The organism is Sphingobium sp. EM0848, from assembly GCF_013375555.1.
Lineage (GTDB): Bacteria > Pseudomonadota > Alphaproteobacteria > Sphingomonadales > Sphingomonadaceae > Sphingobium.
This window is the reverse complement of the sequence record NZ_JABXWB010000005.1, coordinates 113,770-168,725: the sequence shown is the minus strand read 5'-3', so window position 1 is coordinate 168,725 and position 54,956 is coordinate 113,770. Positions and strand designations below refer to the sequence as shown.

At 60.2% G+C, this 54,956-nt stretch carries 55 protein-coding genes and 7 pseudogenes (2 of these 62 only partly in view); 32 read left to right on the top strand and 30 right to left on the bottom strand.

The features are described from left to right. Positions 1–71, top strand: partial view of an AbrB/MazE/SpoVT family DNA-binding domain-containing protein gene (locus tag HUK73_RS26900; RefSeq protein ID WP_369805568.1) — the 3' portion only. 247 nt of this gene lie to the left of the window's left edge; only the last 71 of its 318 coding nucleotides appear in the window; the start codon falls outside the window, past its left edge; its stop codon occupies positions 69–71. Then, entirely contained in the window at positions 68–466 is a 399-nt protein-coding gene (locus tag HUK73_RS19070; protein WP_176593454.1) for a type II toxin-antitoxin system VapC family toxin, read from the top strand. The genes HUK73_RS26900 and HUK73_RS19070 overlap by 4 nt, the downstream gene beginning before the upstream one ends. A gap of 53 nt (positions 467–519) precedes the next feature. On the opposite strand, the pseudogene HUK73_RS19065 reads toward HUK73_RS19070, so the two are convergent. Together HUK73_RS19065 and HUK73_RS19060 are read right to left on the bottom strand one after the other, a co-directional pair. Beyond that, positions 520–705, bottom strand: a pseudogene (locus tag HUK73_RS19065) (conjugal transfer protein TraF); the annotation flags it as partial. Positions 706–963: 258 nt separating this feature from the next. After that, entirely contained in the window at positions 964–1,245 is a 282-nt protein-coding gene (locus tag HUK73_RS19060; protein ID WP_176593453.1) for a hypothetical protein, read from the bottom strand. A gap of 71 nt (positions 1,246–1,316) precedes the next feature. Here HUK73_RS19060 and HUK73_RS19055 point away from each other — a divergent pair, with 71 nt between their 5' ends. Next, positions 1,317–1,868, top strand: coding sequence for a GMC oxidoreductase (locus tag HUK73_RS19055; protein ID WP_369805567.1), 552 nt, complete (start codon positions 1,317–1,319; stop codon positions 1,866–1,868). Between the two features lie 184 nt (positions 1,869–2,052). Here HUK73_RS19055 and HUK73_RS19050 read toward each other — a convergent pair whose 3' ends face one another. The 3 genes and pseudogenes from HUK73_RS19050 to HUK73_RS19040 form a co-directional block, all read right to left on the bottom strand. Next, on the bottom strand, positions 2,053–3,321 hold the full coding sequence (locus HUK73_RS19050) for a cytochrome P450 (protein ID WP_176593452.1): 1,269 nt from the start codon (positions 3,319–3,321) through the stop codon (positions 2,053–2,055). 20 nt (positions 3,322–3,341) lie between these two features. Then, positions 3,342–3,761: pseudogene (locus tag HUK73_RS19045) on the bottom strand (nuclear transport factor 2 family protein); the annotation flags it as partial. 59 nt (positions 3,762–3,820) lie between these two features. Continuing rightward, positions 3,821–5,374 (bottom strand): ISL3 family transposase, encoded by a 1,554-nt coding sequence (locus HUK73_RS19040; RefSeq protein ID WP_176591545.1) that lies wholly within the window; start codon positions 5,372–5,374, stop codon positions 3,821–3,823. A gap of 323 nt (positions 5,375–5,697) precedes the next feature. Between HUK73_RS19040 and HUK73_RS19035 the strand changes: the two genes are divergently transcribed. Further along, a complete protein-coding gene (locus tag HUK73_RS19035; RefSeq protein WP_176593451.1) occupies positions 5,698–6,336 on the top strand; it encodes a TetR/AcrR family transcriptional regulator in 639 nt (212 codons plus the stop codon). Between the two features lie 366 nt (positions 6,337–6,702). Here HUK73_RS19035 and HUK73_RS19030 read toward each other — a convergent pair whose 3' ends face one another. The 4 genes from HUK73_RS19030 to HUK73_RS19015 form a co-directional block, all read right to left on the bottom strand. Then, positions 6,703–8,022, bottom strand: a complete 1,320-nt coding sequence (locus tag HUK73_RS19030) for a glycoside hydrolase family 1 protein (protein WP_176593450.1) — start codon at positions 8,020–8,022, stop codon at positions 6,703–6,705. Next, positions 8,019–9,233 carry a Ca2+-dependent phosphoinositide-specific phospholipase C gene (locus HUK73_RS19025; RefSeq protein WP_176593449.1) on the bottom strand — a complete coding sequence of 405 codons (1,215 nt, stop codon included), beginning with the start codon at positions 9,231–9,233 and terminating at the stop codon, positions 8,019–8,021. The genes HUK73_RS19030 and HUK73_RS19025 overlap by 4 nt, the downstream gene beginning before the upstream one ends. Before the next feature lie 30 nt (positions 9,234–9,263). Then, on the bottom strand, positions 9,264–11,549 hold the full coding sequence (locus HUK73_RS19020; protein ID WP_176593448.1) for a TonB-dependent receptor: 2,286 nt from the start codon (positions 11,547–11,549) through the stop codon (positions 9,264–9,266). 102 nt (positions 11,550–11,651) lie between these two features. After that, complete coding sequence (locus HUK73_RS19015; RefSeq protein WP_176593447.1) at positions 11,652–12,848, bottom strand: TetR family transcriptional regulator; 1,197 nt, start codon at positions 12,846–12,848, stop codon at positions 11,652–11,654. A 37-nt stretch (positions 12,849–12,885) separates the two neighbouring features. On the opposite strand from HUK73_RS19015, the gene HUK73_RS19010 reads away from it, so the two are divergent. Further along, on the top strand, positions 12,886–14,223 hold the full coding sequence (locus HUK73_RS19010; protein WP_176593446.1) for an MFS transporter: 1,338 nt from the start codon (positions 12,886–12,888) through the stop codon (positions 14,221–14,223). 103 nt (positions 14,224–14,326) lie between these two features. Here HUK73_RS19010 and HUK73_RS19005 read toward each other — a convergent pair whose 3' ends face one another. Next, entirely contained in the window at positions 14,327–15,853 is a 1,527-nt protein-coding gene (locus HUK73_RS19005; protein WP_176593445.1) for an acyl-CoA synthetase, read from the bottom strand. A 267-nt stretch (positions 15,854–16,120) separates the two neighbouring features. On the opposite strand from HUK73_RS19005, the gene HUK73_RS19000 reads away from it, so the two are divergent. Further along, positions 16,121–16,561 carry a hypothetical protein gene (locus HUK73_RS19000; protein WP_176593444.1) on the top strand — a complete coding sequence of 147 codons (441 nt, stop codon included), beginning with the start codon at positions 16,121–16,123 and terminating at the stop codon, positions 16,559–16,561. Positions 16,562–16,640: 79 nt separating this feature from the next. Continuing rightward, positions 16,641–17,597, top strand: coding sequence for an IS630 family transposase (locus HUK73_RS18995; RefSeq protein WP_176591283.1), 957 nt, complete (start codon positions 16,641–16,643; stop codon positions 17,595–17,597). On the opposite strand, the gene HUK73_RS18990 is transcribed toward HUK73_RS18995, so the two are convergent. Then, entirely contained in the window at positions 17,594–18,217 is a 624-nt protein-coding gene (locus HUK73_RS18990; protein ID WP_176593443.1) for a hypothetical protein, read from the bottom strand. The genes HUK73_RS18995 and HUK73_RS18990 overlap by 4 nt on opposite strands. A gap of 334 nt (positions 18,218–18,551) precedes the next feature. Here HUK73_RS18990 and HUK73_RS18985 point away from each other — a divergent pair, with 334 nt between their 5' ends. Continuing rightward, positions 18,552–19,679 carry a hypothetical protein gene (locus HUK73_RS18985; RefSeq protein WP_176593442.1) on the top strand — a complete coding sequence of 376 codons (1,128 nt, stop codon included), beginning with the start codon at positions 18,552–18,554 and terminating at the stop codon, positions 19,677–19,679. Between the two features lie 235 nt (positions 19,680–19,914). Continuing rightward, on the top strand, positions 19,915–20,283 hold the full coding sequence (locus HUK73_RS26560; protein ID WP_218036656.1) for a hypothetical protein: 369 nt from the start codon (positions 19,915–19,917) through the stop codon (positions 20,281–20,283). A 314-nt stretch (positions 20,284–20,597) separates the two neighbouring features. On the opposite strand, the gene HUK73_RS18975 is transcribed toward HUK73_RS26560, so the two are convergent. Further along, positions 20,598–20,900 carry a type II toxin-antitoxin system RelE/ParE family toxin gene (locus tag HUK73_RS18975; protein ID WP_176593441.1) on the bottom strand — a complete coding sequence of 101 codons (303 nt, stop codon included), beginning with the start codon at positions 20,898–20,900 and terminating at the stop codon, positions 20,598–20,600. 2 nt (positions 20,901–20,902) lie between these two features. Continuing rightward, entirely contained in the window at positions 20,903–21,148 is a 246-nt protein-coding gene (locus HUK73_RS18970) for a type II toxin-antitoxin system ParD family antitoxin (protein WP_176593440.1), read from the bottom strand. Between the two features lie 273 nt (positions 21,149–21,421). Between HUK73_RS18970 and HUK73_RS18965 the strand changes: the two genes are divergently transcribed. Beyond that, positions 21,422–22,966 carry a Fic family protein gene (locus tag HUK73_RS18965; RefSeq protein ID WP_176593439.1) on the top strand — a complete coding sequence of 515 codons (1,545 nt, stop codon included), beginning with the start codon at positions 21,422–21,424 and terminating at the stop codon, positions 22,964–22,966. Continuing rightward, on the top strand, positions 22,963–23,895 hold the full coding sequence (locus HUK73_RS18960; protein ID WP_176593438.1) for a hypothetical protein: 933 nt from the start codon (positions 22,963–22,965) through the stop codon (positions 23,893–23,895). Before HUK73_RS18965 ends, HUK73_RS18960 begins: the two co-directional genes overlap by 4 nt. Positions 23,896–24,381: 486 nt before the next feature. Here HUK73_RS18960 and HUK73_RS18955 read toward each other — a convergent pair whose 3' ends face one another. Next, a complete protein-coding gene (locus HUK73_RS18955) occupies positions 24,382–24,786 on the bottom strand; it encodes a DUF2269 domain-containing protein (RefSeq protein WP_176593437.1) in 405 nt (134 codons plus the stop codon). After that, positions 24,779–25,549, bottom strand: a complete 771-nt coding sequence (locus HUK73_RS18950) for an SDR family oxidoreductase (RefSeq protein WP_176593436.1) — start codon at positions 25,547–25,549, stop codon at positions 24,779–24,781. Before HUK73_RS18950 ends, HUK73_RS18955 begins: the two co-directional genes overlap by 8 nt. Before the next feature lie 54 nt (positions 25,550–25,603). Here HUK73_RS18950 and HUK73_RS18945 point away from each other — a divergent pair, with 54 nt between their 5' ends. Next, positions 25,604–26,566 (top strand): IS5 family transposase, encoded by a 963-nt coding sequence (locus HUK73_RS18945; RefSeq protein WP_176593435.1) that lies wholly within the window; start codon positions 25,604–25,606, stop codon positions 26,564–26,566. Positions 26,567–26,732: 166 nt separating this feature from the next. Here the strand turns inward: HUK73_RS18945 and HUK73_RS18940 are convergent, their stop codons facing one another. Together HUK73_RS18940 and HUK73_RS18935 are read right to left on the bottom strand one after the other, a co-directional pair. Next, positions 26,733–27,770 carry a nucleotidyl transferase AbiEii/AbiGii toxin family protein gene (locus HUK73_RS18940; protein ID WP_176593434.1) on the bottom strand — a complete coding sequence of 346 codons (1,038 nt, stop codon included), beginning with the start codon at positions 27,768–27,770 and terminating at the stop codon, positions 26,733–26,735. Beyond that, positions 27,763–28,392 carry a DUF6088 family protein gene (locus HUK73_RS18935; protein WP_218036655.1) on the bottom strand — a complete coding sequence of 210 codons (630 nt, stop codon included), beginning with the start codon at positions 28,390–28,392 and terminating at the stop codon, positions 27,763–27,765. Before HUK73_RS18935 ends, HUK73_RS18940 begins: the two co-directional genes overlap by 8 nt. Before the next feature lie 356 nt (positions 28,393–28,748). Between HUK73_RS18935 and HUK73_RS18930 the strand changes: the two genes are divergently transcribed. Further along, on the top strand, positions 28,749–29,096 hold the full coding sequence (locus HUK73_RS18930; RefSeq protein WP_176593433.1) for a hypothetical protein: 348 nt from the start codon (positions 28,749–28,751) through the stop codon (positions 29,094–29,096). 599 nt (positions 29,097–29,695) lie between these two features. On the opposite strand, the gene HUK73_RS18925 is transcribed toward HUK73_RS18930, so the two are convergent. From HUK73_RS18925 to HUK73_RS18915, 3 genes are all read right to left on the bottom strand, one after another. After that, on the bottom strand, positions 29,696–29,995 hold the full coding sequence (locus tag HUK73_RS18925; RefSeq protein ID WP_176593432.1) for a type II toxin-antitoxin system RelE/ParE family toxin: 300 nt from the start codon (positions 29,993–29,995) through the stop codon (positions 29,696–29,698). Then, positions 29,992–30,261 (bottom strand): CopG family ribbon-helix-helix protein, encoded by a 270-nt coding sequence (locus HUK73_RS18920; RefSeq protein WP_176593431.1) that lies wholly within the window; start codon positions 30,259–30,261, stop codon positions 29,992–29,994. The genes HUK73_RS18925 and HUK73_RS18920 overlap by 4 nt, the downstream gene beginning before the upstream one ends. 391 nt (positions 30,262–30,652) lie before the next feature. Next, on the bottom strand, positions 30,653–31,039 hold the full coding sequence (locus HUK73_RS18915) for a hypothetical protein (protein ID WP_176593430.1): 387 nt from the start codon (positions 31,037–31,039) through the stop codon (positions 30,653–30,655). 79 nt (positions 31,040–31,118) lie between these two features. On the opposite strand from HUK73_RS18915, the gene bchE reads away from it, so the two are divergent. Together bchE and HUK73_RS18905 are read left to right on the top strand one after the other, a co-directional pair. Next, entirely contained in the window at positions 31,119–32,666 is a 1,548-nt protein-coding gene (bchE, locus tag HUK73_RS18910) for a magnesium-protoporphyrin IX monomethyl ester anaerobic oxidative cyclase (protein ID WP_176593429.1), read from the top strand. A gap of 135 nt (positions 32,667–32,801) precedes the next feature. Next, positions 32,802–33,299 (top strand): GNAT family N-acetyltransferase, encoded by a 498-nt coding sequence (locus HUK73_RS18905; RefSeq protein WP_176593428.1) that lies wholly within the window; start codon positions 32,802–32,804, stop codon positions 33,297–33,299. A 99-nt stretch (positions 33,300–33,398) separates the two neighbouring features. On the opposite strand, the gene HUK73_RS18900 is transcribed toward HUK73_RS18905, so the two are convergent. After that, entirely contained in the window at positions 33,399–33,944 is a 546-nt protein-coding gene (locus tag HUK73_RS18900; RefSeq protein ID WP_176593427.1) for a hypothetical protein, read from the bottom strand. Between the two features lie 112 nt (positions 33,945–34,056). Between HUK73_RS18900 and HUK73_RS18895 the strand changes: the two genes are divergently transcribed. The 4 genes and pseudogenes from HUK73_RS18895 to HUK73_RS18880 all read left to right on the top strand — a co-directional run bounded on the left by HUK73_RS18895 (position 34,057) and on the right by HUK73_RS18880 (position 36,293). Beyond that, positions 34,057–34,737 carry an IS256 family transposase gene (locus HUK73_RS18895; RefSeq protein ID WP_255326432.1) on the top strand — a complete coding sequence of 227 codons (681 nt, stop codon included), beginning with the start codon at positions 34,057–34,059 and terminating at the stop codon, positions 34,735–34,737. A gap of 41 nt (positions 34,738–34,778) precedes the next feature. Then, positions 34,779–35,474: pseudogene (locus HUK73_RS18890) on the top strand (IS66 family transposase); the annotation flags it as partial. A gap of 174 nt (positions 35,475–35,648) precedes the next feature. Beyond that, positions 35,649–35,882 carry an antitoxin gene (locus HUK73_RS18885; protein ID WP_176593426.1) on the top strand — a complete coding sequence of 78 codons (234 nt, stop codon included), beginning with the start codon at positions 35,649–35,651 and terminating at the stop codon, positions 35,880–35,882. Positions 35,883–35,885: 3 nt separating this feature from the next. Then, on the top strand, positions 35,886–36,293 hold the full coding sequence (locus HUK73_RS18880; protein ID WP_176593425.1) for a type II toxin-antitoxin system VapC family toxin: 408 nt from the start codon (positions 35,886–35,888) through the stop codon (positions 36,291–36,293). A 124-nt stretch (positions 36,294–36,417) separates the two neighbouring features. Here HUK73_RS18880 and HUK73_RS18875 read toward each other — a convergent pair. Continuing rightward, a pseudogene (locus tag HUK73_RS18875) lies at positions 36,418–36,600 on the bottom strand (Tn3 family transposase); the annotation flags it as partial. A 306-nt stretch (positions 36,601–36,906) separates the two neighbouring features. On the opposite strand from HUK73_RS18875, the gene HUK73_RS18870 reads away from it, so the two are divergent. Together HUK73_RS18870 and HUK73_RS18865 are read left to right on the top strand one after the other, a co-directional pair. Further along, complete coding sequence (locus tag HUK73_RS18870; RefSeq protein ID WP_176593424.1) at positions 36,907–38,058, top strand: LLM class flavin-dependent oxidoreductase; 1,152 nt, start codon at positions 36,907–36,909, stop codon at positions 38,056–38,058. A 47-nt stretch (positions 38,059–38,105) separates the two neighbouring features. Beyond that, positions 38,106–38,861, top strand: a complete 756-nt coding sequence (locus HUK73_RS18865; protein ID WP_176593423.1) for an aspartate/glutamate racemase family protein — start codon at positions 38,106–38,108, stop codon at positions 38,859–38,861. A 71-nt stretch (positions 38,862–38,932) separates the two neighbouring features. Here the strand turns inward: HUK73_RS18865 and HUK73_RS18860 are convergent, their stop codons facing one another. The 3 genes and pseudogenes from HUK73_RS18860 to HUK73_RS18850 all read right to left on the bottom strand — a co-directional run bounded on the left by HUK73_RS18860 (position 38,933) and on the right by HUK73_RS18850 (position 40,839). Beyond that, a complete protein-coding gene (locus HUK73_RS18860; RefSeq protein WP_255326431.1) occupies positions 38,933–39,133 on the bottom strand; it encodes an alpha/beta hydrolase in 201 nt (66 codons plus the stop codon). Positions 39,134–39,209: 76 nt separating this feature from the next. After that, positions 39,210–39,518 (bottom strand): annotated as a pseudogene (locus HUK73_RS18855) (glutamate synthase-related protein); the annotation flags it as partial. Between the two features lie 70 nt (positions 39,519–39,588). Beyond that, positions 39,589–40,839: an NAD(P)/FAD-dependent oxidoreductase gene (locus HUK73_RS18850; RefSeq protein ID WP_176593421.1), complete on the bottom strand. Its 1,251-nt coding sequence runs from the start codon at positions 40,837–40,839 to the stop codon at positions 39,589–39,591. Positions 40,840–41,195: 356 nt separating this feature from the next. Here HUK73_RS18850 and HUK73_RS18845 point away from each other — a divergent pair, with 356 nt between their 5' ends. After that, positions 41,196–42,224, top strand: a complete 1,029-nt coding sequence (locus HUK73_RS18845) for an AraC family transcriptional regulator (protein ID WP_176593420.1) — start codon at positions 41,196–41,198, stop codon at positions 42,222–42,224. 7 nt (positions 42,225–42,231) lie between these two features. Here HUK73_RS18845 and HUK73_RS18840 read toward each other — a convergent pair whose 3' ends face one another. Genes HUK73_RS18840 through HUK73_RS18825 form a run of 4 tightly spaced genes read right to left on the bottom strand, consistent with a single transcriptional unit; the run spans position 42,232 to position 44,605 of the window. Beyond that, positions 42,232–42,534, bottom strand: coding sequence for a non-heme iron oxygenase ferredoxin subunit (locus HUK73_RS18840; protein ID WP_176593419.1), 303 nt, complete (start codon positions 42,532–42,534; stop codon positions 42,232–42,234). Continuing rightward, positions 42,531–43,025 (bottom strand): nuclear transport factor 2 family protein, encoded by a 495-nt coding sequence (locus HUK73_RS18835; protein WP_176593418.1) that lies wholly within the window; start codon positions 43,023–43,025, stop codon positions 42,531–42,533. The genes HUK73_RS18840 and HUK73_RS18835 overlap by 4 nt, the downstream gene beginning before the upstream one ends. 1 nt (position 43,026) lies before the next feature. Beyond that, positions 43,027–43,398, bottom strand: coding sequence for a hypothetical protein (locus tag HUK73_RS18830; protein WP_176593417.1), 372 nt, complete (start codon positions 43,396–43,398; stop codon positions 43,027–43,029). Between the two features lie 13 nt (positions 43,399–43,411). Continuing rightward, the gene (locus HUK73_RS18825) at positions 43,412–44,605 is read right to left on the bottom strand and encodes an aromatic ring-hydroxylating dioxygenase subunit alpha (protein ID WP_176593416.1); all 1,194 of its coding nucleotides are present in this window, start codon (positions 44,603–44,605) and stop codon (positions 43,412–43,414) included. A gap of 374 nt (positions 44,606–44,979) precedes the next feature. Between HUK73_RS18825 and HUK73_RS18820 the strand changes: the two genes are divergently transcribed. From HUK73_RS18820 to HUK73_RS18775, 10 genes and pseudogenes are all read left to right on the top strand, one after another. After that, on the top strand, positions 44,980–47,391 hold the full coding sequence (locus HUK73_RS18820) for a TonB-dependent receptor (RefSeq protein WP_176593415.1): 2,412 nt from the start codon (positions 44,980–44,982) through the stop codon (positions 47,389–47,391). 59 nt (positions 47,392–47,450) lie between these two features. Continuing rightward, on the top strand, positions 47,451–47,930 hold the full coding sequence (locus HUK73_RS18815; RefSeq protein WP_176593414.1) for a nuclear transport factor 2 family protein: 480 nt from the start codon (positions 47,451–47,453) through the stop codon (positions 47,928–47,930). A gap of 54 nt (positions 47,931–47,984) precedes the next feature. Next, positions 47,985–49,223, top strand: a complete 1,239-nt coding sequence (locus tag HUK73_RS18810) for an aromatic ring-hydroxylating dioxygenase subunit alpha (RefSeq protein ID WP_255326430.1) — start codon at positions 47,985–47,987, stop codon at positions 49,221–49,223. An 11-nt stretch (positions 49,224–49,234) separates the two neighbouring features. Then, positions 49,235–49,579, top strand: a complete 345-nt coding sequence (locus HUK73_RS18805) for a hypothetical protein (RefSeq protein ID WP_176593413.1) — start codon at positions 49,235–49,237, stop codon at positions 49,577–49,579. Between the two features lie 41 nt (positions 49,580–49,620). Then, a complete protein-coding gene (locus tag HUK73_RS18800) occupies positions 49,621–50,739 on the top strand; it encodes an NADH:flavin oxidoreductase/NADH oxidase (RefSeq protein ID WP_255326429.1) in 1,119 nt (372 codons plus the stop codon). 117 nt (positions 50,740–50,856) lie between these two features. After that, positions 50,857–52,164 carry an acetamidase/formamidase family protein gene (locus tag HUK73_RS18795; RefSeq protein ID WP_176593411.1) on the top strand — a complete coding sequence of 436 codons (1,308 nt, stop codon included), beginning with the start codon at positions 50,857–50,859 and terminating at the stop codon, positions 52,162–52,164. 29 nt (positions 52,165–52,193) lie between these two features. Further along, positions 52,194–52,562, top strand: a pseudogene (locus HUK73_RS18790) (muconolactone Delta-isomerase). A gap of 25 nt (positions 52,563–52,587) precedes the next feature. Continuing rightward, on the top strand, positions 52,588–53,478 hold the full coding sequence (locus tag HUK73_RS18785) for a dioxygenase (protein WP_176593410.1): 891 nt from the start codon (positions 52,588–52,590) through the stop codon (positions 53,476–53,478). Between the two features lie 9 nt (positions 53,479–53,487). Further along, complete coding sequence (locus tag HUK73_RS18780) at positions 53,488–53,715, top strand: hypothetical protein (RefSeq protein ID WP_176593308.1); 228 nt, start codon at positions 53,488–53,490, stop codon at positions 53,713–53,715. Between the two features lie 271 nt (positions 53,716–53,986). Beyond that, a pseudogene (locus tag HUK73_RS18775) lies at positions 53,987–54,403 on the top strand (transposase); the annotation flags it as partial. Between the two features lie 336 nt (positions 54,404–54,739). Here the strand turns inward: HUK73_RS18775 and HUK73_RS18770 are convergent. Further along, positions 54,740–54,956 carry the 3' end of an outer membrane protein gene (locus HUK73_RS18770; RefSeq protein WP_218036654.1) on the bottom strand. Its footprint extends 413 nt past the window's final position, so 217 of the gene's 630 nt are visible here — the last part of the coding sequence; its start codon lies off the right edge, out of view; its stop codon occupies positions 54,740–54,742.

Here is a 54,956-nt window from a genome sequence, read left to right as displayed (position 1 = left end):
AAGGGCAGCCTTCCCTCTCGATCGAAGAGATGAACGAGATCATCAGCAAGGGCTGGGCCGGAGAGCTGTGAAGGTCACGGCAGACACCAATATTCTGGTTCGCGCGGCTACCCAGGACGATGCCAGGCAAGGGCCAATCGCGCGTAAGCTCATATCCAGCGCGGAACTGGTCGCTGTGCCGCTTTCTGCGCTTTGCGAATTTTGCTGGGTTCTCAAGGTCGGCTACAAACTGAGCTCTGTCGAGATTGCATCCTCGGTTCGGCTGCTGCTGAACGCCGGCAACGTCGTCATGGACCGCGGTGCGGCAGAGGCGGGCCTGGCTCTCCTCGATGCCGGGGGTGATTTTGCCGATGGCGTCATCGCTCATGATGGGCAGTGGCTGGGCGCTGATGTCTTCATGAGCTTCGACCAAAAGGCCGTGAAACTTCTGCAGGCCATCGGGCAGAATGCGGCCCATCCCGAGTGAGAGGGACAGGCGCTCAGCCAATTGTGCTGAGTGCAGGGAAGTCGGCATTCTCATCATCGGTCAGCCCGCAATTCGGCCGGGCTTGACGGATCATCAGCCGCGCTCGCCGAAACCGGACCATTGGCGAGCACATCGAAGAAGCCGCCTTCCTCGCCAGCCCCGGTCATGAACTGTTCGGGGCGGATGTCGCCATTCAAGAGGCGCACCGCCTGGTAGTCCATGGCCGAGAGATTGGGATATGGCCCTGCGCTTCGGATCGGTCAGGCCAAGCCGTTAGACCGTCGCGATCCCCGCTTCCAGGGACGATTGGATGCTTCGTCGGTTCGCCCAGCAGTACAAGGGACGGTGCGATGGGTCAGATCACGGTAATTTCAAGGCCGGAGCGGCGGCGGGTACGCAAAAAGAAAGGCGCGGTACGACGCCCGATCGAGGTGGGCACTGTCCATCTGGTGCGCGTTAGCCGCTGACCGACCGAGGCTTTGGGAATTTGAAAACGGTCACAGGTCGGTTCGATACTGGTCAACCACTTCGCGGATTTTGGCGGCATTCGCCTCCGAGATTTCGTCTGGCGCCCAGCGGATCGGGCTTACATCATTTCCGGAAAGATCGGCATAGAGGCAAAGGGCCAGGAAATAGCTGGCGGCAGCGGTGGGATGATTGCTGTCGCTTGTCAGCGTCAGGTCTGGAAGGCTCTGGTGAAGAAATTCCCAGACCTTGCCGACATTGACAAGCCGGGCATTTGTTCCCGCAGCGAGCTGTCTATGGGCATTTTGCATCATGCCGTAATGCTCGGCCCGACCTTCCTGCGAGGGATAAGCGGAAAGGTCATAGGCCCAGTTGACGATAAGGCGTGGCGGGCACCGAAAACCCCGATGTGAAGGTGCATTTCGCCATGGCACTCTATGAGGCGATGGGGCGCAAGTTCATCATGGAGCATGGCTATTTCGCACATATCGACCTACTGAACCCGGAGGGCGTCGGGGAGATCAAACTGACCGGCCCAGGCCCGTCCCATCCTCTGTCGATTGATCCCAACATCCTGTCCACAATGAAGGACATGGCGATGGGGCGTGCCGCCATACGGGCCGTGCGCAACATCTTCGCGCAAAGCCCTTTTGATCCTTTCCGCGGCGAGGAACTGGCGCCCGGCGCACAGATTCAGTCCGACGACGAACTCGACGCCTATCTGCGGGCTACGGCAACGTTTGACATTCATGCTGTCGGGACTTGCCGCATGGGCCATGATACTATGGCGGTGGTCGATCCGCAGCTGCGGGTACATGGACTTTCCGGCCTGCGCGTCGTTGACGCATCAGTGATGCCACGTGTGCCGGGCGGCAACACCAATGTGCCGACGATGATGGTGGCGGAGAAGGCCGTCGACCTGATCCTGAGAAAATAGGACGCAAACGTGACCTATCGAAAGGAAACAGGGCCGGTGGCTGATCCTGCGCCGCTTGAAAAACAAATCACAGAAGGTGGTGAACGACCGCTAAGCCGGCGAAAGCTGATCAAACATGCCATAAAATGTGCAAAACTATGCACGGTGCTCATCCGCGATTATCTTGCGACACCGCTCGCCATTTTCAGCGAGCGGGTTGGCCGTCAGTACGCAGTGTCACCGGTCGGGGATCAAATGCTAATTGCAGTTCCTTGAAGCCGTCCATGAAAATTGAGCGGGCGTGGCGCGGCTTACCCACGATCCTGGGATTATCGATCCGCCGGACGATTTCGCCGAGCATGATTTCCAAATTGAGGCGTGCCTGGTTAATGCCAAGGCAGAAATGGGGGCCGGTGCCAAAGGTACGGTAATTGCGCCGCGTTGCGTTCGGTGGGCGGGTGATATCGAACTCATCCGGGCGTTCGAACAAAGCGGGATCGCGATTAGGCGAACCGAGCAGGCAGATGAGCTTATCACCCTTGGCGATCTTCTCCCCCGCCAACTCCAGATCCTGTGTTGCGGTGCGACGCAAATACACCACTGGGCTGCGATAACGCAGCACTTCTTCCACCGCGCCGGGCAGCAGCGAGGGATCGGCTTGCAGGGCGGCATATTGATCGGGGTGATGGATGAACTCCCACATCGCCCAGCCCAGTGTATTCCGGGTGGTTTCGGTGCCCCCAATGATGAGGTTGTTGAAAAACCGACCAAATTCTCGATCAGTCAGCTGCTCACCATCAATCTCGGCCTCTAGTACTTCCATCGTCATACTGTCGCGTGGATTGATGCGATGATCTGCGGCTAACGCTGTACCGAACTCCATAAGGCCCATGGAAGCCAGAAAACCGGCATGGCGGTTCTCGGCATAATCAGGGTCATCCGCCAGGGTTGCCGTGTTGGTGAGCTTCATCACCGTGCCAGCGTCTTCCGGCCGCACGCCCAGGACATGGAAGATGACCCGCATCGGCAACTGGATGGCCACTTCGTTGACGAACTCGCATTCCCCCCGGTCGATTACGCTGTCGATGATCTCCCGCGCGAACTGGCGCATGACTGGTTCGCGCATACGCAATGCTTGCGGTCGGAAGGCGCCATCCACCAGCGAGCGATATTTGCGGTGCTGCGGTGGATCCATGAACGTCATGCTTTGCTGCTGATCCGCGAGGATTTCGGGAGGGAAGTCCTCCAGGAGCGGCCCGTGCGTGTTGGTGAAAAGGTCCGGTGTCTGCAGGACGTGATCGATGTCCTGTTGCTGGAACAGCAGCCAGTGGCCGCGGCGCGCAAATGCATCCGGCTGCCACAGGATGCGGTGACTGTCGCGCAAGGCATTGAGCTCGCCACGCGGTAAGCCATCAGCAAAGCGATCGAGGCTGAGGAAGGTGTCTGGGGATGCGGAAAAGGGGCATTGCGACATGATGGATGCTCCGTCGAAAATCAGGCGATATCGGGGGCAATGTAGAGGTCGAAGCTCTCGTCGGTTCGCCCGGCACAAGCTTTCTCGAGCCGGTGCGCGATGCGCCAGCCATGCGTGTCGCAGCGCTGGTAATCGACGTCATAGTAACCCGAGGCCGTCCGCTGGCCGGAATGGGCCGCCCCGGAACGGATCACCCCGAGCCATTGGAAATGGATGCGGGCACGGGCCCTGTCTCCAGCGAGAATGATCTTGGGAAGGTGCATGAAGTGCAGGCCGCGGTAAGTTGCGCTCACCTGCTCGCAAAAACCCCGAAGATCTGTGTGTCCGCGGTAGATCACGCCTGGCTGCCAGCCTGCAGCCGCCATGTCGAATACGCCATCGGGAGTGAACAGCGCAGCCCATGTCTCGCTGTCGGCTGCGTCCCAGCTACGCGCATATTCAGCTTCGAGCTGTCAACCGGCGCGCAAAGTTGGCTCTGACGCAATTTTGATGACGGAGATCATGTCGCAGCCGCGATCAGTCTGGCCTCCAGGAGGTCAAGCTTGGCTCGGCCGTACATCTGCCGCTTGACGAGCTTGAGCTTGGTGATCTGGCCTTCGGTCTGCCCGTTTGACCAGTTCGAGGCGATCGCGGCCCGAACGGCGTCGATGTCCTTGGTCATGCCGCGGGCGAAGGAGTTCACCAGGCTTTGACGCGCTCTTTCGAGCCAGGCATCGAGAGAGGAGGCCGCTTTCTTCCGCAGCATGACATGGAAGGCGTCGGTGATGTCGCGTGCCTCGACGAGTTCGGGGACGGATTCCTCGATCGCCGCGACGGTGATCGTTTCAGCTCTCGAAAGAGCTTCGCGCTCTACCATCATCAGCCGCGCGATGGTTCGAGCTGACGGAACCCGGTGCAATCCCTCCGCTTTTTCCGCCCGCCGCTTCCGCGTTGCCCATTCGGTCACTACCCGAAGCGAGCCCCCGAAGCCCTGCTGTCGCATCTGCCGCCAAAGCTGTGCAGCGTTGCGCTGGCCACCAGCCCATTCCGCATCGAGCCAAGGCAACCAGGCTTCAAGGGAGTTTTCCCGAGTACGGAAGATATCGGTCCGCTGACCACGCAACACAGCCCGCACATAACCTCGGCTGCGCCCGGTCCGGCGAACGATCTCCTTGATACCGAGCCCAGATTTTGCCTGCTTCAAAATGATTTCGTTGTTTTCCTGTCGGCGAAGATAGCCCTCATATTGCAAGCGTTCCGCCGCCGTGAGCAGGTCCGGATTAACGATGGTCGTGCCGATCGCCGTACGGATTTCGCGCATCGAGCAGCGAACCGCATCGAGAAAGGCGTGGCTGGCATTTTCCATCAGATGCCAACGATCAGCCACTTGCTGGGCGTGGGGAAGGGCCTGGGCGGCGGCTAACGCATATCCACCTCCGCGGTCCCGGGCGACGACCTCAATCTGCTGTTGTCCCACGAGCCAGCCGCGTGCGGTGGCAGGCTCGCGATCGGGGAGCAAACGGATCGGCCTACGCCGTTCGAGATCGCAGATAATTGTGCCGTAACGCTGATTGCGCCGCCATGCCCAATCATCAATGCCGACCACCGTGGGTGCAGCATGTTCAGGACGGCCACGGCGACGGATCGACCGCAGCAGCGTATCCTTGCTGACGGGCGCCATCAGCCGATTGGCAAAACGAGCGCCGGGCCGACCGCCAAGTGCCAAGCCGAGATGAAAGACCAGCAAACCGAGCCTACTGGTTCGGCGCGCCCAAGGTTCCACAACCTCGGTGTCGAAGCGCTCGGCGAAAATACGTCTGGCACAGTTTGCTGTCCGACAGCGGAATCTCCGCGCATTGAGAACCAGACGAACGGATCGGCCGGCCAGCGGAAGGTCACCCAACCGCCGGGAATAATGGCTATGCACCGCCGCCGCCTTAACGTCGCAGCTTGGGCACCGAGAATATGGCTTTGCTGAACGAACCGCGATTTCCATCACCGCTCCAGCATTGTCGACCTGTTCTACCACCAGGCCCGCTGGCACCAACGCTCCATTACGCAATCGACGAGGCATGCTGCTGATCCTCCTTGGAAAATCAACCAAACCCTACCTGCCAATTGCATCAAATATGAGTCAGAGCCAATTTTAGACGCCGATCACCCCGCTAAGGGGGTCAATTTTGCACGCCGCTCCACAGCTTCGAGCTGAATGAGAGCAAGTTGGGCTTCAACAGCTTCCAGTCGGGCAAGCAGGCCATCGTTGTTCATCGGTTTCCTTTCGCGACAGTCGGTCGCCAGTTTGACCGTCAGTGAAGATTCGGTCAATATATGAACGAGACGTTCTAGTTTTATTTTTAAGATGGCCGGATGGGGCGTTTTGAACGATGGGGAGGAGGCATGAGATCCACAGCAAACCCACCACGCCGTGGCAGGCCGACCAAGGCGGAAGCCGCAGAAAGACAGGCTCACTTGCTCGATATAGCGCGGTCGGTTTTTGCCGAGCTAGGATATGCCGCTGCATCTATTGAACTGATCGCAAGCAAGGCCCGCGTGGGCAAGCAGACGATCTATAGCCGTTATGGCGACAAAGCCGGATTGTTTCGCACGGTGGTTCTGAATATCCGGTACCTGCGGTTACAGATTCCCGACTCCGGCTTGTTTGACGACGCTCTCCAAAGTGGCCTGCAGCAGCGCCTGGGAAATATTCTGCAGGCGACGCTAGAACCTGATTATGCGGCGCTATTTCGGTTATTTTTGCGCGAAGCCACGGCCTTTCCAGAGGTGTTCGAAGCCTTCTCGCAAGTGAGCGAGAGTCACATTGAGCGGCCTCTTACCCACTTCCTGGAAGGTCATATCGCCCAAGGGATGGCACTAAAGCTTCCTCTCAAAACCTGCGTCGACTTACTCATGGCGATGCTCAACAGCTTCATCTCAATCACAGTCCTTCGAGGCACACCTGCCATCGAGGAGCAGATACAGGCAGAAGCTCATGCCATCACTCAACTCTTTCTATATGGTGGAGTGATTGCGGACTGAAAGGCCACGTTGAAATGCTTCCGGAAAGGAGGGTTCAGAAGCTGCCCGCAGACATTTTAGACAGCGGAAATGTCGGGACGTGCGGATAATCTGTCAGAAACATGCTCACCCCACGTTTGACCAGAACGTCACTTAGCATCGGGATCATGCATGGCCGGAGCACCGAAATAATCGCTCGCAGATGTGGCCAGCCCGGCCATGCTGCGCATCAGAGACCTGCCGCCATAGCTACCGTCGCCATAGACCAGTGAGCGGCCGGTCTGTTAGCGGCGGCGGACCTTGCATGACGGCTGCTCGATGTCCGCGAACAGCATTCGGGCGCTCCGAAGCCGACCATCGCGAAGGTCCCAAGAGTGCCTAATCCGTTTAAGGGAGATCACCGCTCCGGGCAATTGCGCTGAATATAAGTGCGCTCGGCTTAGGCTGACGGGCAAAGCTCTTGCGGTCGACCGACGCCAGGCCGAACTGCGGTCCATAGCCTGACACCCATTCGAAATTGTCGAGCAGCGACCAGTGGGTGTAGCCGAGCACCGGCACGCCATCATCCATCACCGTCTTCAGCCCCGTGAGCGATTGCGGGATATAGGCCTGGCGCAGCGTGTCGTCGCTGGCCGCGATACCGCTTTCGGTAATCAGCACCGGCTTGCCCGTGCCCTGATGGGCATAGCGCACGCTGTTGCCGAGCGAAGCCGGATAGATTTCGCGGCCGTCGCTCGCCATTGGTGAACCGGGGGGCGGCGGGACAAGGCCATGACCGTCATAACGGCGGCGGGTGTAATTCTGCACGCCGATGAAATCGCCATGGGTGCGGATCACGTCAAACCAGGGCGCATAGACCGCGCGGCGCTTGGACGCCCGATAGCTGTCATCTTCGCCGACAAGCTGGTCGTCCTCGACCGCCAGCCCGACCCCGACCGGCAGGCTGGGCCGTAGCGCCTTGATCACCTGATAGGCCTTGATATGCGCTGCGACCATAGCCGGCGTCACATCCTGTTCACTGAACAGGGCGCTGGCAAAGCTCGGCATGCCTGAAGCCTTGGCTGCCGCGTTCAGCATAGCCTTTACCCCGCCCATAAAGGCGGGGGGCAGTGCCGCGAAACGGAGCAGCGCCGAGACATTGGGTTCGTTGAGCGTAACGGCATAGGCGATGCGATCGCCCAGATGCCGCATCGCCCGGTCGCAGAAGCGAGCGAACAGATCGGCGCCATCCGCCGACTGGAAATGGCCATGCCCTGCAAACCAGCGCGGCACGCTGAAATGACTGAAGGTGATAATCGGCGCGAGACCCCGTTCCAGGCAGCCATCGATCATCCGGCCATAATGATCCAGCATGGCGATCGAGAACTGGCCCGATTCCGGCTCGATCCGTGCCCATTCGATGCCGAAGCGATAGGCGGTGAGGCCCAGCGCCTTTACAAGGTCGAGATCCTGGGCCCAGCGGTGGAGGCTGTCGCAGGCGTCGCCTGACGGCTCGGAAAAAAGGGTCGGCTTCACATGTTCAAGCAGCCATATGTCGGAAGCGACATTATTGCCCTCCACCTGATGCGCAGCGGTGGCCGATCCCCAGAGGAATCCTTCAGGAAAGTCCCGCCCGCTCTTGGGCTTGGGCGCGGCAAGCGCTGGTGCGGCTACACCCGCGGCGCAGATGCCCAGCATTGCGCGGCGGGAAAGATCGGCATTCGTCATTTGCCAATGTCGCATTTGGCGACGACGCTGTTGCAGCGCCAACCATGAGCGAAGGGCGCCAGATGATAGCCATTGGCATAGACATTGGGCGCGCTCAGATAATCGGTGGAGATGATCTGCGCGCCGCTTGCCAGCGCGGCGTCACGGCGGCGCGCGTCGTCATGGCGGGCATCGACGGTATCGATATCGGCACGGGCACGCACCAGATAGCCCTTCTTCACCGCGTCCCGGATTTCCGTGCCATGGCTCAGCGCATTGTCGAACAGCATGAAGGCGGTATGCGCCATGCCGGGCTTGCCCTGAACAAAGGCCATGCGCCCCTGCAGCGACGGGCGGCCGTCGAGATAGGGGGCGAAGGCGGGCAGGTTCATGCCCGGCACCAGAAACAGGAAAAGGAACTTGCCGCGCACTGCCTTGACCGTGGGCCAGCGCCCGGCGAGGGCCGCAGCCTCCAGCGTGAGCATGTCACCGCGCAGATCGTCGGGCGTGAAGACCTTGTCACGGCCCAGGATGCTGCGGATGTCCTCATCGACCTCGTCGAAGGCGGCCTTGTCGAAGGGCGGCACGACCGCTGCCCCCGGAATGACACGGTCCAGCCCCGACAGTTTGGGCTCCAGCAGGATGAAAACCGGGCTATGGTCCGGCTCGCTGTCGGACCATTGTTTCAGCAGGGTGAGGCAGGAGCGGAAGCTGGGGCACTGGCTGCGAAAATCGAGATCGGCGATGTGGAAGACCTTGAGGCCTGGCTTGCCGAGTTCTTCCCGATAGATGGGGGCAAGATCGCTCGCGCCCTGCTCGTGCAACTGGCGATAGGGCAGCGGATCGGCATAGGCGCCGCCTTTGGGATCAGGCTGCAGGTCCAGTTCGATGCTGCGCACGCCGCTGCGCAACTGCGCCTGCAGCGGCATCTGCACATAGTCCAGCGTCCTGGCCATGTCGGTCAGGCCGCCGGGATGTTCATCCTCCATTGCCGCGCGCTGGGCGGGCGTCATCGCCAGCCCCATCTTCTCCATCAGCACGGACAGACGCGGCGCCATCAGCGCCATGACGCGTGGGTCGGCGGGCATGGCATAGCTGTTGTGGGTGCCCACCACCTGGATCTGGTTGATGGGCAGCGCATCGTCGGCCGCTGCATTGTCCATCACCTTTTCTCCCCAGGCCGCGCTCGCGATGAGCGCGGTGGCGGCGATACCGCCAGCAATTTTCTTCATGATCTTGCTTTCCTGAAGGCTTGTGGGAGATCAGAAACTGACGTTGACGAAGCCGCCAACCGTGCGCCGCGCATTGGGCGAAGTGTAATGGAGCAGGCCTAACGCCCCATATTGCTGCCATCCGGTCGAGAAATATGTGTCGAACAGGTTGCGGGCATAGATGCCGAACTCGACCGTCTTGCCGGGCAGGCTGAACGTCAGGCGACCGTTAACCAGACCATAGCCGGGCACGTTGGAATAGGCGGGCTGGCCCACCACGGTCCAATATTCGCTGCGATAGGCATAGTCAGCATGGGCGCGCACGCCGAGGCCCGACCCGAATTCGGTTTCATAATCGACCGCTGCCGTCCCGGCCCATTCGGGCGAGTTGGTCAGGCGCGATCCGGTATAGTCGGTGGTCGCGTTGTAGACATAGTCGGTGAACTTGGCGTCGGTATAGGTGAGCGCTCCCGACAGGGTCAGGCCGCGCATTGGCTGGACCGCGACATTGCCTTCCATGCCCTGCGTGCGCAGGCCGCCGGCATTGCCGATCACGATTGCCTGAAGCAGGCCGCCGGCGCCATCCGGGATCTTGGTGAGGATGGTGGCCTGAAAATCCTTGAAGTCCGACCGGAAGATGTCGAGGTTCACGCGCAGGCGGCGGTTGAACCATTCCGACTTGATGCCTGCTTCCCAGGCCTTGACCGTCTCATCCTTATAGGGCGCATATTTGTTGCCGACAAAGGCGATGCCTGCCGGCTTGTAGCCGGTCGAATAGCTCGCATAGAGCATGACATTGTCGCTGAGCTGGAATTGCGGGGCGATGCGATAGGAGAAATTGTCGCCCTTCACCCGGCCATGATCGACTGCCGGCGGCGCGCTCGACCCCATGAATGTCGGAACATAGCCTGCGATCGGCAGCGGATCGACGGTGATGAAGCCCAGGCGCTGCGAATTATCGTCATGGGTGTAGCGGCCGCCCAGCGTCAGGCTGAGGCGCGGCGTGATATTGAATTTCAGCTGGCCGAATGCCGCCATCGTCTCGTTCCGGGCGTTGAACAGCGAGGCGTTGGCATCGACGCCGATCGCACCGGTCAGCGCATAGAGTGTCGGCCGCGGCACGCCATTGGCATCATAGAGCGGCGCGCCGAGCGTAGCCCATTGCAACTGCGTCTGACGCGCGCGCAGGTTGTTGTAGAAGCTGCCGACCAGCCATTCGACAAAGCCGCCGGTGGGCGAAGCGAGATGGACTTCCTGGCTGACCTTCTCGGTATCGAGATAGCCGTTGTTGAAGGGAATATAGGCATATTGATCGGTCGGCGTCAGGTTGGCCGGCGTCGCATTGTCGTAGCGGGTGCGGCGATAGGCGCTGATCGAGGTCAGGTCGAGAGCTCCGAGCTTCGCATTGACGCGCAACGATGTACCCCATTCCTCGGTCGTGATCTCGCCGAAGGAGGAGTCGGCCGTGTCGGCGCTTTCCGGCCCGGGATAGACGCCCAGAGAGTTGAGGATCGCTGTGACATTGGCCGGCTGGCCCGACACCGGCGTGCGCACACTGCTGTCCCAATGATAGGCATAGTCGCCCGACAGCGTCAGGTTGAAGCGGTCCGACGGCTCCAGATAGAGCTTCGCCCGACCGCCATATTCATGCTGCGATCCGACCAGCCGGTTCAGCGTCACATTGCGGCCGAAACCGTCGAACGCCTGGTCGAAGCCGGACACCCGCAGCGCCGCGATCGGCCCCAGCGGGATGTTGACGGTGCCGTTCAGGATGCGCTCGTCATGCTCGCCAAAACTGGCGCTGGCACGAACCGACATGTCGCCGATCTTCGGCTTGCCGGTGGTCACCGCAATCACACCCGAGGTCGCATTCTTGCCGAACAGCGTGCCCTGCGGCCCCATCAGCACATCGACGCGCTCGATATCGACCAGGCCGGTCAGGCCGTTGGCACGCTGGCCATCCATCACCACATCGTCGACGACGACGCTGACTGACTTGGCATTGGAAAAGTCAAAGGAGGTGCTGCCGACGCCGCGAATCTGGAAGGCGGCGCCCTGGGTCGGGTCATATTGCACGCCCGGCATCGTATATTGAAGATCGGTTACCGAAGTGTAGCCGGTCTTGGCTAGTGCCGCACCGTCGATCGACTGGATCGCCAGCGGCACCTTCTGGCTGCTCTCGCTGCGGCGTTCGGCCGTCACTACGATTTCTGGCAGCGCTGCACCGGAAGCCACTGGCTCCTGGGCATGGGCGGCGCCAACGCCCAGCGGCAGGGTACCGCCGACCAGCATCGTCGAAAGCAGAAAGAGGCTGCGCCTTGTCTTGTACCCAAACATGATTCTCGCTCCGTCCCATCGAACCGTTGGGCGGCGCACTAAAAGCCGATTTTTACGATTTTAAGACGATTGTTCGATTAAAATATCCAATAATAATTGCTTTTAAGACGATTGTTCGGATCGAGAAAAATACCGCGACATATCCGGGAATGGCTCGACAAGAGCGCCACGCGCAAGGATTTCAAGGCCGTGGCCAATCAACGCGACGACGATCGCCTGTACCCGCGCGCGATCGCCATCGACCGGAACGCCGATCCACTGCGCCACCTGCACATGGACATTTTCCGCACGCCGCCGCCGCATGTCGATCGCGAAGGGGAGGAAGGCGGGATTGCGATTGGCCAGCAGAGCGCTGTCATGGGTAAGCTGGATGATCGTTCCATTGCCCGGGGCTGTGCCGTTGGACCCCCAGATATCCGCCCGCATTCGGCGATAGATGGCCTCCACCCCGCCGAAGACGATGTCACGATGGGTCGGAAAATGATGCGCGACGCTGGACGCCGCCATGCCGGACACCTGGGCTACCGCACGATGCGACAACGCGCCGACGCCATCGGCGACGATCAGGTCGGCGATATGGTCGGCAAGCGTGGCCTTCGCCCCCTGTGGCACGATATCGGCTGCGTCCAGTGCGTCAGCCGATGGCACCGCCAGCCGATCGACCAGCATCATGTGCCATTGGCTGGCCGCTGGCGCCGGCGCCTCGCCCGGATCGCGCAACAGTGCCCGGATGGTCGACTGGCGCAGCAATCGATAGTCGGCAATGTCGCTAAGCGCGATCGTGAACGGGCGCTCATCGAGGCAATAGGCGCTGATCGCGTCGGCCAGTCGGGCGCCGTCGGGCGACGCCTGCAACATCGTGCGCCACATAGTCGCCGACCGGTCGAGCAGGCGCGGCACATCCGACACTGTCTCGGGCACGCGGCTGGCGAGCAGAGCCAACTCGCAGGTGACGATGGCGGAAATGCGCTGCTCGCCCGCCATCAGATCCAGCCAGGCGCCAACCAGATCAGGCAGCAGCCCGGCCGCAACCGGCTCGATACCATCCAGCCGGGCAAGGAAGTCGCACGCCAGCGCATCGGCAAGGTCAATCTCCCGCGCGGTGACTGCCGTAATCAGCGCGGCGCGATCACCGATGCGATAGCTGATCGACCCGACCGACATCTCCGCCTGCTCGGCAACGGTTCGCAGGCTCATGCCGGCAAGGCCGCGCTCGGCAATCACTGATCGTGCAGCGTCGACGATGATGATATTGGCCTCGGCATTGCGGATGGCCGTGCGGTTTGCAGGAGCGTTCATGCCGCCATCCATATCGCGCAACATCAAACAGTCCAGCATGCTTCCACCTGCAGAGAAGTCGTTGCAGACGATCCTTGTCGCAGCTTTGTCATGCAACGCCTCTATCGGCGCGCGGGTGAGCCATGGACGCCTTCCCCTCATCGCCTATGGCATGGCGCATAGCGGCAAGAACCTGCTGTGGTCGGGCGTCGACGGGCTCAGCCTCTACATCCTGATCAAGGTCGTTGCGGTGTCGCCGATCATGGCAGGTATGCTGTTCGTCCTATCATCCTTCTGGAATGCCGCCATGGATGGCATCTGGGGCTGGACGATCAGCCGGTCATTGATGATCCACCGGATGGTGCCCGCCATTTCAGCGGTCGCGACCATCATTGCCTGCCTGAGCTTCGCACTGTTGCCCAGCCTGCCGGCGGGCGCGATCGGGCCCGCAGCATTGGGGCTCATTACCTTCCGCACCAGCTTTGCCCTGCTGGATGTGCCACATAATGCCAGCACATCTCCACTCGCCGACATCCATGGCCACCTGACGCTCTCGCGCTGGCGTTCCGTACTGAGCGCAGGCATGAGCATATTGGTCGCCTTGGCGGCCATCTTGCTGGTCGGAACGCCGCAAATGGCCTCGCGCGCTGCGATCATATTCCCGATACTGGCGCTGATTGCACTGGTCCTGCTGTCCCCTCTGCCATGGCTCCTCCGAGCGATGAACATGAGCCAGTTGCCGCCTCGCGAAACACCATCACCACCCCTGGGCGGCATGCCCGGACGCCGGCTCCTTGCCTTCTGCCTCGTCCAGATGATGGGTTTTGCCGCGCTGGCGTCCATTGGCAAGTCAGTGCTGCACATGGACATCATGCCGCTCTGGATCCTTGAATATGCGCTGCTGCTGCTCAGCTTGATGCGGCTTCTCGGGACATGGCTCTGGTCGCCGGTGGCGATGCGCTTCGGTTCGGCCGCTGCGCTGTCCATCGCCTACATATTCTGCGCCGGGGCGATCTTGATGCTGCCCTTAGCGATCGAATTGGGCGCGGCATGGAGCGCATCCGTACTGTGCCTGCTCGGCGTCTCCTTCGGCGGGATCGCATTGCTGACCTGGTCGACATTTACCGAGCTTCTGGCGCGTACGGCCCACAGCAACGCCGATCTTTCGACAAGCTATGCCCTGTTTACCGCCGTTTCCAAGATTGGCCTTGGTTTTTCCGGTTTCCTGACGGCCAGTTGGATTGGCCGACAAGATCATGATCTGATGATGTCTTCTCTCTGGCCGATGATTCTGGTCGTTGCTGGCCTGTGTGTATTGACGGGGCTGATGGTTTGGCCTGGCTGGAGATCGGCTTTCCAGTTCTCAAGCATTCGGCCATTCGCTCATCTGAATTGAAAAAAAAACGCTTCCGAAACTTCACCCGATATCTGCTGTCAAACGTCCGCTTGGTCATCATTGCGAATAGGAAGCGGGCAGGCAGGTCCCACAATCGCCGCCATCAAGAAGTCGGCCTATCCAAGGAAGCTCGCGCTATAGCGGTGCTGAGTAGCGCTTTCAGGTCCGGCTTGGTCACCTTGCCCATGGCGTTGCGGGGCAGGCTGTCGACGAAACGGATGAGCCGCGGAATCTTGTACGCGGACAATTGCCCCGCGGACCAGGTGATGATCTCCTGGGCATCCGCTTTGTGATCCGATCGCGGTACGATGAAGGCTGCCACTACTTCGCCCCAGGTCGCATCCTCGGCCCCGATGACGGCCGCCTCTGCGACCGCGGGGTAAGCGAGCAACACCGCCTCAATTTCAAGCGCCGACAATTTGTAGCCGCCCGACTTGATGATATCGATCGAGGTCCGTCCCATGATCCGGTAATAGCCCTGTTCGATTACCGCCATGTCGCCGGTGCAGAACCAGCCGTCGCGGAAGCTGTCACGCGTGGACCGTTCATTGTCCCAATATTCGAGGAAGACATTGGGTCCCTTGACGCGGATCTCGCCCGGTTGCCCCTCTTCGATGATGGGGTGCTCATCCTCACCATAGAGGCGCACTTCGACCCCCGGCAAGGGCTGGCCAACATGGCCCGCCCGCCGCTCGCCATGATAGGGGTTGGACAGGGCCATGCCAATCTCGGTCATGCCGTATCGTTCGAGCAGCACCTGGCCGGTGCGCGCCCGCCACTGCTCAAACAATGGAACCGGGCAGGCTGCTGAGCCGGACACGTTGAGGCGCATGGCGGCAAAGCCGTCGCAGACCCTTTTCGCCTCACCTTCTTCCAGGCTGTCGAGATGGTCGAGCAGCTTCACATAGATGGTAGGCACCGCCATGAAGACCGAATAGTCGCCCACTGCTACATGATCGGCGATGGCCGGTGCATCGAACCGGGGGAAGAGATGCACCGTCGCGCCCGTCCAAAGGGCGCAACTCAGCACGTTGATGATGCCATGGACATGATGCAGCGGCAGGAACAGGGGGATATGATCGCTGTCCGACCAGCCCCATGCGTCCAGCAGCACGGTGATCTGCGCCCGGATATTGCCATGGGTCGTCACCACGCCCTTGGGCTTGCTGGTGGTGCCGCTGGTGAAGACCATCATCGCGCGCCGGCCGTCGGCAATATCTGGCAGGACGCATGTTTCACCGGTCATGAGCTCGTCCGGCTGCAACAGACAGATGCCCAGTGACACGCACAGTTCGCCTAGCATGGCGTGATGCTCGGCTTGGGCGATCAGCCGGGTTACCCGCGCGCAGCGAAGATAATGATCCAGTTCGGCAATGGTCGCGCCGATATTCAAGGGAACGGCGATCCCGCCCGCGCGCCAGACGCCGTGCATCACAGCCACATAGTCCGTACTGGCAGGCAGGAAGAAGGCGATGCGCTCTTCCTCCAGATCTTCCTTGCCACCGAGCAATCCGGCAGCAAGGCGGTCGGCATGGCCATTGAGCGAGGCATAGGTGACGCGGCGCTCACCATCGATCAAGGCGATCCGGTCATTATCCCCCTGTAAAAGCGGGAAGCGGTCTGTCGGCATGATCCCCTCGTCTCGAATGCAATATGCAAGTCGCCTCTCTCATAGAGGCGCACGACCCGCGCGGCAATGACAGGGGTCATCGGATCAAGCCAATCTTGCTGCTGCCTGGGCAATGGCGAGAAGCCCTCTCTTGGTAAGCTGGTTGCTCCCTGACCGGGTGTCGGAATGTTGCCGAAGGGAGGGGGAGTGGTTCGAGGCCAATTTGGGAACGATTGTGTGTGATCTGAATGACTTGACATGCTATCGTGGTGGCGAAGCGAGGAACTCATGGCAGAGCAGAATGCGCCCCATTCGAACGCGGAAAATGGTCATCCAGGAAACCTGCCACCCCAGGCGAGGGATTGGTTTTGGCGTCCCTGGTACGCCAAACTTTGGTGGGGATCAGCGGCGATATTCTGGCCCGTAATCCTTGCGGTGCCCGGCTATCTCCTTCCAAGCGCCATTGTCGTGCCGGCCGGCGCGCTGCTTCATCCATTTGTGATCGTGCCGGTTTTGGGTTTCGGCTTTTTCAGGACATGGTTCGGCTATCAATTCAAGGCGGGGAACGGAGAGAGCCTCCAATGGAGTCAGCATGATGATTTTGGCCGTGACACGGCTTCGTTTCGACGGATGGATCCAACGGACCCCGCAAATTCAAGCCACTATGGTCATCCCGCCAATCCAATGAGTGAAGCTTCCCGCAACCGAAGGTTATGGGGTATCGATTAGAGCAGTGAGCACAAAGTAGGAATCGCGGACGATTCCTTTTTGCGCGGATTTGTGATTCATGTGCCTGTGGAGGTGAACCATGGGCAGAGCATATTCGGCTGATTTGCGGGAACGGATATCGGCGCACGTAAGGGCGGGACACTCGCGCCGGGCGGCGGCCCGCCATTTCGGTGTGAGCGCGAGTTGCGCAGTGAAGTTGTTGCAGCGAGTGGAACGAACAGGTTCGGCTGCTTCTTCACGAATAGGGCGGCCACGCGGCGCTGGTAAGTTGGCGCCGTATATGGCCCGGTTGACGGGCTGGGTGGATAGGGAACCAGACATCGGCATGTCGGAGCTGTCCAACAAGCTTGCAGCGGAGACGGGCGTAGTTGCCCATCCGGCATCCCTCTCGCGGGTGCTGATCCAGGCTGGCTATCGGGTAAAAAAAACGCTGCTGGCCAGCGAGTGCGGACGCGATGATGTCGCTCATGCGCGACTGCGATGGCGCCTCGACCGGCAGCCGCAGATGCGCGCAAAGCCTCATCACCTCGTCTTTCTGGATGAGACGGCGACCACCACGAAGATGACCAAGCTTCGTGGCCGGGCGCCAAAAGGAGAGCGTCTCAAGGCCCGCGCTCCGTTCGGTCATTGGAAAACGCAAACCTTCATCGCGGGGCTGCGCTGCGATTGCTTGGTTGCCCCGTGGGTGATCGACCAACCGATGAACCGGCGCCTGTTCGAAACCTATATCGAAACCCAGTTGGCGCCAACGCTCAGCCCCGGCGATGTTGTGATCGCCGACAATCTGTCGAGCCACAAAAGCGAAAAGGTCAAAGCCTGCCTTAAAGAGCGAGGTGCGTGGATCCTTTTCCTCCCCGCTTATTCACCCGATTTGAACCCAATAGAAATGGCCTTCGCTAAATTGAAATCGCACCTGCGACGGATCGGGGCGCGGACCATCGATGAGCTATGGAAGGCTCTCGGACATATCTGCGACCTCTATTCTGCCGAAGAATGTTGGGAATATTTCAAGGCCGCCGGATATGCGTCCAACTAATCGCTCACCGCTCTAAGTGCCAGAGCGGGCATCCATCCAAACCGGGGGCGCATGATAAGAAGCGCGATGAGATCGAATACGACTGCCAACGATACCCAAGGCCAGAACCACGCATTAGTCCGAAGCGGCCACGCCATCCGGATTGAGATGAATAATCCGGCAAAAAGCAGCGCCGCGATGACGGCTGGACCGTCAGCTATAAGTTTCAGGTAGACGGCGGCTTCCGCCATCGCAATGCCCATCATCGCCGCCAAAAACACGTCAGCGTTGGAAACGTCGCGAAATCGAAGCGGTTGCGGGACATCTGGTGTGTTCATGCACGCAAACTTGCAGATGATCTCTATGTCCGCAACTGAGGAAGACCGAGTGAGCAAAGAAGGGCAGACTATGGTCGCCTGGCGCCGGGCAGCTTCATCTCGCTTGGGTTGCGCCACTGCTTTTGAGTCGCAGGTTCGTGATATCATTTCTATCACGTAACATTTTTCCCAAAATGTCGGGTCTGTGCAATTCGTGCCGTAAAAATAGACATATGCGGCGCCTGCGACCCGAAGGCTTCCTTTAAGTAAGCCTTTTCCTAAGCCCGTCGACATTTGCGTCGACGGGCTCTTTTCATTCAGCATGGCTCACAACGGTGAGCGGAATGTCGGCAAATGGCAGATCCTGCTCTTCGTAGAAGCGTCTGTTTAGGCGCATTGCTGCCATTGTGCTTTCTCCTCGGCAATCGACCACTTCCGGCGGGATATGACGTTCAACGCAGCCAATCTGAGCGACCGGGTCTGGTCCGGTGCTGCCTGTTTAGGCACCGTCCAGCCATCCGGTCAGAACGCCCTGCATTTTGACCTGTGTCGCCCTCAAACAGTCATATCAGCCGTTCCACCGCGGCGCTATGAGGTCGCAATCCAGCGGTGCAGCATGCGGGCTCGACGCAAGAGCTGAAGGGCGGAGGCGATGGTGGTGAGCGAAGGCAATGAAGCGGGCGTTGAATGGGCCCTAGAATATCGTGGACTCGACGCCACCGATGGCGCCGCCGGCAACAATATCTTGTTCAAAGGCGCACGCTTTCAGCCCCTGGACTACGGTACACTGGCTTCGGCGCGCCTTGACCAGCCATTGACTATCCCGATCGACATTCATGCCCAGGTCCAAAGTACCGACATAGAAGGCGTCGAACCCGGGCACTTCGCCCGGACACGGGCGAGTCTCCAGACGCCTTTCACTTCCTGCGCGATCGGGCTGGTGCCCGGCGGGTGGCTGCCGAGCCTCATCGCCGCAACGTTCAACAAGGCAGTCGTGCTTCTGGATCGCAACATCGTCACTGAGGTCATAGGCCGGTTTGAAAGCGGCGCGGCGCGTCGGACGCGCCAGCCGGATTTTCTTGACCTGTTCGAGGGTCAGCCGATCACGATCAACCCCATCCTTTCGGTCCTCGAAGGAGAATTGAAGCGATCCCCGACGTCAGCCGAAATTGATCGAGACCTATCCCAAACGGTCGCAAAGCTCCGCCGCGCGTTGCCGAAGGCGATCTTAATCCATAGCGACCAGACCAGTGCCGGGATCGTGCAGATCATCGACCAGACGCGCGACCCGATGGCGCGCAAGCAGGCGTTCTTGCTGAGAATGGCGCCGCTGCTTGCCTCGCCGATAAGCCGAAAGAACCGTGATGCCGTGCGGCGCGAGATTCTGATCGCAGCCGATCACACCGGGGTCGACCGAAATTCAATGGTAGTCCTCGCCGCACTGAGCATCGCGGCGGTACCGAAGGCGCGCAGCCCTGCCAAAGGACTTCTCAAGTTCAAACCCGGTTACGACGCGGGGGATGCCTACAACGCGTTGGCCGACATCCGATCGCTTGAGATCCTGATCAAGCTGTTTGCCGCGTACCCGGACCAGCCCGTTCAGTTCTGCACGGCGGATAGGCCGCTCGCGCTGTTCTGGACCGCAATCCGGGCATCAAATTTTCGCGACGGACCTGACGGGCCGACGTTTGACATGGATCCGGTCGAGGCGCTGATGCCGGACCAAGAGACCGACTGGCGCGAGCGGCTGTTGGAGGCGCTGCCGAAAGCATTAGCCGCCAGCTGATTCAAGCTCGGCTGCCGCTACCAAATTATTGAAGCATCGTTTTTCGATAGTTCTGGTCATTTTAGATGGAATGATCTAGGCCGAACTCATGATCCCTGCTCAATGCCGCGCTGCCCGGGCGCTACTTGATTGGTCCCAACAGGTGCTTGCTGACGTCGCGGGAGTCGGCGTCGTTACGGTGCGCCAGTTTGAGGGCGGCGTCGGATCACCTAGAAACGCGACGAAGGAAGCATTGATGACTCGGCTTGAAGCTGCGGGAGTGGAATTCTTCGCGGGAAACGGTTCTGGACCCGGTGTCAGGTTGGCCCATGACCCCGACTCGTTCGACCAATTTATGGCCTTTCTCAAACTCTATGAGCGGAATCGGCTTCTGGCGCTGGGGCGCCACGCAAACCCGCTACCGCTTTTTGGATATCGATTTGAGTATGCCGCCGACGGCGCCGACTTGACCTTTCGCGGTGCGCGCCTGGGCCAAGTCCGCTGGCAGGAGGGTCGCGTTACGTTTACCCCGCCGTTGGCTTCCGACAGCGAATCCGCGCTCTCGGACAAAGCGTTCGACGAATGGGTAGCGCGTGCCGAATATCGCAGCTCTACGGGCGGCTAATTTCGTTGCCTTGTTCATGGCAATCTGTCAGCGGGCGCTGGAGGAGCCCTCGCTTCGAGCAATAACGCCTGATCGCGTCCTCCACCAAGTGTCGGGGGCATTCGTGAAATTCCGGTTCAGGAACGGCGGGTTGCGGCAATATCAGCCGTTCTGGCCCGAGTCTTGAAACGGCTGGAGTTGGTCGGTACTTCCGGTTCCGGCGCCACCCGGCCTGCCGCCAGAACGGCCGCTCAGGCCCCGTGGCCGCGGCGTCGTCAGGAGAATTGCCAAGCAAAGGGAGCTACGGAATGGCGTATGCATTTACACAGCCATGGCTAGCCATCGTAAGTCGAGGATATCCAATCTTCCCGACCATGCCGGACGCGTAGAATAATGACCTCGTTCTCATCTCCCACATCATAAATCACCAGATGGGCCTTGTAGGGATGCACGAGGACAGGCGGCGAGATCTCCTCTCGCAAGCGCGCGGCATGGGAATAGTCCGCGAGAAACGCGAAAATCGCGCTCAGCCCTTCATGATAGGCGTCAGCCTGCGGCAGGCCAAACTGCCCTATGCCTTCCAGAAAAATGGCGGTCAGATCGTCGGCTGCGGCGCGTGTTAAGCGGAAGCGTGGCACGGTCAGGCTTGTAAGCCAGCCTGGCTGATCGCCCGCGCCCGGATGTCCGCCATCGTCTCATCACTCAGACCGCTAGCTCGGGCTTCATCGACAAGGCGCTGCATGGCGGCAACCTTATCGGCGCGTTCCTGGTCACGGCGGATGAGATCGCGCACATAGTCGCTGGCATTGCTATATCGACCAGTGTCAGCTTGCGCTTCCACCCATTGCTTCATCGGATCGGGCAGTGAGATGTTCATCGTAGCCATGGCAACCTCCAAGGCCAGGAAAATAGCAAAGATTGGCAAAGTTTGTCAATTGATGCTCAACCACGGTCTGCCCCCGCGAACAGAGGCCATTGTGCAGCCGACGCCTCCTTGATCGCCCAGACTGAAACGGTTCGCTTTGGCAGGGGATCGAAGGAGCATATGTTTGGAGATCGATATTCACACATAGTTGTCAATTGTGATTGAAATTCATAGCCAGTGATCCATATTCGCAGCTGATCTAGACCGCAGTGAGCGGTTTTCACGGGATAGTTTATGGGTGAGTGGCCTTCGCAAGCAGTGATGGATTTTCGCGGACGGCGCTTGCCTGAGCCCGCGATCCCGCAGGGCTATGCTGCGCTCATAGCGAGATATGATCTGTCGCTGCCCCTGCCACCGCATCTTGCTGCCATCGCCGAGCGCCATCATCCCGCCTCAACCGACGACTGGACGCTCCTGACGCCGAGACATTTACCCGAAGCGACTCTCGCGGGTCAGTTGGTTTTTGCCCTCAAATGGGAGGGTGTCGACCTTAGCGTCCTTGCACGCCTCTTTGCCACCATCGGCGCGCAGACCATAAGTGATTTCATTCTCGCCACGCCAACAGGCGCGTTCGCCCGTCGTATCTGGTTCCTCTACGAATGGATCACCGGCGAGGCGCTCGATCTTCCCGACCCCGGCAAGGTCAAGGCCATTCCGATCATCGACGACAAGTTGCAGTTCGCGTTGGCGAAAGGCCGGGTGTCATCGCGCCACAAGGTCATCGACAACCTCCCTGGCACGCCTGCCTTCTGTCCGATGGTCCGGCGTACCAATGCCCTCGAAACCGTCGCAGCTAAGCAGCTCGACCAACTCGCCCGCGCCGAGATTGGCAGGGTCCGTGGCGACGTCATCGCCCGGGCTGCCGCCTTTCTCCTTCTCAATGATTCCAAATCATCCTTCGCCATCGAGGGCGAAAGCCCCTCCGGAACACGCGCGGCCCGCTGGGGGCAGGCAATCGCGCAGGCAGGGACGAACCCGCTCACGATCGCCGAGTTCGAACGCCTTCAGCGCGTCGTCATCGGCGAGGACACCCGCTTTGTCCGACTCGGTCTGCGAACCGAGGGCGGCTTCGTCGGCGTCCATGACCGCGAGACCAGGGAACCGCTGCCCGATCACATCAGCGCCCACCATGAAGATATCGAAAGCCTGCTGACGGGTCTTGTCGCTTATGCCGAACGGATCTTGGATGGCGGCCTAGATGCCGTCGTTGCCGCGGCCGCCATGGCCTTTGGCTTCGTCTACATCCACCCTTTCGTAGACGGGAACGGCCGCATCCACCGCTGGCTGATCCACCACGCACTGGCCTCGGCTCACTACAATCCGGCCGGACTCGTGTTTCCGATCAGCGCCGCGATCCTGCGTCAGTTCGACGGCTATCGCTCCGTTCTCGAGACTTATTCGCGTCCCCTCCTTCCTGAGATCGAATGGCAGCGAACCAAGGAAGGCAATGTCGAGGTGCTCAATGAGACGATCGACTTCTACCGCTATTTCGATGCTACCGCGCATGCCGAGTTTCTTTATGCGTGCGTGGAACAGACCATCGTGGAAGACCTTCCGCGCGAGGTCCGCTTCCTAGAAGCATTCGACCAGTTCAGCGATGCTGTGCAGGAGATCGTCGATATGCCTGCGGCCCGTATCGAGCTGCTGCAAAAGTTTCTTGAGCAAAATGCCGGCCGCTTCTCCCAGCGGGCGCGGACCCGAGAGTTCAGTGCTCTGACCGACGAGGAGTCTAGCCTGATCGAGCAACTCTACGCAGATGCCTTCGGAGAGGTCGAATGACGGTATCCCTCATTGACCAACGCCGCCTTGCGATCGAAATCATCGCCACGCTCGTGAATATCAAACGCACCGCCGCAGACCAGCTCTTGCGGCGTTCGAATGTCCCTGAACCACTGATCGGTCGCTTTCTGAGTGACCGCGATCCGGCAACCGGCACTAAGCTGTCGAAACGCGTGGCGGGCGCGATGGTGCTCGACGCACTTGCCACCGACGGTCGCGAGGCAGAGGTCATCGACGCGCTCATCAGCATTGCCGCCAATTGGGATGCCTACCATCTCGCTGCCGACGAATATCAGGCCCGCGCGACGGTTCAGAAAGCGCGAGAGGTCCAACCTGAGCTAGCTGGCCAGCGCGAAAAGGAAGAGGCGGCCAGACAGGCGCGCGATCGCGCTGCATCTGCGGCTGCCGAGCGCGCGCAGAAGGTGACGCTTGGCCAGCAAAGCGCGCTCCTCCTAGGCCAGTTTGATCATGCGATGGCGGGCGATGACGCCCACGGACGCGGCTATCTTCTCCAGGATCTCCTCAACCGCCTGTTCGACCTCCACGAGTTTCCGGTCCATCGCGCCTTTCAGCGAAACGCAGGTGCTGAACAGATCGATGGCGCCTTCGAAATGGATGGGTGGCACTATCTCGTCGAATGTCGCTGGCGAAAGCAGCCTGCCGATACGCGCGATCTCGACGGGTTGGTCGGTCAGGTCGGCCGATCCGGCCGCCAGTCCATGGGGGTCTTCCTTTCGATCAACGGGTGGTCGGAGCATGTCGTGCCAATGCTCCTGCAGAGCCGCGACAAATGCATCATCCTGATGGACGGCTATGATTTGCGATCCGCGCTGTCGCAGCAGATCGCTCTACGCACCCTGGTTCAGGCAAAGATTCGCGCGCTAAACTTGAAGGCGACTCCCTTCCTGTCGGCTCGGGAATGCATGTAGGGCACCGCGGTCAACAATGTCGATATCTCGCGCGAGACCCACTCATGCGATGGCCCGGTCGGTTTCAAATTCTCGACCGGTTATCTGGCCCGGGCGCTGGTCGAGCTGAGGCTGTCTACCGGCAGTGTTGTGCATGGCTACGAGACGCAGCTAGAAATTCTTTAAAGGGCGGTTGCGACCAGAGGCGCGGAGCGAGCAGACGTCGGAGATCATTGTCATCGATGGATGTCGGCAGGTCTCAGCAAGCAAACGGTAACGTCGTCCAAATTCGATATCATGCCTGTCGTGAACCCGAATGACTGCTCTTATCAGATTGTGACATTCGCGCCCCAGGGGCGGGCGTCTCAATCTGGTCGGTACTTCCGGTTCCGGCGCCACCCGGCCTGCCGCCAGAACGGCCGCTCAGGCCCCGTGGCCGCGGCATCGTCAGGAGAATTGCCAAGCAAAGGGAGCTACGGAATGGCGTATGCATTTACACAGCCATGGCTAGGCCTCGTGGACAAAGGTTGACGGGCGGAAATAGCGCGGCGGCAGCGGGGTGCCATCTGGCGTTGCATCGGCAATCCGGCGCATGGCGATCTGGATGCCGACGACCGGCAGCCAGCAGGCCCCTACCAGCAGATACAGCAGCATGGCCACAACCAGCCATCCGCTGGTCAGGGGAAAGCCTGCTATCTGGGCCAGCCAAATGCCGGTAACAGGCTGGATGATGACGGCGGGCGTCGTGAACAACCAGTCGGCCAGCACCACATTGCGGTTTATGACGCGGCGCGCGTCCAGCGATCCGGCGCGGTTGGCCATCCAGCCATGGAAGGCGGTGCCTAGCCCGGTTCCGAACAGCAGTGTGGAGCTGAGGATATGGATCGTCTTCAACAGGACATAGTCATGCATGGCGTATCTCCTTCGCGTGGACGGCTAGCGACAGGCCGAGCACGGCGGTATTCTTGACGAGTGGACCAAAAGGGTCGGCCCATAGTTCAGGAGCGGCGGCGGTCAGGATCGCGGTATAGACGAGCATCAAGGCCACACCGGCCAGCGCTGCCCAGCGCATCCGAGCCAGCAGGGCAAGGGCGATGGCGATATCGGCCAGCGACCCCGCCCATAGTGCAGCGGTCGCCGTGAAACCGGACAGGCCGACACGCGTCAGCCATGTTGCGATCAGATCAGGCGGTGCGAAAGTCAGCGAGACAATCCCGCCCGCCAGCCAGACCAGCGCGAGGAGGACTGGCAGGATCGGGGCGATGGCGCCGTCACGGGCCTCCGCCAGATCGGCCGAGGCGGCGGGGTGCCGGGCAAGCGCCTGATCCATCGCCATGGGGCGAAAACCAAGCGCGCTGACGAAGGGGGTAACCGGCGCGCAATTCCCTGCGGCCAACATGGTCAGGCTCTCGCGCGTGGCGGGACCTATTCCCAATCTTGCCACCCATGCGAGCAGCCACCAAGGAATTCGAATGCGTGGCGCCACGCCCAAACCCAGCCAGTGGCGCAGGGTCGCGGTCAATTCGTCGGTCGTCATCGGCGCGGGACCGACGGCGTCGAGTTTTAGTGCTATCGGTCCGGCATGGCGCAGGAGCCTGACCACGGCCTCGACCAGATCGTCGATATGGATCGGCTGGACCTGCCATTCGCCTTTATCTAGGGAAGCCCTGAACAAGTCGGCTTTGCCGGATCACTGCTGTTTTGATTTCCTGCTTGTGTGGGGGGACGCATGCTGCAGGGCCGTTTTTCAGGGATTGGGCTGTCGCGGCCCCGCAAGCAGACGCGGCGCGAGGTTTTTCTGGGTCAGATGACGGTGGTGCTTCCGTGGGCTCGGTTCGAGCAGTTGATCAGCCCGCACTATCCAGTGGCAGGCCGGGGTCGTCGTCCTTATCCGCTGGGGTCGATGCTGAAGATCCATTTCATGCAGCAATGGTTTGGTCTGTCGGATCCAGCGATGGAAGAGGCGCTGTGGGAGACGCCACTGTTGCGCCAATTTGCCGGCATCAGCCTCGACTTTGAGGGCGTTCCCGACGAGACGACGATCTTGAAGTTCCGGCATTTGCTGGAGAAGCATGAATTGAGCAAAGCGCTGTTTGACGAGATGACGGCGGTATTGACCGAGCGCGGTTTGCTTTTGCGCCAGGGCACGATCGTAGATGCGACTTTGATCGCCGCGCCGCCATCGACCAAGAACGCGGCGAAGTCGCACGATCCCGAGATGAAGCAGACCAAGAAGGGCAATCAATGGTATTTCGGCATGAAGGCGCATATCGGCGCGGACGCGGCTTCGGGGTGCGTACACTCGGCCGAAATGACGTCGGCCAATGTGCATGACAGCGTGGTGATCGATGCCCTGCTTCACGGCGAGGAGGAAATAGCCTTCGGCGACAGCGCCTACGCCAGCAATGAGCGTTCGCTCGAAGCTGATCGAGCCGAAGGCGATGTTGTCTGGGCCACACCCTTCAAGCGCAGGAAGGGCCAACGCCTGACCGATGAACAGCGCCGGATCAATCGGCTGACGTCTTCATTCCGTTCCAAGGTTGAGCACGTTTTCCGAGTCGTCAAGCGCCAGTTCGGCTACACCAGAACCCGCTATCGGGGACTATATAAGAACAGCCAGCAAATTTTCTGCCAACTCACCTTGGCCAATATCTACATCATGCGCGACCAATTGGCCCAACCCTCAGGATAACTGCGCCTCAAGAGCGCGAAATGGCCCGGGAGGCAGCCACCCTCCGGCCAACATAGGACGAAAATCTACGCTGTTGGCCAAATTCATGCACCAAAATGAGCACATGGCGGCAAAGTTCGCGACCGATGCCGCCCATGGCTCAATTTGCTACCTGTGCAGAGGTTCCCTAGCCGTTTATCTTCTCCTCAAGCACCGCAATCTTAGCAAGTATTTCATCGAATGACGGCGGTGTCTTATCGAACATCATCGGCGCCATGGCCCTGTAGTCGGCGCGTAAGTCCCTAAGCCGCTCCTCATCAGGCATTAGCCGCAGCGTGCCTGATTGTGCGGTGTCGTAGCTCGCCCAGCCGGAGCGGAAAAAGATTGTCTTGTGCGCGGCCACCTGTGCTAACAAATCGAAATCGGTCGCGGCCGCCTGTCCCTCTGCCGTTTCGATGAGCATGGCGAGATCATAATAGTGCCGCGAGAAATATTGCGGCGTGGGAGAAGTTGCCGGACGGTGTACTTCCGCATGAAGTGCGGTTGCCTTTTCCCAGAAGGTGCGCCGGGCCGACAATACCGTGACGCTGGTGTCGGGATGCTCGAAGAAATCGGGATAGTCCTCCGCAGCATAAGGGCGAATGACTTTCTCTTCGGTCGGCCAGGGATCGCCACGCGCACCGAGTTCGAGCTTCACGCGCGGCGTAATGTAGGCCATTCCCTCATATTCGGAGACGGGCAGCGCCGTCGGGTAATGAAAGTTCACCGTCTGGGCGTCTGAGGAATCGATCTCCAGCTTCCACTCACCGTCGGTCGGCTCGCCGAGCTGCTCCACGATCGCGGCGCGGAGTGCGGGAAGAAGCTTGTCGGCGATGTGACGCTCGACGTCACCGACCAGATCGTCAATCAGCCGGGCCACCTGCTTCTTGCTGATCCTTTCCTTCTCGGGGTCGCGATCACCGGTATAGCCCAGTTCTGCGCGGTCGAAAGACAGGTCGATGTCCTCGGAAAAACGTCGGATGGCGCCGAACGCTTTGGAGAGGGACGTCCCTCCCTTGAAGACGAGCGACGCCGTCGTCCCTTTGGGCAGACCAAACAGACGTCTCAGACTCCAGCAAACCCAGAAGTCTTTTTCGATGATCGTGTTGGCGACACCCTGACCGGCACCGGTTTCCCCAAAAAGGGCAGCGCGATCTTCGGCCGGCAGAAGGGCGACCTTATCCATCGATATCGGCCACCGCTGCATTGGCGATCGACACAAGGGTCGGCCGCATCCAGGCGGGTGCCTGAAAGGCGGTCGAGGCAAGCGTTTTCTTGTCGTTGGCCGACAGCTGCTGTGCGGCGATCTGTGCGACATCCGCCGCGCGCACGGGGCCGACATGCCGAAGCGCCTGAACGACCGTACCAGCCGGGCTGCCGGGTGCGATCAGATGCTTGGGCGATGCATGGCGAAGATCCACGACGCGCTTGCCCAGCACAACGCGCCGCGACGGCCCATCGGTCAGATATGTGCTTTGGGCGGGAACCTGCGCTGAAAGGCCGAGCGCGTTAGCCGCCCGTGCACCGGCAATCTGTACCTGTGAACCGGTCTCGCGCGCGAGCGCCCGGGCGACATCGTCGGGAGCGGGAGAGAGAGCCCCGAGCTTCGGATGCAGCTTGGGGAAGTCATATAGCCCGCGCGCAAGGCGGCGAAGCTGGCCACCTTTGACGAGTCGGGAAAGAGCCTGATCGACGGACGAACGCGCGCCAACGGCGAGAAAGTCGCTGGGCGTGAATACGCTACCGCGCCCGCTCATGCGGACACGCTTCATGACCCGATCGGGAACAGACGCGGCGATCGTCTTCATGCGTCAGAAAATAGTATATCTTTTTCTGACATGCAATAGATTACTTCGGTCTCGGCGGATAGTGCTTTATACAATCTCCATATTGGAGTGCGGGCCTGGCGGTAGCAGGAGAATGGCTGCTTACTTATGACCGGTTTTGGGTAGGACAGAAAGCGCCGCCTATGGCGGATGGGCGCTTGCCGCCCTCCGTCTGTAGACCTCCTATGGGCTGTGAATGGCGGCTTTCTTGGATCGGCCTCTCTGAAGCCGACATTCGGGAAGGTCCCATTTTTGGACGTAAGCATTAGAAATGCCGCGTTTTGGTTGCGGACGGACTGGCATGTCGGCAATCTTGTCCGATTGAGGAGGGGAGCGCCATGCAGAAGGTCGGCAAGCTTGCGTTGATGATGCTACTGCTGGCGACAGGTTGCTCTGGCCCAACCCGCGACCAATCTGTACTTCAGGCGGTTCATTCCGAAGCGCGGACGCTGACTAGAGCAACAACATCTCCAGTTGTCTTGCCAAAAAGCCAATGGCCGCAAGCGATTGCGAGCCTAGAACCAGAAAACGTCACCATCTCTTCTGATGGTGTCGATATATTGATGAAGCCGGATTTTGATGGCGGTTCGGGCTATTTCATCCCATCTAATGACAAAGAACTGCCGGAGCCAAAGGGCCGCTTTGCGCCTGTGGGTAAGGGTGTCTATTGGTATCACCCTTACTGAATGTCCGTTTCATCGGCCCCGCCGCCCCAAAGCGGCCAGTCTCCAAGCCACCCGATCCATACCAAAATGGAACTATTTTCTGCGGACCGGCCCAACACAAAGCCGCTCGGCGGCAGCCGACCAGATTCGGACGACAGTAGGGGGAAGGCAGGGGCGCCGAATGTGGACGTAACGGCACCTCGGTCAATCCAACGGCTGCCCCATTTCGTTGCGCTCGCAAGGATTATAATCACAACCTATCCGCACCGAATAATTGACCAAGACAAAGAACGCCAAACACAGGTAAATTATAGTGAGAATGCCCTTGGTAAGGTTCGGCAGTCGCGTGATAATTATTCCAATCACGCCTGCTGCCATGGCGAAGGGTAAGCCGATTATGCCTTGGTGATTGACTATAAAGACGAGCGCGATCAACCAAGGAACGATGATGCAAAGCAAGAATGTGCGGACTATGGCAAGCATGATCGCCGGTTATTACCAGAGCCTTGCCATCAGGTCACTAAGCCTAAAACGGCAAGCATTGACCTGAAAACAGATCGCCATCTCGACCGCTCATGCCCGACAATCAGGCCAATTCCAGCATATTGGATCGAACTCTGTCATTCCGGCCATTCGTCGGGAATCCAGTTGCGCGAGGTGTGGATGATATGGAGGATCGTCAGAACGGTGTCGTTGTCGCGCAGCGCATAGGCGATGATGAAGGGAAGCCGGCTAACGGATTTCTCATAGGTGCCGCCGATGCGGCCAGGGTAGCCAGTCGCAAACTCGCCCAAGGCATTCCCGGTTTTCTCAATCGCACGAACAACCCGTTCAGCGGCATCTGGATCGTCATCGGCGATATGGCGAAGGATTCTGAAATAATCGTCTCGCGCTTCATCTGACCAGACAACACGCCTCACTGCCGCGCGGCTCGCTTCTGCCTTGCCTCAACAATGATTTGATCGGCCCTTGCTATCACCTCTTCATGCGGCGTGACCCTGCCCGCTTCTATGTCGGTAAGCCCGCGCTGGATACCTTCTATGATTTGAAGCTCGCGGTTTACATAGGCTTCGACGGCTTCGGCCGCGAGGTAGGACTTAGTGCGGCGCGTGTTGTGCGCGAGGCGGCCGAGCTTCTCTTTGAGATCAGGCGTCACCCGGATTGTCATTGTCGTGCTGGCACCCATGTGGCGCTCCTTTTGCTAGATGTGCACCTTGTAACACAAATGCCCACCTTTGTCTCCTGCGATATTCCCTCACCGCGTCGCATCCATCGTTCCCTGAGAAAATCGCCCCAGCCTCGAAGCCCCCTGACTCAGCGCTGATTGCCTGACATGTTGTGCTTTCCGGCAGGGGGAATAGCGGCCAGAACGAATGCGCCAAAGTCGGCCGCTCCGGCACGGGTGGGAGTGACCTGAAACTGAAGGGTCTCGGCTCACCTGAACGGAGCGAGCCGAGAACCTCCGATCAAATTTCGACGCCTCCGACCAGAGTGAGGGCGTCTTCTACGTCGACGCCAAGATAGCGGACGGTATGCACGTTGGGACGATCGTGTAGGTCTGCGATCCAGCCGGCCAATCAAATCAGATGGCGACCGGCCTCACAGGATATCAGCACACCGACTGTGATGAGGGCAACGACCATAATCTGCCGAGCGCCGAACCCGCCTGAGCTGGAAAGCGTGAGCATGGATTCTTCCTCTTCTTCGATTGACCGCAGCGCGGCAGCGTAGCTCCCTTCTTGATGATGGAGACGGTGCGCAACAAAGGCGGTGCCCACCAAAACGATGCCCGCTATCAATCGCATGGCGATCCACCATGCCGGCCGAGCGATCACGATTGCCACCGTGGCGCCCGTCAGTGTCACGAGGTTGGTCGCGATCACCAGGAAGTAGAGCTTGCCAAAATGCAGGCGATGGTCCGCCAGAACCTGATATTGCACCAGCCTGGCCTCCAATTTTTCCATTGTTTCTCCTTCAGATGTTCATCATCCCTTGACCCGCACCATGGCAGACGGAGGTCGATACAGGCCGAGGATAGCTGATTTGTATATTCTTCTGGTGAATATCCCCCATCCGGCGATCGGGAGCCGCATTCCAAGGGAGCAATTACCTCCCTTTGGTTTGCTCTGCGTCGGCGGCCCCCTGATCGATGATGGCCACCGCGTGGAACTGATCGATGCAGAATTCGGACCTATGCCGCTGGGCGACCTCGTTGCTGAAATCGTTCGACGTTCCCCGGACGCCGTGTTGTTCGGCCATTCGGGCTCATCATCTGGGCACCCGATCATTTCTCAGGTCTCTGCCGCCGTTTCTCAGGCACTGCCCCATGCAGCCATCGTCTACGGCGGTGTTCACCCAACCTATTTTTGGCGCGAAATTCTCGTTCAGGAACCGTACGTGCAGGCGATCGTGCGGGGAGAAGGCGAAGAGACGGCGCGCCGTCTCATGCGGGCGATCGCGCAAGGCGGACCATTGGGGGAGGTGCCAGGCATCGCCTATCGGCAAGCTGGAGAGCTACTCGCCACCGAGGCAGCACCCGTCATCACCGATCTGGACGCCTATCGCGTGGGTTGGGAACTTATCGACCACGCGCGTTACAGCTATTGGGGCGGCAAGCGCGCGGTCGTGATCCAGTTTTCCCGAGGATGCCCTCATCTATGCAACTATTGTGGCCAGCGAGGCTTCTGGACGCGCTGGCGCCACCGCGATCCTGTTCTGCTCGCCCGCGAGATGGCGCGGCTCCATCGTGACCATGGCGTGGAGGTGTTCAATTTCGCGGACGAGAATCCCAGCGCTGGAAGGAAGCCATGGAAGGCCTTTCTGGAAGCGCTGATCGCCGAAGACATATCGGTGACTCTGGTCGGGTCAACGCGGGCTGACGATATTGTCCGCGACGCCGACATCCTCCACCTCTACAAAAAGGCCGGCTTTGAGCGGTTTCTGATGGGCATGGAGAATACGGACGAGGCCACATTGAGGCTTATCAGAAAGGGCGGGGCGACAGCCAGTGACCGCGAAGCGATCCGACTGCTCCGCCGCCGCCGCATCCTTTCCATGGTCACGTGGGTTGCGGGGTTCGACGACCAGACGGATGTAGACATGCTTCGCGGCCTCAGGCAGCTCATTTCCTACGACGCCGACCAGATCCAGGCGCTCTATGTCACGCCACACCGATGGACGCCCTTCTTCCGGATTGCGAAGGATCGGCCCGTCGTGCAATCCGACCTGACTAAGTGGGACTATAAACATCAGGTTCTGGGCATGACGAGAATGCCGCCATGGCGGCTCTTCCTGTGGGTGAAGCTGATTGAAGCGGTGGTGCAGTTGCGCCCGCGCGCACTGATCCGTTGGGCTTGGCATTCTGATCCCAAGATCCGTCATGCTATCCGCTGGTACTATCGAATGGGCCGGCGGGTGTGGCTACACGAAGTGTCCGGCTTCCTCTTCCGAGACGACGTCAGGGCAACTGGCCAGACTGTTGCGGGTTACCTAGGGGCGCCACAGGATCACGAGGAAGAGGCCTCTCGCGTCATCCGCGGACGGAAGCCAGCGTGGCGGAAATGGCAGCTGGGCAGGGTCGAACGGAGGTAGCTTTGCAAAGGCGGTAAGCAGCCCTGCGGCAAGCGACCAGTTTCGGTTATTCCGCCGCTGACGCCCGGTTCCTGAAACCACCCGGCGATTGAATTAATTATTGCGGTATGCTGACGATCTCGCCAGAATGATACGATGATCATCCGCCCCGAAACGTCCGAAGATGTGCCCAAAATTCGATCACTCATCAAAGCTGCCTTCAAAGGCATCGATCACAGTAATGAGACCGAAGGAGCGATTGTCGATGCATTGAGAGACGCTGGTGCATTGATTATTTCTCTCATCGCAGAACAGGATGATATGCTTATTGGTCATGTCGCTTTTTCACCTGTTCTGATCGCTGGTGATGGGGGTGGCTGGTATGGCATGGGGCCGGTGTCGGTTTCCCCGCAAGTTCAGCGCAGAGGCACAGGGAGCGCGTTGATCCGGGAAGGATTGAAGTTGCTGCAAGACCGTGGCGCGTCAGGGTGCGTTGTACTCGGCGAGCCGAATTATTATAGCCGTTTCGGCTTTAGCAGCAACCATGCCCTTCGCTATGGCGACGTGCCACCGGAATATTTTCAGTCTCTACTGCTTTGCGGTGATCCCTGCGAGGGAGAGGTTACCTACCACAAAGGCTTTGAGGCGGAATGACAACGCTTCGCTTCGGTCAATTACCCGTCTCGACCATTCTTGTGCAGAATTTGTCGATGCGGTCTGGGTATCTAACGACCAATCTACGCCATAGATGTGCTAGGCATCTGTTCTTGAATGCGGACCCCTGCTCACATCTTGAACTTCGTAGGCATCAAGCATCGGCCACAAAATCGCTGCATCCGCACCAGGCTGCGCGACTGCATTCCGCAAGGCATAGAATTCCTCATCATCTTTTATCCGCCCTCGACGGACCGCCCGCTGAACAACCTTGGAAAATCGCGCTTGCATCTCGGTTAGGGTTGGCAAGCCGTCATGGGAAAGTTCGTCGTTGCACTTCAAGACTTGGCTCTCCGGCCAACTACTGGTGAAATCGACAATATCCCCAATGGCCATGCTCAAGCCGCTTCTTGCTTTAGCGAGGGATTTCGATGCGATTCGGTCAAGCACAGCTATCGGATCGGTTTCGGCATTCAACAAATCAGGGGAAAAGACCTTGGGGGCCATTTGCATGAGCCAAGACCTCAGGCGTTCGTATTCGGCTGGTTCAATCCGCATGGTGCGTATGCTGACCGTGCCCAGCCGTTGAGGCAAGGGCAACTGCGGCAGCAAGCCGCCCAGCGGCACGTGACCACTTGCGGACATTGGGCGCGATCGCCACACATGCTGAAAGCGGGCATATCGACGGAGCGATCGACGTATATGGAGTGGTCTAAGCTCGACTTTGTACGTTTTTGATCAGGTCCAGGTCCAAAAGATGCCGTTGTTTGCGATGTGGTTGGGCGTCATGGCCGACGGCACCAAGGTCGTCCTGGGGTTATGGCTGGAGCAAAATGAAGGTGCCAAGTTCTGGCTGCGCGTCATGAACGAACTGCGCAACCGCGGCGTCGAGGACATCATGCTGGCGGTAGTCGACGGGCTGAAGGGCTTCCCCGATGCCATCACCGCCGTCTTCCCGGAAGCGATGGTCCAGACTTGCATTGTCCATCTGCTGAGGAACTCGATGGATTTCGTGGCGTGGAAAGACCGCAAGGCGCTCGGGACGGCCCTGAAGGCCATCTACCGTGCCGTCGATGCCGCGACCGCCGAGGAAGCGCTGACGGCCTTCGAAGCGAGCTTCTGGGGACAGCGCTATCCCGCCATCGGCCAGAGCTGGCGCCGGGCATGGCCCGAGGTCATTCCATTTTTCGCCTTCCCCGACGAAGTCAGGCGGATCGTCTACACCACCAATGCCATCGAGGCCTTGAACTCCAAGCTGCGACGCGCTGTTCGTGCGCGGGGCCATTTCCCCAAAGATGAGGCGGCAACCAAGCTTCTCTATCTGATCTTGAACCGATCGGAGAAAGAGTGGAAAATGCCGCCGCGCGAGTGGAACATGGCGAAGGCTCAATTTGCCGTGCTCTTCGGCGAACGCTTCATCAGGGCCATGACGGCCTGATGGTCAACCGCCTCGCCGCACACGAAATTCCTGACAGTCCCTATCAACCCGGTCGCGGACAGGAATATCCGCAGGCCTTCCTTGGCGACTATCGCGGCATCCTGATGAGCGACGGCTACTCGGCCTGGTGCACCCTGAAAGGGGCCACACATCTGGGCTGCATGGCCCACGCGAGACGGCGCTTTGCCGACGCCCTCAAGGCGAGGAAGAAACAAGGCGGGCCGCCCGCACAGGCGCTCAAGTTATTCGACCAGCTCTACCGGATCGAAAGGCAGGCGCGGGACGAAATACCCGAAGAGGGGGAAACGCAGGCCAACTACATGCGCCGCTTCCGCCAGAAACATAGCGTCCCGGTCCTGGGTGCACTCAAGGCGTGGCTCGATGCAATCGCGCCCAAGGTTGTGCCCGACACCAAGCTTGGTGATGCGGTATCCTACACCCTCAATCAGTGGGAATACCTGAAACGCTATGTCGAAGATGGCAGAATGCCGATCGATAACAATCTTCTCGAACGCGATATCAGAATCTTTGCAACAGGAAGAAAATCCTGGCTTTTCTGCGACACCGTGGACGGCGCACGCGCGAGTGCCGTCATCTACAGCCTGATGCTGACTTGCCGCGCTTGCGGCGTTGAACCTCTCGCATGGCTACGCCATGTCTTCACGCAAATGCCTCAGCGCTCCCTGGACGCCGATATCGACGATCTGCTGCCATTCAACTACAAAAGGCACGACTGAAGCGCCACGCGCTGCGGGGTACCGTCCAGTTCAATTACGATGGCCGCGCTGCCGCCGTAAGCTCCGCGCTATGAAATGCGCGCTTACGGCGGACCGCCCTGAGCCATTCGTCTCTTCCAAAACCGCTCCTCATTCCCATCGGCCTATGCTAAGAGCATAGGCCAAGGAGTTGCCATGAACGCCCAGCGCCACGTCAAACTGTTCAAGAATGGCCGCAGCCAAGCGGTCCGCATCCCGCGCGAGTTCGAACTGCCGGGGGAAGATGCGATCATCCGCAAGGATGGAGATCGACTCATCATCGAACCCGCCCCGGTACTCTCGCTGGCCGCTTATCTGGCGACCCTGGAGCCGATCGAGGACGATTTTGGACCGATCGAAGATACGCCGCCTGAGCCCGTCGACTTCTAACCCATGTATCTCCTCGACACCAACATCCTGTCGGATCTTATCCGGCATCCTGGGGGCGTGATCGGCGCATGCATCACCCAACTACCCGACGATGCGGTCGCAACCAGCGTTATCGTCGCCGGTGAATTGCGGTTCGGTGCTGAGCGTCGGGGATCTGCACGACTAACAGCACAACTGGAGGGCATCCTCAGGCGGCTTCCCGTGCTGCCGCTCGGCGAAGATGCGGATTGCCACTATGGCGCGCTCCGTGCCGCCCTCGAGCGCCAGGGCACGCCGATCGGCGGAAACGACATGTTCATTGCGGCCCATGCGCTGGCTCTTGATGCCACCCTGGTGACAGACAATGTCCGTGAGTTCGCGCGTGTTCCCGGCCTCAGGATCGAGAATTGGCTTCGCCCGCCAGAAGCATGAATCCGCCCCTCGACGATCCCGGTTGCACACGGCGAGGGCCATGTTGCTCTGAAACCCGGAGAAGGAGGCAGCCGCCGCGCTCAACCTCTTGTGCAGCATCACCTGACCCGATCGGCCCGCACCGCTGCGCCATGCGCGAAAGGTCGAGATTGGTGGCATCGGCCAGGATGGTCGCGAGCATCGCGTTTTCATTCGGACAGGGTTCGCCGGTGCGCAGATTGGTGAACGCCGCGAGAAATCCGGTTTCCTGCGCTACCTCGTGCAGCAGTTCAGTGATGCGGATGCGCGGCATCATCGCATCGAGCCGGTGGCCTTTACCGGCAGGTCTATGGCGAACTCCCTTCGGAAACGCTCCGCTCGAAAGCCTGAACGTGCTCGCCGTGAACCCGCGGCGAATCTCCTGACGGCCCACGAACGGGGCTCACGATCCTCCAATCTCCCGCCATCTCGCCATCCAAGTCGTTCGCTGCGCCGACGGGCTACCCGGAGCGCCGCGAGGATAGCGGATCGTCGCGGCATCGTGCCTACAGCGATGTAACGAGCGGAACTCAGGCCCCGTCATTAGAGGGATCGAACGGCTCGCGAGAAGCTAATCCCATTGAGAGGATCGACCATGACGTTCCCAGGCAATCGGCTGCGCAAGAAGAATCATTTCAAACTCGGCACGTTCTCATCGAACTGCTCCAGCGGAATGTCGATCACGAACGTGCCCGAGCGCTGGGACGCGAGCTGGGATCATAACCTCGAGCTCGGCCAGATGCTCGACGCCGCCGGCATCGACTTCATGCTGCCCGTGGCCCGCTGGATCTCCTACGCGAACGCCGGCTCGAGCAATTTCCAAGGGCATGTGCTGGAGACGCTCACATGGGCAGCCGGGCTCCTTGCGGCGACCAAGCGGATCAGTGTCGTCTCGACCGTCCATACGATGGCGTATAATCCGGTTGTCGTCGCCAAGCAAATCGCGACGATCGACCAGATCGCGCATGGCCGCGCCGGCATCAACATCGTCGCGGGTTGGAACGCCCCGGAGACGGAAGCTCTCGGCTTCGATCTCCCTGAAGACCATGAGACGCGGTATCGCTACGCCGATGAATGGTTCGAGATCGTCCGCCGCCTGTGGACCTCGAAGGATCGCTTCGATTTCGACGGCGAGTTCTTCAAGCTGAAGGGTGTCCACGCGGACCCGCTGCCTTTTGACGGTCTTCCGCCGGTCATCAATGCTGCCGGATCGGCGATCGGCCGCGAGTTCGCAACCAAGAACGCAGACTTCCTGTTCACGCCTGCCATCGACCTGAAGCGCTCGGTCAAAGAAACAGCCGAGCTCAAAGCGCTCGCGGCCGACCGCGGACGTGAAGTCGATGTGATGACATTCGCCCATGTCGTCTGCCGGCCGACCAGGAAGGAGGCCGAAGACTATGTTCAGTATTTCGGCTTCGAGAATCGTGACACCGAGACGCTCAATCGGGTGATCGAGCTTCAGTTCGCGCATGCCCAATCGTTCCCGCACGAACTGCTCACCCTTATCCGTGACAGGTTTGCTTGTGGGCATGGCGGCTATCCTTTGACGGGCACACCTGAAGAAGTCGCCGACGGGATCTGCGCGATCCAGGATGCCGGTTTCAGGGGTACGACGCTTTCGTTCGTCGATTACGTCAAGGAATTCCCTTACTTCCGCGACGAGGTGCTTCCCATTCTGGAGGCGCGGGGCGTGCGACAGGCGAACGACCAGGACGACAATGTAGTCCGGCTGGCTACCGCGCGCTGATCCTCGACCGTCCTACCGTCATCCCAATCAAGCTGAGAGTTCACGCCATGGCCCGCATCCGCATGATCCTGCCTGTTCCGGTCCCTGGCTTAGCTCTGTCGCTGTTTGCCGATCAGATTCCGTCGACCCTCCGCCGAGACGGGACGGAGATTGAATTCCGTGGTACCCGCAGCGGCGCATCATTGCTCGACAGCCCATACGAGTTGGCGCTGGCGGACAGCTTCGTTCTCGACGCGGGCGTGAGCGCGGAAGCGGATGGGTGCGACGTCGTCTGCAGCTTTTCCATGAGCGACTCCGGCCTGTCCGCTCTCAGGTCGAGGCTCTCGATCCCCGTGGTCGGCGCGGCGCAGTCTGCCTTCGCGCTGGCGACACAACTCGGGAAGCGTTTCTCGATCGTGACGATGTGGGAGCCGTGGAAGGTCATGTCGACCGATTTGGTAAAACGCTATGATCTCAGCGATCGGGTCGCCTCGATCCGCCACATCGACGTGCGCCCGGATACACAGGAATTGCTATCGGGAAAGGAAGAGCTGGTCTTCGGGTGCCTCGAGGAGCAGGCGAAGCGCGCGATCGAGGATGACGGTGCAGACGTCATCATTCTCGGTTCAACGACGATGTACCAATCCCACGCTTATCTTGCGCAGGCGCTACCCGTCCCGGTGGTGAACCCGGGCGTGGCGGCCTACAAGACCTGCGAGACCCTTCTCGAGCTCGGATTGACGCACAGCAAGCGAGCATATCCATCGCCCGAGCGGACGGTCGACGATCTTTTCACGACAATCCAATCCGTCTTTCCCAACTGATCGGTCGGCGACGTCCGGGATGGTGAAGGCCTGGCCGCCTACTACGAGCGCGCGCACATCCAGAGGGCCTATCATGCGAGGAAATCCGTCACGGCTTCAGTGAATGCGTCTGCCTGCTCGACGTTCGATAGATGAGCGGCGTCGAGCATAACGAGTTCCGCCCCAGTTATTGCCTTGGCGAGCGCTTCACTATGTGAGGGTGGCGTTGTAGGGTCGAGCGTGCCTCCAATGATTAGAGTGGGAAGATCGACAAACGCCACCGCGCGGCGCATGGCGGCCAGGTGAAGGGCCGTTGTCACCCAAAAAATGGAGTGGCAAGGGGCGGCCGCCCAAGCGGGTGCAACGAAGCAACCCGCCTTCGCCGGTGTCATGAAAGAAATTGCCGATCTTCGCACCAGGTTCAGCGCCTCGATCGCATTGGCGCCGAGCGCGCCGAAGCTCATCGCCGAGATATTCAGACGCGCGGCCTGATAAGGGTGGCTGCACTGGTCGGTTCCGACATGGACGCGCGTCCACTTCGCCCTTGGCCCGGGCATAGGCCAACGCCCGTTCATCATGGCTGTAAGGGCGGCCGTCCAGATCACTTTCAACGAAATAAGCCCGCGCGAAGGGTATCGCTCCGGTGAGGGACGGCGCGATGAGCCAGATCACAGTAATTTCGGGGCCAGAACGGCGGCGGGTATGGACCGACCAGCAGAAGCGTGAGCTGGTTTCGGCATGTTCGGCGTCACGTCGCGCGAAGCGCTTCGCGACAATCGACCTTCTTCAGAGAGATGGAAATGTCTGCAAGCTGCGTCCGATCCGGCATGGCGCCCTTGATGATCAGCGAACGCGCGCCCATGAAATCCTTGGGGCTGTTGATCGCATCTATCGAAATGATGCGGCCTTCCTTCAGATATATGGCGGCAAATGGACCGTCCTGACTGTCACCCCGGACGATGATTTCGTCGGCATCCTTGTTCAGGCCGGCCGATTGCAGCTTCAGGTCGAACTGATCGGACCAGAATGTCGGCAGCGCTCTATATTCTGTCGGCGTGTCCATGATGGCGTCCGCCGCGATCGCCGCGGAGTCCATTGCGTGCTGTACGGACTCGAGCCGCCACAGTCCGCCTGCGAAATCGTTCGGATGCCGGGCGCAATCTCCGATGGCCAGAACAGCCTCGGCCGACGTGCGGCAATATTCGTCCACCAGCACGCCGCCGTCGCAGGCGATACCCGCCTTTTCAGCAAGCGTCGTCTCGGCATCGATGCCGATCCCCACGATCGCGATATCGACCGGGATGTCCTGACCCGAGGCAAGCCGGACGGCTGACACGCGCCCTTCGCCGACAAAACCGGCCACCTGCTGCCCAAGGTGCAACACCACCCCGCGCGCCCGATGCTGGCGCTCAAAAAAGTCGGAGACGATGGGCGAAGTCACCCGCTGGAGGACCCTGTCCTGCGCCTCGATAACTGCCACTTCATGGCCCATTTCACGGGCCGCAGCGGCAACTTCCAGCCCCACATAGCCAGCCCCGATGATCCCCACCCGGCCGCCACTTTCCAGCCCGAGGCGGATCGCGTCCACGTCGGCCACGGTGCGGAGATAGTGAATGCCGCCAAGCTTCGATCCTGGACAGACGAGGCTCCGGACCTTGCCCCCGGTAGCGAGAACGCACCACTGGAAAGCGATGGCCCGGCCATCCTCCAGTTCGACCTGCTTATGCTCCGTATCCAGTACGCTGACACGGCAACCCAGTTCGAAATGCACCTGCTGCTCCGTCCAATATGCATTGTCGCGCAGCAAAAGCCGGTCGATCTGCATGTTGCCGATCAAATAAGCTTTGGACAAAGGGGGCCGGTCATAAGGCAATGTGGGCTCATCGCTCACGATTGTGATCGTTCCCGAAAAGTCCTTCTGCCGGAGCGAAATGGCCAGATGGGCACCCGCATGGCCACCACCGATCACAAGGACGTCCGCAGCGATTCGTTCGTTCAATTCGATTCTCCCAGATCCTGTCGGCGCGGCCAGCCGGCTTGCGGCACTGGTCAGCTACCCGAGGCAGGTTTCGCCATTTCGACGTGCTGGCATTGAATCTGGGCTTAAAATTTCGCGGCCACTATCCCGTTTTCGCAATCCTTGCCCCGCATATGCGACATTCTTCAAGCCACCGCTTGACCAAGGCAGAAAAAGAGAGCGTCCTTGCGAAAGGCACGAGGAGATAGCGACATGATCTGTTGCATGACAGCGATGGCTTTGAACAGGCACGACAGAGCGTGCCCAATGGCGCATGTTTCAGTTTCGGTCCTACCTCCCATAAACCCCGCCAGCACAGATGATCGCCGGAAACCGGCATGCTGACGGATATTCCCGCGCCCAGCCGTTTCTGGAGCGGGGAAGCTCTTCCCCTGATCCAATGGAACAGGTTCAGCAGCACCGACGCTGGCGAAGTCGAAGCGCATATGAGCCGGATGTTTTGCCCGCACCGGCTGGCCGTTCGGGGCGGCAGCCCTCCCATCGACTTTCGCCATAACCAGGCGCAGCTTAGGGCCCTGACGTTCAACGCGCAGGATTACGGCAACCCGTTTGGCCATATTTCCATCGACGTGCCCCAAATGGGACAGAATTACCTTGTGCAATTCTCGTTAAACGGAACGTCATTCATCAGGCATGATCATGACAGCTTCAGCCTGGCGCCGGGCCAGATGTGCGTGCTCGCTCCCAATGCCCATTTCAGCCAGACATTCGAGGCAGGCTACAAGCATTTCACCATCAAAATCCCGAAAGCCGATCTTGAGCGCATATTGACGCAGGAACTGGGGGGCAATCCTGAAGAGCTGGTGTTTTCGACGCGGCCCGTACCGCTGGTCGGCGCAGCGCAGGCATTCGCCCACCTCGTCCGCACGATCTGTGACGATATTGACTACGGAATTGCGGGCTACACCCATCCGCGGGCAAGCGGATCTGTGGAAGACACACTGAAGCGGCTTTTGCTGGCAGCCGTGCCGCACAATCATTCCGATCTGTTTGACGCCGCACCTTCCGGTCCTGCGCCCTATTATGTCCGGCGCGTGGAGGAATATATCCGCGGTCATGCGTGCGAACCGATTTCGCTCGACGAGATGATCGAGGTTTCCGGTATCAGCGCGCGTTCGCTTCACGCAGGCTTCCGGCGCTTCCGGGGTGTGACGCCGATGGGCTATCTCAAGAATGTCCGTCTTGAGCTCGCCCGCAAGATGCTGCTGGAGGGCGTTGAGGAAGGGCATAATGTCACGGATGTCGCACTCGCCTGCGGCTTCAGCCATCTGAGCAAATTTGCGCGTGATTATGCCGACCGCTTCGGCGAGCGCCCTTCAGCCACTTTGAGGCAGCTGAAGGGCTGAAAGCCTGTCACAGCGCGATATGAACCGCACCGTCGACGATCTCGACGGCGTAGGTCTTGAGCGCGATCGAACAGGGCGCTGCGCAGGGCGCGCCGGTACGGATGTCGAAGCTGCCCAGATGGTAGGGGCACACGATCTTCCCGTCCTCTATCTCCCCTTCCGCCAGCGATGCCTCGCCATGGGTGCACAGATCGTCGGTGGCGAAAATCTCGCCATCGAGCAGATAGACCGCGATCCCGTGTCCGTTGTCCAGTTCGGCCCGCAGGATCTCGTCTTCGTTCAGTTCATCGACCGCGCACAACCGGATCATTGATCGAACGCCTTCCTGAGGCTCCAGGGCGGCGTCGCCACCCCCTGCACACGCAGATCCAGCTTCACCGATGCAAATTTCCATACATTATCCTCATATCTTGCGATGCTGTCGTACCAGCCGCCCAGCCAGCGATCTTCCTGCCCACCGCCCTCGGCCATCGTGGACAACTCCCAGAGATACCAACGGCATCGCGCGGACCGAGCGTCTGTTGCGAGCTCGATATAGGGCGCGATCATGTAGTGGATCGACCAGAGCACCTGCGTGGCGGCAATCTCGGCCAGGCCGGCGGCGATCGCCGGAGCGCCGTGAAAGGTTGCAAAGCCTTCCGCCGACCAGATGGCCTCCTCATGGAAGAGCGGCTGCATCATCGCAGGGTGGTTTTTGCGGTCGGCGCCGTGGGCGTAGCGCGCAACGAGATCGGAAATCTCGTTGCGCGCCTCGATCCGGAACAATCGTTCCTCAACCGATAGGGGAACCGTTTCGTTCATGTCAGGCCACGGACATCGGACTCAGCCCGCGGCAGGTGTCCTGTCCACCATGCACGGCGACGAACCGCCCTTCCTCGAAGGCATAGGGCACGCCCGGCGAGCCAGCATAAAGCTCGATATGCGGCGCGACTTCAGCGAGTGACAAAGCGAGATTGTAGAGGGCATGATGGCTTTCGGGCAGTTCGCCAAGCGGGAATCGGTCGACTTCCGCCAGCGCGTCGGGAAGCCGGGCCAGCATCTGGTCATAAAATGCGCGCAATTCCGCGCTGGACGATGCTTGCCGCTTCTTCTGGCGTTGGTCGGCCGTCGGCAGGTTCCAGTCGAGGCGGGTGGAAAGATCTTCGAACCCGGCGGGCAGTTCAGCTTGCGTCATGTTCGCGTCTCCCTCAGGCGTTGACATATTCATCGACGACGGCGGTGCTGTGGCGGATGAGGATTTCGTCATCCTGCAAATTCTGCACCTTCTTGGCGCGCGACTGCATCGCCCGCTGCGTGTCCTCCATGGTGGCCGTGTCCTCCAGCCAGGCGTTGCGCTGAAGCGTCATGGCGTGTTCCGTCGCCCATCGTTCGGCGTTGGTCTTGGGCGGACGGACATAATAGCGCCCTTCCCAGAGCGTCCGGTTATGGGCGATCGGCCAGAACTGGTGGGTGAACCAGATGCCTTCCGATACGTGGATGAGCGTGTTGGGGAACAGCACGCTCAGTTCGAACGCGAAATCGTCCCGCTTGTCGGGGTTGATCGATGGCGGCAGCATCGTTTCGGCGCGCTGCGTGACGAGCGAAGCGCCCGCGATCGAATTGGCGATGCCGGCAACGGGCGTGGGCGTCGCGCCCAGCGTCAGGCACACAGCGCAGGTCCGGTGCGGTCCCATCAGCTTCACATTCTGAAGGCCGGTGGAGAAAGTGTTGGGGAAGGAGCCGGCGTGGATGGTGTCGACATGATAGGCTTCTGCAAAGGCGTCGTGCGCAACCTTCCAGTTGCATTCCAGCTCGGTATGATAAGTGAACTGATAGCTGAGTTCTGCAAAGGGGAAGCCAGCAAAATGTCCGGCATAGTCACCCAGAAACTCGGCCAGGCTGTTGTCGGGAGTTTCCGCCAGATTGACGAAGATGAAACCTTCCCAGAAATCGACATGGATCGGGGACAGGCCGTTCTGCTTCTTGTCGAAGCACTGATAGAAGCGCTCTTCACTGGGAACATGCTTCAGGGCACCGTCCGCGCCATAGACCCATCCGTGGAAACGGCAGGTGACGATTGCCGCCTTGCTACGACCGAAAGTTTCCGGTCCGGTTTCGGTGACGACAGTATTGCCGCGATGCGCGCAAATATTGTGATGGGCGCGCACAACATCATCCTTGCCTCGCATCAGGATGATCGACGTGTCTGCCGCAGCAAGGCGCTTGACCTTATAGTCACCCTTCTTCGGTATTTCGTCCATCCGGCCTACGCAGAGCCATACCTTCTTGAAGATCTTCTCGCGCTCCCGTTCATACCAGTCCGGTGCGATATAGGGCTCGATCGGGATCGGTCCCGAGCCGAGTTCGGGATGCTCATTCAACCATCGGTGCGGATCGTTCATACTGCTGTCCTTATAGGTTCGACCGATCGCTGACGGTCGAATGGCCGAGTTGCTGACGGAATGATGTCGGCGTGCGCCATGGCTTGCTAGCCCATCCCCGTGTCCGTTAGCCTGCGGCGGCAGCAAAGGAGCGACGGCGAGAAAAGCGCTTTGATCCGCTTTGTTGCGCGCTTCGCACTCCATCGCGCTCAGATGTCCAACTCGGCAGCAGCAGGCTAGCGCTCGGGCGGCATCTGAGTTCGATTATGTGCATGCGTCCGAGGCCGGACGTCATAGCAGTAGCAGGAGCAACAAAAACCGATCCGACGCGGGAAGCGCAGCCGGGCGGGCGGACTACAACGATAAACATAATCAACAGAAAATAGGGAGCCGTTATGAATTCACATGTCTGCAAACGCACATCCTCCGGCCGCCGTGCTTTGTCGCTGCAATCCGGATCGTTCCAGGCCCTGATCGCCGGTCTGGCACTGGTCGGCCTGAGCCACGGCCCATCCGCAATCGCGCAGCAAGCGTCAGAAGACGCAGCCAGCCGGCCCGGCGGCGTTGAGGAAATCGTCGTCACGGCCCGCCGCCGCGCGGAATCGCTGCAGGATACGCCGATCTCGATCTCCGCCGTCACCTCCGAAGGGCTCGCGCAGCGCGGCATCGACAACGTCACGCAGATCGGTGACTTCACCCCCAATGTGAAGTTCAACAGCTCCGTGCCGGTGTCCGCCAGCAACGCCACCGCCGCCATCTTCATCCGCGGCATCGGGCAGAACGACTATCAATTGTCCGCCGATCCCGGCGTCGGCCTTTACCTCGACGGCGTCTATATTTCGCGCGGCGTGGGCAATGTTCTCGACGTCCTCAATGTCGAGCGGATCGAGGTATTGCGCGGACCGCAGGGCACGCTGTTCGGCCGCAACACCATCGGCGGCGCCGTCAGCGTCGTGACGAAGAAGCCCGCCGATAAGCTTGGCGCCAGCCTTGACCTGACCACGGGCAGCTTCAACCGCGTCCAGATCAAGGGGTCTATCGATGTTCCGTTGGCCGATGGCGTCTATACCAGCCTGTCGGGCTTCTATCATATGCGCGACGGCTATGTGAAAGGCACTGTGCCGCTGGCGCCGGATCTGGGCGACACCAACACGCTGGCCGGTCGCTTTGCGCTGAGGCTGGAACCCACCAGTACCCTGTCGATCAATCTTGCGGTCGACGGCACGCGATCGCGCGAGAAATCGGCACCCAATGTCATGCTCGCGGTCGATGAAAATGCACCGGCGGCACAAGTCTGGAATGGTGTCTATTCCGGTGCGGCCGGGATCTGCACCAACCTCTCCAATCCGGCGCGTCTGTCGGACACGCGCTGCTACAACAGCCAATGGGCCCAGGCGCCCTACCGGCATGGCGGCACATTCCAGACGATTTCCGACACATTCAATAATTTCGGCAGGCGCCGTTATGAATCGGCGTCGGATCTAAATATCTGGGGCGTTTCCGGCACCGTCGAATGGAAACTGGGCGGCGGCATTACCGCGAAATCCATCACCGCCTACCGCAAGGTGACGGGCTTCTGGACCCGTGATTCCGATCATAGCCCGGCCAGCATCGTCCAGACCAAGAGCGACTGGAAACAGGATCAGTTTTCGGAGGAATTCCAGCTGCTGGGTGACGCGTTCGACAGTCGGTTGAATTGGGTTGTCGGCGGATATTACTCCAAGGAAAGCGGTAATCACAAGGATCTGGTGAATATCATCGATGCCGTCTTCCTGAGCGGTGCGATCCTGGATGGGCGCAGCCTTGCCGCCTTCGGTCAGGCGACGTTCGAGATTGTGCACAATCTGAGCCTGACGGGCGGCATCCGCTGGACCGAAGACAAGAAGACCTTCGACAATGGCAATCAATATGTCGTGGAGGCCGGCTTCCTGACGGGCCTGCCCTTCAATCCGGACGGCTCGGGCTTGCAGAATGGCGACCCGCTGATGGGGCCGCGCGCGCGCAAGACCATCACGGACCGCGCCTGGACGCCGATGGCCAGCCTTTCCTATCGCTGGTCGCCCGAATTCCTGACCTATGCGTCCTACTCCCAGGGGTTCAAGGGCGGTGGCTTCACTCAGCGCGTCTTCCCGCCCTTCGCCAATATCCCCTCGTTCCGGCCGGAAACGAGCACGACCTATGAAGTCGGCTTCAAGTCCGACCTGCTGGGCCGCCACCTCCGTTTAAACGGGGCCGCGTTCGTCAACGATTATGACGACCTGCAGATCACCGTGAACGATCCGATCCTCGGTTTCGCGCCCATCATCCAGAATGCCGCGAAGGCGCGTATCAAGGGCGTCGAACTCGAACTGCAGGCACGCCCGACCGAAGAACTGAAGCTCGAGGCGGGCCTTGGCTATCTCGACGCCAAATATCGGCAGGTCGACATTCGCGCGCTCAACAGTGGCGTGACCAAGGACACGCATCTGCAAAATGCGCCGAAATGGACACTGAGTGCAGGCGCATCCTATGATATCGATGTCGTGGGAGTAGGCAAGTTCACGCCGCGCGTCGACTGGTCCTACCGTTCGACGGTCTACAACGATGCGGTGAACAGCCCATTGCTGATCCAGAACGGCTATCATCTGGTCAACGCGTCGATCGCCTATCGCGATGAACCGGATACCTGGCTGATCACGCTCGGCGTCAAGAACCTGACCAAGCAGAAATATCTGGGATCGGGCTACGTCGACTCGTTCGGCGGGATCACCGAGGGCGCCTATGGACGGCCGCGCGAATGGTTCCTGAGCGCTCGCCGCACCTTCTAAGACATGTGGCACCGGTCCGGGTTCGGCCGACCGGTGCCCCTCCACCAGGACGGAATACTATGCCCGGCACATTGGAAGAGCGGATTACACGGCTGGAGGCGTTGCGCGCTATCGATACGCTGATCGTCGACCTTTCGCGCGCATTCGACGCCGGTCCGTCCGCCGAGATGCTGCGGCCGCTTTTCACAGAAGATGCCTCGTTCAAGATCGATCAATATGACACGCTTTCAGGCGGTGACAGGATCGCGCAGGGCGTCGCGGGAAATGCCGATCAGGGTTTCAAATGGACCCTGCATTACCTCGTTTCGCCAAAGGTAACGCTGGCTTCCACCTGCGACCACGCATCGGTCGAGTTCATGCTGTGGGAAGTGGCGACTTCGGCGCAGGGGCGGGCCTACTGGATTGGCGGTCGCTATGTGGCGACAACGGTTAACAGTGGGGAACGCTGGCAGTTCCGTTCGCTCGAACTCCAGGCCGATCTGATCTCTCACTATCCCGGAGGCTGGAACGCCAAGCCGGACGCGCTCGCGGACGCATAAGACACGCCCATCGGGGCACCCCGCGGCAGCACTGATCTAATATTCGGAGAGTTAATGATGACCACAGGGATAAAAGCAGCGGATTTAGCCCACATCTCCCGCAGTTCGCAGGATATTCGCAACGAACTGGGGGTTGATCCGGTGTCAGTGCGTTCCATCAGCGACCCGGCCATATTCCAGCTGGAGCGCGAAAAGATCTTCAAGAGGACCTGGCTGAAGGTCGCCACCAGCTGGGAACTGCCCAAGGTGGGTGACTATAAGGTCAAGGAACTGCCCGTCGCCGATGCGTCCGTTTTGATCGTGCGCGGTAAGGACGGCCAGATCCGCGCCTTCCACAATGTCTGCACCCATCGCGGCAACAAGGTTGTGCCGACCACCGGCTTCGAAACCTTCGGCCGCTCGCGCGCCAATGTGGTGACGTGCCGCTTCCACGGCTGGGTCTTCTCCACCGACGGGCCGCTGCGGTCGGTGCCGATGAAGGAACGGTTCGGCAAGCTCGACACGGCATGTCTTGGTCTGCGCGAAATCCATTGCGACATCTGGGAAGGGTTCGTCTTCATCAATTTCGATGTGGAGCCGGCACAGTCGCTGACCGAATATCTTGGGGACTTTGGGAAGCTGTTCAGCGGCTATCCCTATGCGGAATCGACCACCGCCTTCCGCTATTCGACGGTGCTGAACTGCAACTGGAAGGTCGCCCATTATGCCTTCAGCGAAGGCTATCATGTGCCGACGATCCACGCAGGATCGCTGCCGGGCTTCCAGGGCGTCGATCATACGGACTTCAAGCTGATGGGACCTCACGCTTCGTCCACCATCTATGGCGCGGGCATGGACACGGCGCCCTCGACGCTCGCCTTCGCCTCGATGCTCAGCACCACCGAACGCCACCGGCCGCGCCCCGATCAGCTACCGCCGGCGATCAACCCGGAACGGCGGGCCGATTTCCAGTTCGAGCTGCCCAATCTCTTCCCCAACTTCATCATCCACCTGGCGTCGGGCTGCGGCTATCCGGGCATGTCCTTCTTCACGCACCAGTTCTGGCCGCTCGACCATGGGCGGACGTTGTGGGAAGGCATCAACTATTTCCGCCCCGCGCAAACCGCGGCGGAACAAGTGGCGCAGCAGCATGTGAATGCGCTGCACCGCAACGCCTGGCTGGAAGACACCGCCACCATGGAAGACACGTTCGCGGGCATCATGTCCGGAACGATCGATGAAATGCAGTTGATGGATCAGGAATTCCTGATCCGCCACGCCGCGCGCACCCTCGACATCTTTCTCGCGGCTTGAGGAAAAGACCGATGACCAATCCCCTCCTTCCCGCCCCGTTCACCGACCTTGCGCCGCTTGCCGCGCATTGGGCAAGGCCCAGCGAGAATGAACGCAGCGAAATCCGCTGGTCCGCCAGCGCCGCTGATTTCAGGGCACTGTATGAAGCTATGATGCCACGCCTTGACGACATCCTGGCCCTGCTGTCGCAGCACCCCGCAACCGACATGCCCGAGGATGTGCGCAACCTCTTCCTGCTGGCGTGCGCCTTCGCCGAAGCCTCTCCACATCATGAACTGTACGGGGGCAGCAGCGCGGTGCCCTACAGCTTCGATGCCAGGCGCTTCGTCCGCACCGACGGCGACGCCTCGCTCTGAACGCGCCGAAGATGGATAGGCTTCAAGATCGTCCACTTCCCATGCTGTTTCAGCCCCTCACCATCGGGGGGCTGACACTTTCCAATCGCATTGTCATCGCACCCATGTGCCAATATTCGGCGGTCGACGGCTGCATGACCGACTGGCACATGACGCATCTGGGGCAGCTTGCTCAATCAGGAGCGGGATTGCTGACGATCGAGGCGACAGCAGTATTGCCGGAGGGCCGTATCACCTATGCTGATACCGGCCTCTATGATGATAGCACCGAAGCGGCGATGGGCAGGGTTCTGGGCGCGCTGCGGCGCTGGTCCTCCATGCCGGTGGCGATCCAGCTGGGCCATGCGGGGCGCAAGGCTTCGCAAGACCTGTTGTGGACCGGCGGGCGTCAGATTGCTCCGCAGCACCCTCATGGCTGGCAGGCCGTTGCCCCCTCCGCCCTTGGCTACGATGATGGGGAGGCGCTTCCACACGCACTGAACCGTTCAGAGCTGGCGGAAATCAGGAAGGCCTTCGCCGCTGCGGCTTGCCGGGCGGCTCGGCTGGGCATCGATGCCATCCAGCTCCATGGCGCGCACGGCTATCTGCTGCACCAGTTCCTGTCGCCGCTGTCCAACCGCCGCACCGACGAATATGGCGGCAGCCTCACCCATCGAATGCGCTTTCCGTTGGAGATTTTCGACGTGGTTCGAGCCGCATTTCCCGCGGATCGACCGGTGTCGATGCGCGTATCGGCGACTGACTGGATCGCAAACGGATGGCAGGTCGAGGACACGATCGCCTTCGCGCTGGCGCTGGAAGCACGGGGGTGCGCCGCCATCCACGTGTCCAGCGGCGGTCTGCACGCGAGCCAGACTATCCCGGTCAAGCCTGGCTATCAGGTGCCTCTCGCCAGTATGGTGAAGCAGGCGGTCCAGATACCCGTCGTGGCGGTGGGCCTGATCACGGAATTCGATCAAGCGGAGGCGATATTGCGTGAGGGCGACGCTGATCTGATCGGCGTGGCGCGGACCATCCTCTACGATCCGCGCTGGCCATGGCGCGCCGCCGAACATTTCGGCGTCCAGATGGAAGTTTCCGATCAATATCTGTTCGCAGCGCCATTCGGGCGCACGTCGTTGTTCCGGTCGCGTTCCGGCAGCGAAGCCATGCCGACTTAGCCCGAAACCGCAGCCGATCGCATCTGATTGTTACAAACTGTGAGGCAAACCGTGCCGCCCCTTTCGCCACGAAGCCGGTGCGGTAGCCTCCCGACAAACGAGAATGAGGGTAGTTCCATGTCCGACGCACGATCGCATATCGAAGTCTATGATTACAGCGGCGGCATCGTCGGGCCGGGGATCGAACCGGCCGGCACGGTGAAGGACGGCGGTACCATTCGAACCGGCACCCCACCTGGCTGCTGGGGGCCCATGATCACGCCGAAGTTTCAGGGCGGTCATGAAGTGACGCGCCCCGTCTTTGTCGAAGGCGCGGAAGTCGGAGATGCGATCGCGATCAAGCTGAAGACCGTTCAGGTGACGTCGCTCGCCACGTCGTCGGGCGTGATGGAATTTGTGGAGGGCCGCTATCTTGGCGATCCCTTCGTCGCGAAACTCTGTCCCAACTGCGGCGCTACCAGCCCCTCCAGCCATATCGAAGGCATTGGTGAGGAAGCGGTGCGTTGCGACGGCTGCGGTGCGGAGGTCAACGCATTCCGTTTTTCGAATGGCTATGTCATCGTCCTCGACCGCGAGAGCAAGGTGTCGCTGACCGTCGACAAGGATGTCGCCGAACGCATCGCGGCCGACGCGCGCCATGTCGCCGCCATGCCCGAACAGGCGAACCAGCATTCCATCCTCGCCCTGGCACGCGCGGACATATCCGGACTGGCGAGCCGCGTGCGGCCTTTTCTGGGCAATATCGGCACCATCCCCTCGCGCGATCTGCCCGATTCCCACAATGCGGGCGATTTCGGCGCATTCCTGATCGGCGCGCCTCATGGCTACAGCTTCACGCAGGAAGAGCTTAACGAGCACAAAACCGATGGTCACATGGACACCAACTCGGTCCGTGAAGGCGCCATCCTCATTTGTCCCGTGAAGGTGCCGGGCGGCGGCATCTATATGGGCGATATGCATGCCCAGCAGGGCAATGGCGAGATTGCCGGTCACGCCACCGACGTGTCGGGCGTGGTCGAACTGGAAGTCAAGGTCATAAAGGGCCTGAAGCTGGATGGCCCGGTCCTGCTGCAACATCGCGAAGATCTGCCGTTTCTGGCGCAACCGATGAGCAGCGAGGAAAGCGCGGCGATCAAGCGACTGGCCGAAAGCTATGGCCAGCAATCGATCGAAGATAACGCGCCGATTACTTTCATAGGATCGGGACGTACGCTCAACGATGCCACGGACAACGGCCTCGCCCGTGCAGCCCAAGTGACTGGCCTGCCCTACGACGAGATCCTGAACCGGGCCACTATCGCGGGCTCCATCGAGATCAGCCGTCTCCCCGGCGTGGTCCGGGTCACCTTCATGTGTCCGACATCCATATTGGAGCGGATGGGCGTAGCCGAACTGGTCCGCGCGCAATATGGGGGGCAGTCTTGATCCCATTGAACGGGTGGGACTAGCGCTGGATGAGGACCGGATCGCCTTCCTCCGCCGGGACGCCACCCATACCACAATCTCTCTCACATCTTCGCGGACCGCCTGACATGCTCTTCAAAGTCGAAATGGATGTAAATGTGAATCCGGACTATGATTCGGTCCCGATTGAACAGTTGAAGGCAGCAGAAGAGGCGCGCTTCCAGAAATTGCAACGCGCCGGAACCTGGCGCCATATCTGGTGAGTCGTCGGCCAATACGTCAACGTCAGCATCTTCGATGTCGGCAGCAACGCGGAATTGTACGACTTACTGACAACCTTGCCCCTCTATCCGTTTATGGACGTGCGTGTAACGGCCCTGTGCCGCCATCGTTCGTCCGTTCATGACGATGACCGTTGAAATTCCAAGATCCCAGGAGAGTTATATGAATCAGGATTTTGTGGACTCGCCCGCAGTCCAGTCGCTTTTGCTGCGGGCCAGCGGCCTTGATAGCGATGGTGGAGACCCCCGCCTGAAGACGATCATTCGTGATCTTGTAGAGGCCGCGATGAGGACGATCGTCCGCCATAACGTCACCGAGAGCGAGTTCTGGAACGCCATCAAATATTTTCAGAACGGCGCGGCTGAATTCGGCTTGATCGTGCCCGGCGTCGGCCTTGAACATTTCCTGGACCTGTTCATGGACGCAAAGGATGCTGAGGCCGGCATGTCCGGTGGTACGCCGCGGACCATCGAGGGGCCGCTTTACGTCGAAGGCGCACCTTTGGTCGAAGGGGATGTCAACCTGACCGAAGATCCTGACGACACCGGCACATTGTACATGAACGGCCAGGTACGCGGCCCGGACGGCGAGCTCGTGCAGGGCGCCATCCTGCATGTCTGGCACGCCAATTCACAGGGATGGTACTCTCACTTCGATCCGACACGCGAACAAACGCCGTTCAACAACCGCCGCCGCATCAAGCTGGGGGCAGATGGCCGCTATTCCTTCCATTCAAAGACCCCCAATGGCTACAGCGTCCCGCCGGGCGGCGCTACCGAGATGCTAATGAAGGCGATTGGCCGCCACGGCAATCGCCCCGCGCATGTGCACTTCTTCGTGGAGGCGCCCGGCTATCGCGCGTTGACGACGCAGATCAATTTTGGTGACGATCCCTTCGCGGCGGACGATTTCGCATTCGGAACCCGCGAAGGTTTGCTGCCCGTTCCCAATCGTCAGGGGGACAGTGCATACATCGCTTTCGACTTCGTGCTGCAGCGCGCCACAGGTGCGCAGGATGAGGGCTTTTCCAACCGGTCCCGCTCCGCTGCTTGAGGTGATCCGATGAAGCCAGATTTTTCCGCTCCCAAGATGCCGCGCGGATGCGCCTTGCCCGACGCACGGCTGATCGCCTGGCTCACGGCGAACGCTCCCGCTCGGACTGCTGAAGGGCTGAACGATCGCTTCGGGATCAGCTATAATAGCTGGCGTCGATTGATGGCCGGTCAGCCAGTCCGCGCCTCGCTCCTTGCGCGGCTCGGACACCGCTTCTCAACCGAGACGCGCGGATGAGCAACAAGATTTACGACAGCCCCTCGGGTTGCACTGGAAGGCCTGTTGTTCGAAGGCATGACGAACCTGCCCCTTCCCCTGTGAGGGCGAAGCGGAGTCCGACCTCATCAACGCCGGCAAGCAGGCGATCACCGCTCGACATGGCCGTGCTGGGCAAGCCTAACCTCTGTTATTCACCAGACTGAGGCTGAAGGGTTGGCGAGAGTAGCGCAAGACTCTGTTCTGCAATAGGAAATTGGATGTCGAAACCATTCCCTGCACAGAACAGAAAATGCCATCGGCCACCCCCGCCGAGAATTTCGATAGCGCGCCTCTAATTTCGTTTCCAGCGATCCATCGCAAGAAGGTCACGGCTGCCTTGGATGGCGGGCGGTTGACCTCGGACGGCGGGGTTCTGCTGCTGGCTCAAGCCGAGCGCGCGATGAGCATCTGCAGGCAGCTTGCCGACTGCATTGCCGATCCGCGTGATCCTTCCCGTGTAATCCACAAGCTCGACGACATCCTGCGAGCGCGGATTCTGGTGATTGCCTGTGGCTATGAGGACGCCGACGACCTTGATGCCCTGGGCGCCGATCCGGACTTTCGCCTGTCGCTGGGCAAGCTGCCCGGTTCAGGCGCGGGCCTGGCGAGCCAACCGACCATGAGCCGCTGGGAGAACGCGCCGATCACGCGCGAACTGGCGCGGATGATGACGAATGGCCGGATTACACCGAGTAAAGGTTGACGTGGCGTTACGAGCGGCGGGCTTCAAGTGAGCGGCTCCTTGGCCGCCCATCAGGCCATTTTCCGCCAGCGTCTGCTTCGAGGCGTTGCGCCAAAAGCTCCCCATGACTGGCCATGGTCTGAAGCGCTTGAGATTGGTGGACAAGGGCGAAAAATCCAAACCACGTAAAAGCGGCGAGGTCTGCGAGAAGCATCAACCCAGATGGTTGCGTCAATCTGGTGGTCACTATGAAATGGGGCGGGAGTTGTCTCCCGCCCCGATGTGCATTCCGGGCCGACTGTGATGGCCCCAGACGGAATTTTAGAAGCGCCAGCCGCCCGTCACTGCGATCTGGTGGCGCACAGTCTTGATGCGACCGTCGAACGTGACGTTCGCGTCGCTGTACGTGTAATCGAAGTGGCCATAGTCGCTGTAGCGATATTCTAGGCGGCCAAATTCCCGGCCATTCGTGTATTCCACGCCACCGCCGACGCGATAGCCGTCAATGTTATCACCGACGCTCGCGCTCAGGCCGCTA

Excerpts from the sequence above, each read along its gene's own strand:
- HUK73_RS18870 (WP_176593424.1), top strand. The coding sequence starts at position 36,907 with ATGACGTTCCCAGGCAATCGGCTGCGCAAGAAGAATCATTTCAAACTC.
- HUK73_RS18810 (WP_255326430.1), top strand. The coding sequence starts at position 47,985 with ATGATGACCACAGGGATAAAAGCAGCGGATTTAGCCCACATCTCCCGC.
- HUK73_RS19030 (WP_176593450.1), bottom strand. The coding sequence starts at position 8,022 with ATGACGAATGCCGATCTTTCCCGCCGCGCAATGCTGGGCATCTGCGCC.
- HUK73_RS18885 (WP_176593426.1), top strand. The coding sequence starts at position 35,649 with ATGAACGCCCAGCGCCACGTCAAACTGTTCAAGAATGGCCGCAGCCAA.
- HUK73_RS18845 (WP_176593420.1), top strand. The coding sequence starts at position 41,196 with ATGCTGACGGATATTCCCGCGCCCAGCCGTTTCTGGAGCGGGGAAGCT.
- HUK73_RS19015 (WP_176593447.1), bottom strand. The coding sequence starts at position 12,848 with ATGAACGCTCCTGCAAACCGCACGGCCATCCGCAATGCCGAGGCCAAT.
- HUK73_RS18935 (WP_218036655.1), bottom strand. The coding sequence starts at position 28,392 with ATGAAGACGATCGCCGCGTCTGTTCCCGATCGGGTCATGAAGCGTGTC.
- HUK73_RS18815 (WP_176593414.1), top strand. The coding sequence starts at position 47,451 with ATGCCCGGCACATTGGAAGAGCGGATTACACGGCTGGAGGCGTTGCGC.
- HUK73_RS18880 (WP_176593425.1), top strand. The coding sequence starts at position 35,886 with ATGTATCTCCTCGACACCAACATCCTGTCGGATCTTATCCGGCATCCT.
- HUK73_RS18945 (WP_176593435.1), top strand. The coding sequence starts at position 25,604 with ATGCTGCAGGGCCGTTTTTCAGGGATTGGGCTGTCGCGGCCCCGCAAG.
- HUK73_RS19060 (WP_176593453.1), bottom strand. The coding sequence starts at position 1,245 with ATGATGCAAAATGCCCATAGACAGCTCGCTGCGGGAACAAATGCCCGG.
- HUK73_RS19020 (WP_176593448.1), bottom strand. The coding sequence starts at position 11,549 with ATGTTTGGGTACAAGACAAGGCGCAGCCTCTTTCTGCTTTCGACGATG.
- HUK73_RS18865 (WP_176593423.1), top strand. The coding sequence starts at position 38,106 with ATGGCCCGCATCCGCATGATCCTGCCTGTTCCGGTCCCTGGCTTAGCT.
- HUK73_RS18895 (WP_255326432.1), top strand. The coding sequence starts at position 34,057 with ATGCCGTTGTTTGCGATGTGGTTGGGCGTCATGGCCGACGGCACCAAG.
- HUK73_RS19050 (WP_176593452.1), bottom strand. The coding sequence starts at position 3,321 with ATGTCGCAATGCCCCTTTTCCGCATCCCCAGACACCTTCCTCAGCCTC.
- HUK73_RS19040 (WP_176591545.1), bottom strand. The coding sequence starts at position 5,374 with ATGCCTCGTCGATTGCGTAATGGAGCGTTGGTGCCAGCGGGCCTGGTG.
- HUK73_RS18940 (WP_176593434.1), bottom strand. The coding sequence starts at position 27,770 with ATGGATAAGGTCGCCCTTCTGCCGGCCGAAGATCGCGCTGCCCTTTTT.
- HUK73_RS18915 (WP_176593430.1), bottom strand. The coding sequence starts at position 31,039 with ATGGAAAAATTGGAGGCCAGGCTGGTGCAATATCAGGTTCTGGCGGAC.
- HUK73_RS18820 (WP_176593415.1), top strand. The coding sequence starts at position 44,980 with ATGAATTCACATGTCTGCAAACGCACATCCTCCGGCCGCCGTGCTTTG.
- HUK73_RS19005 (WP_176593445.1), bottom strand. The coding sequence starts at position 15,853 with ATGCCGACAGACCGCTTCCCGCTTTTACAGGGGGATAATGACCGGATC.
- HUK73_RS18900 (WP_176593427.1), bottom strand. The coding sequence starts at position 33,944 with ATGTCCGCAAGTGGTCACGTGCCGCTGGGCGGCTTGCTGCCGCAGTTG.
- HUK73_RS19035 (WP_176593451.1), top strand. The coding sequence starts at position 5,698 with ATGAGATCCACAGCAAACCCACCACGCCGTGGCAGGCCGACCAAGGCG.
- HUK73_RS18860 (WP_255326431.1), bottom strand. The coding sequence starts at position 39,133 with ATGCGCCGCGCGGTGGCGTTTGTCGATCTTCCCACTCTAATCATTGGA.
- HUK73_RS18780 (WP_176593308.1), top strand. The coding sequence starts at position 53,488 with ATGAAGCCAGATTTTTCCGCTCCCAAGATGCCGCGCGGATGCGCCTTG.
- HUK73_RS18905 (WP_176593428.1), top strand. The coding sequence starts at position 32,802 with ATGATCATCCGCCCCGAAACGTCCGAAGATGTGCCCAAAATTCGATCA.
- HUK73_RS26560 (WP_218036656.1), top strand. The coding sequence starts at position 19,915 with ATGACTCGGCTTGAAGCTGCGGGAGTGGAATTCTTCGCGGGAAACGGT.
- HUK73_RS18955 (WP_176593437.1), bottom strand. The coding sequence starts at position 24,786 with ATGCATGACTATGTCCTGTTGAAGACGATCCATATCCTCAGCTCCACA.
- HUK73_RS18930 (WP_176593433.1), top strand. The coding sequence starts at position 28,749 with ATGCAGAAGGTCGGCAAGCTTGCGTTGATGATGCTACTGCTGGCGACA.
- HUK73_RS18800 (WP_255326429.1), top strand. The coding sequence starts at position 49,621 with ATGCTGTTTCAGCCCCTCACCATCGGGGGGCTGACACTTTCCAATCGC.
- HUK73_RS18995 (WP_176591283.1), top strand. The coding sequence starts at position 16,641 with ATGGGCAGAGCATATTCGGCTGATTTGCGGGAACGGATATCGGCGCAC.
- HUK73_RS18920 (WP_176593431.1), bottom strand. The coding sequence starts at position 30,261 with ATGGGTGCCAGCACGACAATGACAATCCGGGTGACGCCTGATCTCAAA.
- HUK73_RS18785 (WP_176593410.1), top strand. The coding sequence starts at position 52,588 with ATGAATCAGGATTTTGTGGACTCGCCCGCAGTCCAGTCGCTTTTGCTG.
- HUK73_RS18805 (WP_176593413.1), top strand. The coding sequence starts at position 49,235 with ATGACCAATCCCCTCCTTCCCGCCCCGTTCACCGACCTTGCGCCGCTT.
- HUK73_RS18830 (WP_176593417.1), bottom strand. The coding sequence starts at position 43,398 with ATGACGCAAGCTGAACTGCCCGCCGGGTTCGAAGATCTTTCCACCCGC.
- HUK73_RS18970 (WP_176593440.1), bottom strand. The coding sequence starts at position 21,148 with ATGGCTACGATGAACATCTCACTGCCCGATCCGATGAAGCAATGGGTG.
- HUK73_RS18795 (WP_176593411.1), top strand. The coding sequence starts at position 50,857 with ATGTCCGACGCACGATCGCATATCGAAGTCTATGATTACAGCGGCGGC.
- HUK73_RS18965 (WP_176593439.1), top strand. The coding sequence starts at position 21,422 with ATGGGTGAGTGGCCTTCGCAAGCAGTGATGGATTTTCGCGGACGGCGC.
- HUK73_RS18840 (WP_176593419.1), bottom strand. The coding sequence starts at position 42,534 with ATGATCCGGTTGTGCGCGGTCGATGAACTGAACGAAGACGAGATCCTG.
- HUK73_RS18825 (WP_176593416.1), bottom strand. The coding sequence starts at position 44,605 with ATGAACGATCCGCACCGATGGTTGAATGAGCATCCCGAACTCGGCTCG.
- HUK73_RS18990 (WP_176593443.1), bottom strand. The coding sequence starts at position 18,217 with ATGCTGAATGAAAAGAGCCCGTCGACGCAAATGTCGACGGGCTTAGGA.
- HUK73_RS19000 (WP_176593444.1), top strand. The coding sequence starts at position 16,121 with ATGGCAGAGCAGAATGCGCCCCATTCGAACGCGGAAAATGGTCATCCA.
- HUK73_RS19010 (WP_176593446.1), top strand. The coding sequence starts at position 12,886 with ATGCTTCCACCTGCAGAGAAGTCGTTGCAGACGATCCTTGTCGCAGCT.
- HUK73_RS19025 (WP_176593449.1), bottom strand. The coding sequence starts at position 9,233 with ATGAAGAAAATTGCTGGCGGTATCGCCGCCACCGCGCTCATCGCGAGC.
- HUK73_RS18960 (WP_176593438.1), top strand. The coding sequence starts at position 22,963 with ATGACGGTATCCCTCATTGACCAACGCCGCCTTGCGATCGAAATCATC.
- HUK73_RS18835 (WP_176593418.1), bottom strand. The coding sequence starts at position 43,025 with ATGAACGAAACGGTTCCCCTATCGGTTGAGGAACGATTGTTCCGGATC.